General features: G+C 43.4%; 58 protein-coding genes (1 of these 58 only partly in view). 34 read left to right on the top strand and 24 right to left on the bottom strand.

Going from position 1 to position 57,671, the window contains the following annotated elements; translation table 11 throughout:
• The 6 genes from bshA to LKO28_RS11590 all read left to right on the top strand — a co-directional run.
• On the top strand, positions 1-290 hold the end of the coding sequence (bshA, locus tag LKO28_RS11615; protein ID WP_227695037.1) for an N-acetyl-alpha-D-glucosaminyl L-malate synthase BshA. It extends 847 nt beyond the left edge of the window; 290 of the gene's 1,137 nt are visible here — the last part of the coding sequence; its start codon lies beyond the left edge, outside the window; the stop codon is at positions 288-290.
• 65 nt (positions 291-355) lie between these two features.
• Positions 356-1,060, top strand: a complete 705-nt coding sequence (gene pyrH / locus LKO28_RS11610) for a UMP kinase (RefSeq protein ID WP_227695036.1) — start codon at positions 356-358, stop codon at positions 1,058-1,060.
• Positions 1,061-1,086: 26 nt separating this feature from the next.
• Positions 1,087-1,650, top strand: coding sequence for a ribosome recycling factor (frr, locus tag LKO28_RS11605; RefSeq protein WP_227695035.1), 564 nt, complete (start codon positions 1,087-1,089; stop codon positions 1,648-1,650).
• Positions 1,651-1,795: 145 nt separating this feature from the next.
• A complete protein-coding gene (locus LKO28_RS11600; protein ID WP_227695034.1) occupies positions 1,796-2,770 on the top strand; it encodes a sugar phosphate isomerase/epimerase family protein in 975 nt (324 codons plus the stop codon).
• 12 nt (positions 2,771-2,782) lie between these two features.
• Positions 2,783-3,286, top strand: coding sequence for a SixA phosphatase family protein (locus tag LKO28_RS11595; protein ID WP_227695033.1), 504 nt, complete (start codon positions 2,783-2,785; stop codon positions 3,284-3,286).
• 206 nt (positions 3,287-3,492) lie between these two features.
• Positions 3,493-3,996: a peptidylprolyl isomerase gene (locus LKO28_RS11590; protein WP_227695032.1), complete on the top strand. Its 504-nt coding sequence runs from the start codon at positions 3,493-3,495 to the stop codon at positions 3,994-3,996.
• A 109-nt stretch (positions 3,997-4,105) separates the two neighbouring features.
• Here LKO28_RS11590 and mnmD read toward each other — a convergent pair whose 3' ends face one another.
• Entirely contained in the window at positions 4,106-4,771 is a 666-nt protein-coding gene (mnmD, locus tag LKO28_RS11585) for a tRNA (5-methylaminomethyl-2-thiouridine)(34)-methyltransferase MnmD (protein WP_227695031.1), read from the bottom strand.
• 140 nt (positions 4,772-4,911) lie between these two features.
• Between mnmD and LKO28_RS11580 the strand changes: the two genes are divergently transcribed.
• The 4 genes from LKO28_RS11580 to LKO28_RS11565 all read left to right on the top strand — a co-directional run bounded on the left by LKO28_RS11580 (position 4,912) and on the right by LKO28_RS11565 (position 10,351).
• Positions 4,912-5,349, top strand: coding sequence for a cytochrome c maturation protein CcmE (locus tag LKO28_RS11580; RefSeq protein ID WP_227695030.1), 438 nt, complete (start codon positions 4,912-4,914; stop codon positions 5,347-5,349).
• A gap of 43 nt (positions 5,350-5,392) precedes the next feature.
• A complete protein-coding gene (ccsA, locus tag LKO28_RS11575) occupies positions 5,393-7,870 on the top strand; it encodes a cytochrome c biogenesis protein CcsA (RefSeq protein WP_227695029.1) in 2,478 nt (825 codons plus the stop codon).
• A complete protein-coding gene (locus tag LKO28_RS11570; RefSeq protein WP_227695028.1) occupies positions 7,870-8,634 on the top strand; it encodes a Rossmann-like and DUF2520 domain-containing protein in 765 nt (254 codons plus the stop codon). The genes ccsA and LKO28_RS11570 overlap by 1 nt, the downstream gene beginning before the upstream one ends.
• A 166-nt stretch (positions 8,635-8,800) precedes the next feature.
• The gene (locus LKO28_RS11565; protein WP_227695027.1) at positions 8,801-10,351 is read left to right on the top strand and encodes an FMN-binding glutamate synthase family protein; all 1,551 of its coding nucleotides are present in this window, start codon (positions 8,801-8,803) and stop codon (positions 10,349-10,351) included.
• Positions 10,352-10,354: 3 nt separating this feature from the next.
• Here LKO28_RS11565 and LKO28_RS11560 read toward each other — a convergent pair whose 3' ends face one another.
• Positions 10,355-10,795 carry a MarR family winged helix-turn-helix transcriptional regulator gene (locus LKO28_RS11560; RefSeq protein WP_227695026.1) on the bottom strand — a complete coding sequence of 147 codons (441 nt, stop codon included), beginning with the start codon at positions 10,793-10,795 and terminating at the stop codon, positions 10,355-10,357.
• 115 nt (positions 10,796-10,910) lie between these two features.
• Here LKO28_RS11560 and LKO28_RS11555 point away from each other — a divergent pair, with 115 nt between their 5' ends.
• Positions 10,911-11,309 carry a hypothetical protein gene (locus LKO28_RS11555; RefSeq protein ID WP_227695025.1) on the top strand — a complete coding sequence of 133 codons (399 nt, stop codon included), beginning with the start codon at positions 10,911-10,913 and terminating at the stop codon, positions 11,307-11,309.
• Between the two features lie 36 nt (positions 11,310-11,345).
• Here LKO28_RS11555 and LKO28_RS11550 read toward each other — a convergent pair whose 3' ends face one another.
• Together LKO28_RS11550 and LKO28_RS11545 are read right to left on the bottom strand one after the other, a co-directional pair.
• On the bottom strand, positions 11,346-12,119 hold the full coding sequence (locus LKO28_RS11550) for an amidohydrolase (protein ID WP_227695127.1): 774 nt from the start codon (positions 12,117-12,119) through the stop codon (positions 11,346-11,348).
• A gap of 93 nt (positions 12,120-12,212) precedes the next feature.
• Positions 12,213-13,280 carry a polyprenyl synthetase family protein gene (locus LKO28_RS11545; RefSeq protein ID WP_227695024.1) on the bottom strand — a complete coding sequence of 356 codons (1,068 nt, stop codon included), beginning with the start codon at positions 13,278-13,280 and terminating at the stop codon, positions 12,213-12,215.
• Here LKO28_RS11545 and LKO28_RS11540 point away from each other — a divergent pair.
• Entirely contained in the window at positions 13,260-14,408 is a 1,149-nt protein-coding gene (locus LKO28_RS11540; protein WP_227695023.1) for a glycosyltransferase family 4 protein, read from the top strand. The two genes, LKO28_RS11545 and LKO28_RS11540, sit on opposite strands and share 21 nt — an antisense overlap.
• Before the next feature lie 14 nt (positions 14,409-14,422).
• On the top strand, positions 14,423-14,737 hold the full coding sequence (locus LKO28_RS11535; RefSeq protein ID WP_411028044.1) for a metal-sulfur cluster assembly factor: 315 nt from the start codon (positions 14,423-14,425) through the stop codon (positions 14,735-14,737).
• On the opposite strand, the gene LKO28_RS11530 is transcribed toward LKO28_RS11535, so the two are convergent.
• Positions 14,730-15,998 carry a cation:proton antiporter gene (locus LKO28_RS11530; protein ID WP_227695021.1) on the bottom strand — a complete coding sequence of 423 codons (1,269 nt, stop codon included), beginning with the start codon at positions 15,996-15,998 and terminating at the stop codon, positions 14,730-14,732. The genes LKO28_RS11535 and LKO28_RS11530 overlap by 8 nt on opposite strands.
• Positions 15,999-16,009: 11 nt before the next feature.
• Entirely contained in the window at positions 16,010-16,492 is a 483-nt protein-coding gene (locus tag LKO28_RS11525; RefSeq protein ID WP_227695020.1) for a cation:proton antiporter regulatory subunit, read from the bottom strand.
• Between the two features lie 231 nt (positions 16,493-16,723).
• On the opposite strand from LKO28_RS11525, the gene recJ reads away from it, so the two are divergent.
• From recJ to LKO28_RS11505, 4 genes are read left to right on the top strand one after another with little or no spacing between them, the layout of a single operon-like run.
• A complete protein-coding gene (recJ, locus tag LKO28_RS11520) occupies positions 16,724-18,418 on the top strand; it encodes a single-stranded-DNA-specific exonuclease RecJ (RefSeq protein WP_227695019.1) in 1,695 nt (564 codons plus the stop codon).
• 17 nt (positions 18,419-18,435) lie between these two features.
• On the top strand, positions 18,436-19,170 hold the full coding sequence (gene lptB / locus LKO28_RS11515; protein ID WP_227695018.1) for an LPS export ABC transporter ATP-binding protein: 735 nt from the start codon (positions 18,436-18,438) through the stop codon (positions 19,168-19,170).
• A gap of 24 nt (positions 19,171-19,194) precedes the next feature.
• Complete coding sequence (locus LKO28_RS11510; RefSeq protein WP_227695017.1) at positions 19,195-20,709, top strand: GH3 auxin-responsive promoter family protein; 1,515 nt, start codon at positions 19,195-19,197, stop codon at positions 20,707-20,709.
• 50 nt (positions 20,710-20,759) lie between these two features.
• A complete protein-coding gene (locus LKO28_RS11505) occupies positions 20,760-21,827 on the top strand; it encodes a branched-chain amino acid aminotransferase (RefSeq protein WP_227695016.1) in 1,068 nt (355 codons plus the stop codon).
• 32 nt (positions 21,828-21,859) lie between these two features.
• Here LKO28_RS11505 and miaA read toward each other — a convergent pair whose 3' ends face one another.
• The 4 genes from miaA to pdxA form a co-directional block, all read right to left on the bottom strand.
• Positions 21,860-22,759: a tRNA (adenosine(37)-N6)-dimethylallyltransferase MiaA gene (miaA, locus tag LKO28_RS11500; protein ID WP_227695015.1), complete on the bottom strand. Its 900-nt coding sequence runs from the start codon at positions 22,757-22,759 to the stop codon at positions 21,860-21,862.
• Positions 22,759-23,346, bottom strand: a complete 588-nt coding sequence (locus tag LKO28_RS11495; RefSeq protein ID WP_227695014.1) for a plasmid pRiA4b ORF-3 family protein — start codon at positions 23,344-23,346, stop codon at positions 22,759-22,761. The genes miaA and LKO28_RS11495 overlap by 1 nt, the downstream gene beginning before the upstream one ends.
• A 64-nt stretch (positions 23,347-23,410) precedes the next feature.
• Positions 23,411-24,829 (bottom strand): CCA tRNA nucleotidyltransferase, encoded by a 1,419-nt coding sequence (locus LKO28_RS11490; protein WP_227695013.1) that lies wholly within the window; start codon positions 24,827-24,829, stop codon positions 23,411-23,413.
• Positions 24,830-25,065: 236 nt separating this feature from the next.
• Positions 25,066-26,121, bottom strand: coding sequence for a 4-hydroxythreonine-4-phosphate dehydrogenase PdxA (gene pdxA / locus LKO28_RS11485; protein WP_227695012.1), 1,056 nt, complete (start codon positions 26,119-26,121; stop codon positions 25,066-25,068).
• A 160-nt stretch (positions 26,122-26,281) separates the two neighbouring features.
• On the opposite strand from pdxA, the gene rsmA reads away from it, so the two are divergent.
• Genes rsmA through LKO28_RS11470 form a run of 3 tightly spaced genes read left to right on the top strand, consistent with a single transcriptional unit; the run spans position 26,282 to position 29,159 of the window.
• Complete coding sequence (gene rsmA / locus LKO28_RS11480) at positions 26,282-27,076, top strand: 16S rRNA (adenine(1518)-N(6)/adenine(1519)-N(6))-dimethyltransferase RsmA (RefSeq protein ID WP_227695011.1); 795 nt, start codon at positions 26,282-26,284, stop codon at positions 27,074-27,076.
• On the top strand, positions 27,039-28,223 hold the full coding sequence (locus LKO28_RS11475) for an FAD-dependent monooxygenase (protein ID WP_227695010.1): 1,185 nt from the start codon (positions 27,039-27,041) through the stop codon (positions 28,221-28,223). Before rsmA ends, LKO28_RS11475 begins: the two co-directional genes overlap by 38 nt.
• Before the next feature lie 6 nt (positions 28,224-28,229).
• Positions 28,230-29,159, top strand: coding sequence for an NAD(P)-dependent oxidoreductase (locus LKO28_RS11470; protein WP_227695009.1), 930 nt, complete (start codon positions 28,230-28,232; stop codon positions 29,157-29,159).
• Here LKO28_RS11470 and LKO28_RS11465 read toward each other — a convergent pair.
• Complete coding sequence (locus tag LKO28_RS11465) at positions 29,144-30,004, bottom strand: hypothetical protein (RefSeq protein ID WP_227695008.1); 861 nt, start codon at positions 30,002-30,004, stop codon at positions 29,144-29,146. The genes LKO28_RS11470 and LKO28_RS11465 overlap by 16 nt on opposite strands.
• A gap of 154 nt (positions 30,005-30,158) precedes the next feature.
• Here LKO28_RS11465 and acs point away from each other — a divergent pair, with 154 nt between their 5' ends.
• The 8 genes from acs (at position 30,159) to mnhG (ending at position 37,972) form a co-directional block, all read left to right on the top strand.
• A complete protein-coding gene (acs, locus tag LKO28_RS11460; RefSeq protein WP_227695007.1) occupies positions 30,159-32,078 on the top strand; it encodes an acetate--CoA ligase in 1,920 nt (639 codons plus the stop codon).
• Between the two features lie 135 nt (positions 32,079-32,213).
• Positions 32,214-34,523 (top strand): putative monovalent cation/H+ antiporter subunit A, encoded by a 2,310-nt coding sequence (locus LKO28_RS11455; protein WP_227695006.1) that lies wholly within the window; start codon positions 32,214-32,216, stop codon positions 34,521-34,523.
• Between the two features lie 16 nt (positions 34,524-34,539).
• Positions 34,540-34,950, top strand: a complete 411-nt coding sequence (locus tag LKO28_RS11450; RefSeq protein ID WP_227695005.1) for a Na+/H+ antiporter subunit B — start codon at positions 34,540-34,542, stop codon at positions 34,948-34,950.
• A gap of 1 nt (position 34,951) precedes the next feature.
• Positions 34,952-35,308, top strand: a complete 357-nt coding sequence (locus LKO28_RS11445; RefSeq protein ID WP_227695004.1) for a Na+/H+ antiporter subunit C — start codon at positions 34,952-34,954, stop codon at positions 35,306-35,308.
• The gene (locus LKO28_RS11440) at positions 35,305-36,816 is read left to right on the top strand and encodes a proton-conducting transporter membrane subunit (RefSeq protein WP_227695003.1); all 1,512 of its coding nucleotides are present in this window, start codon (positions 35,305-35,307) and stop codon (positions 36,814-36,816) included. The genes LKO28_RS11445 and LKO28_RS11440 overlap by 4 nt, the downstream gene beginning before the upstream one ends.
• A 1-nt stretch (position 36,817) precedes the next feature.
• The gene (locus tag LKO28_RS11435; RefSeq protein WP_227695002.1) at positions 36,818-37,294 is read left to right on the top strand and encodes a Na+/H+ antiporter subunit E; all 477 of its coding nucleotides are present in this window, start codon (positions 36,818-36,820) and stop codon (positions 37,292-37,294) included.
• The gene (locus LKO28_RS11430) at positions 37,291-37,566 is read left to right on the top strand and encodes a monovalent cation/H+ antiporter complex subunit F (protein ID WP_227695001.1); all 276 of its coding nucleotides are present in this window, start codon (positions 37,291-37,293) and stop codon (positions 37,564-37,566) included. Before LKO28_RS11435 ends, LKO28_RS11430 begins: the two co-directional genes overlap by 4 nt.
• Complete coding sequence (mnhG, locus tag LKO28_RS11425) at positions 37,559-37,972, top strand: monovalent cation/H(+) antiporter subunit G (protein WP_227695000.1); 414 nt, start codon at positions 37,559-37,561, stop codon at positions 37,970-37,972. Before LKO28_RS11430 ends, mnhG begins: the two co-directional genes overlap by 8 nt.
• A 24-nt stretch (positions 37,973-37,996) precedes the next feature.
• Here the strand turns inward: mnhG and LKO28_RS11420 are convergent, their stop codons facing one another.
• Positions 37,997-39,088, bottom strand: a complete 1,092-nt coding sequence (locus tag LKO28_RS11420; protein ID WP_227694999.1) for a lactonase family protein — start codon at positions 39,086-39,088, stop codon at positions 37,997-37,999.
• 219 nt (positions 39,089-39,307) lie between these two features.
• On the opposite strand from LKO28_RS11420, the gene LKO28_RS11415 reads away from it, so the two are divergent.
• Positions 39,308-40,681 (top strand): peptidylprolyl isomerase, encoded by a 1,374-nt coding sequence (locus tag LKO28_RS11415; RefSeq protein WP_317206628.1) that lies wholly within the window; start codon positions 39,308-39,310, stop codon positions 40,679-40,681.
• A 37-nt stretch (positions 40,682-40,718) separates the two neighbouring features.
• Here LKO28_RS11415 and LKO28_RS11410 read toward each other — a convergent pair whose 3' ends face one another.
• The 12 genes from LKO28_RS11410 to LKO28_RS11355 form a co-directional block, all read right to left on the bottom strand.
• The gene (locus LKO28_RS11410) at positions 40,719-41,588 is read right to left on the bottom strand and encodes a DUF4440 domain-containing protein (RefSeq protein ID WP_227694998.1); all 870 of its coding nucleotides are present in this window, start codon (positions 41,586-41,588) and stop codon (positions 40,719-40,721) included.
• Positions 41,589-41,616: 28 nt separating this feature from the next.
• Positions 41,617-43,092 (bottom strand): cysteine--tRNA ligase, encoded by a 1,476-nt coding sequence (gene cysS, locus LKO28_RS11405; protein ID WP_227694997.1) that lies wholly within the window; start codon positions 43,090-43,092, stop codon positions 41,617-41,619.
• A 17-nt stretch (positions 43,093-43,109) separates the two neighbouring features.
• Positions 43,110-44,414 (bottom strand): ribosome biogenesis GTPase Der, encoded by a 1,305-nt coding sequence (der, locus tag LKO28_RS11400; RefSeq protein ID WP_227694996.1) that lies wholly within the window; start codon positions 44,412-44,414, stop codon positions 43,110-43,112.
• A gap of 160 nt (positions 44,415-44,574) precedes the next feature.
• Entirely contained in the window at positions 44,575-45,459 is an 885-nt protein-coding gene (gene atpG, locus LKO28_RS11395) for an ATP synthase F1 subunit gamma (protein WP_227694995.1), read from the bottom strand.
• Between the two features lie 70 nt (positions 45,460-45,529).
• Positions 45,530-47,104, bottom strand: coding sequence for a F0F1 ATP synthase subunit alpha (gene atpA, locus LKO28_RS11390; RefSeq protein WP_227694994.1), 1,575 nt, complete (start codon positions 47,102-47,104; stop codon positions 45,530-45,532).
• A 51-nt stretch (positions 47,105-47,155) separates the two neighbouring features.
• Positions 47,156-47,701, bottom strand: coding sequence for a F0F1 ATP synthase subunit delta (locus tag LKO28_RS11385; protein ID WP_227694993.1), 546 nt, complete (start codon positions 47,699-47,701; stop codon positions 47,156-47,158).
• Positions 47,702-47,729: 28 nt separating this feature from the next.
• Positions 47,730-48,230, bottom strand: a complete 501-nt coding sequence (locus tag LKO28_RS11380) for a F0F1 ATP synthase subunit B (RefSeq protein ID WP_227694992.1) — start codon at positions 48,228-48,230, stop codon at positions 47,730-47,732.
• A gap of 101 nt (positions 48,231-48,331) precedes the next feature.
• The gene (gene atpE / locus LKO28_RS11375) at positions 48,332-48,520 is read right to left on the bottom strand and encodes an ATP synthase F0 subunit C (RefSeq protein ID WP_079645055.1); all 189 of its coding nucleotides are present in this window, start codon (positions 48,518-48,520) and stop codon (positions 48,332-48,334) included.
• A gap of 36 nt (positions 48,521-48,556) precedes the next feature.
• Positions 48,557-49,630, bottom strand: coding sequence for a F0F1 ATP synthase subunit A (gene atpB, locus LKO28_RS11370; protein WP_227694991.1), 1,074 nt, complete (start codon positions 49,628-49,630; stop codon positions 48,557-48,559).
• 78 nt (positions 49,631-49,708) lie between these two features.
• Entirely contained in the window at positions 49,709-50,110 is a 402-nt protein-coding gene (locus tag LKO28_RS11365; RefSeq protein WP_227694990.1) for a hypothetical protein, read from the bottom strand.
• Complete coding sequence (locus LKO28_RS11360; RefSeq protein WP_227694989.1) at positions 50,103-50,330, bottom strand: AtpZ/AtpI family protein; 228 nt, start codon at positions 50,328-50,330, stop codon at positions 50,103-50,105. The genes LKO28_RS11365 and LKO28_RS11360 overlap by 8 nt, the downstream gene beginning before the upstream one ends.
• A gap of 55 nt (positions 50,331-50,385) precedes the next feature.
• Positions 50,386-52,611, bottom strand: coding sequence for a helix-turn-helix domain-containing protein (locus LKO28_RS11355; protein WP_227694988.1), 2,226 nt, complete (start codon positions 52,609-52,611; stop codon positions 50,386-50,388).
• A 244-nt stretch (positions 52,612-52,855) separates the two neighbouring features.
• Between LKO28_RS11355 and LKO28_RS11350 the strand changes: the two genes are divergently transcribed.
• The 5 genes from LKO28_RS11350 (at position 52,856) to LKO28_RS11330 (ending at position 57,568) form a co-directional block, all read left to right on the top strand.
• Entirely contained in the window at positions 52,856-53,362 is a 507-nt protein-coding gene (locus LKO28_RS11350) for a phosphoheptose isomerase (protein ID WP_227694987.1), read from the top strand.
• Positions 53,363-53,440: 78 nt separating this feature from the next.
• On the top strand, positions 53,441-54,457 hold the full coding sequence (locus tag LKO28_RS11345; protein WP_227694986.1) for a helix-turn-helix domain-containing protein: 1,017 nt from the start codon (positions 53,441-53,443) through the stop codon (positions 54,455-54,457).
• Between the two features lie 623 nt (positions 54,458-55,080).
• The gene (locus tag LKO28_RS11340) at positions 55,081-55,695 is read left to right on the top strand and encodes a fibronectin type III domain-containing protein (protein ID WP_227694985.1); all 615 of its coding nucleotides are present in this window, start codon (positions 55,081-55,083) and stop codon (positions 55,693-55,695) included.
• A gap of 273 nt (positions 55,696-55,968) precedes the next feature.
• Entirely contained in the window at positions 55,969-56,676 is a 708-nt protein-coding gene (locus LKO28_RS11335) for a hypothetical protein (protein WP_227694984.1), read from the top strand.
• Between the two features lie 187 nt (positions 56,677-56,863).
• The gene (locus tag LKO28_RS11330) at positions 56,864-57,568 is read left to right on the top strand and encodes a response regulator transcription factor (RefSeq protein WP_227694983.1); all 705 of its coding nucleotides are present in this window, start codon (positions 56,864-56,866) and stop codon (positions 57,566-57,568) included.
• Positions 57,569-57,671 lie beyond the last annotated feature (103 nt).

Genomic DNA, 57,671 nt, shown 5'->3' with positions numbered 1-57,671 from the left:
GTTTTGGATTAGCTGCACTCGAAGCGATGGCTTGCCAAGTACCCGTGGTTTCCTCCAATGCCGACGGATTACCCGAACTGAACATACACGGTGTTAGCGGATTTCTCAGTAACGTAGGCGATGTGGATGACATGGCTAAACATGCCATCCATGTGTTAGAAGACTGTAACCGCCTGAAAGCTTTTAAAGACGCCGCCTTTGCCCGTGCAAAAGAGTTTGATATCACCCGGATACTGCCTTTATATGAGTCCTACTATGAGGAGGTCATCGAGAAGGTTAAAAAAGGATAACATAATCGTGGCAGGCTACGAAAAAAGTTTTATCTTTGGCTTTTGGAAATACTCCAAAAAAAGACATGAAATATAAACGTATCCTACTCAAACTCAGCGGAGAAGCCTTAATGGGCGAACAAAGTTATGGTATTGACATCAATCGCGTGATGCAATATGCAAACGATATCAAAGAAATTCACAGTCAAGGTTTAGAAATTGCAATAGTGATCGGTGGAGGAAATATCTACCGGGGTTTAAGTGCCGAAAAAGCTGGGATGGACCGCGTACAAGCGGACTATATGGGAATGTTAGCAACTGTAATTAACAGTATGGCCTTACAGGATGCGCTAGAAAAAGTAGGGTTAAAAACGCGTTTACTAACTGCTATTAAAATGGAGCAGATATGTGAACCCTTTATCCGTAGACGGGCTGTCCGGCATCTTGAAAAAGGAAGAATCGTAATTTTTGGCGCAGGAACAGGAAATCCGTATTTTACGACGGACACCGCTGCTTCCTTACGGGCGATAGAAATCAATGCCGACGCCGTGCTAAAAGGCACACGTGTAGATGGTATTTACACCGCGGATCCGGAAAAAGATCCTTCTGCTCAACGTTACGAGAAGATTTCTTTCCACGAAGTTTACGAAAAAGGTCTAAACGTGATGGACATGACCGCATTTACATTGTGTCAGGAAAACAATCTTCCTATCATTGTCTTTGACATGAACAAACCGGGCAATCTGAAGAAGCTGGCCGACGGAGACCATATCGGTACGGTTGTTAGTTAATATTACAAAATGAAATATATAAAGATATGAATGAACTGATATCCTTAGAATTAGACGATTGTAAAGAAAACATGGCTAAGGCCGTGACACATACCGAATCTGAGCTGACTAAAATCAGAGCAGGCAAAGCCTCTCCTGCTATGTTAGATGGAGTTTCTATAGATTATTATGGAAGCATGACCCCTCTTTCGCAGGTCAGTAATATCAATACGACGGATGCGCGGACGATTGTTATTCAACCTTGGGAGAAAAATTTAATCAGTACCATCGAGAAAGCTATCGTAGACTCCAACATCGGACTGAACCCACAGAATGACGGGGCTATTATTCGTTTAGCGGTTCCGCCTCTAACGGAAGAACGTCGTCGGGATTTAGTAAAGAAAGTGAAGGAAGAAACGGAGAAAGGCCGTGTAGCTATACGAAATATCCGTAAAGATGCTAATGAATCTATTAAGAAATTAAAAGGTGACGGGGTTTCAGAAGATGAAATTAAAGTGGGCGAAGGAGAAGTCCAAAAGCTTACCGATTCCTTTATTGCTAAAGTTGATCAGCTTGCTGAATTGAAAGAAAAAGATATCATGACGGTTTAATAATTCCAATTTCGGAAGGATAACTTCGAGAAGTTAAAATCATAAAAGATAAGAAAGGATTCTATAAAAAAATAGAATCCTTTTTTCGTCCGTATTTTTTGTCTAACTTCCGTCTTGGAATACCAATTTTAAAGAAATTAAAAGTATGCAACATACGAGAAGAAAATTCTTAAAGCAGGCGGGACTAAGTTTATCTGCCGCTTTTCTAAGCCCATACCTGTTCTCCTGCCAGAATGATCTATCGGGACGTGGCCCTTTGCACAATCTTGGACTTCAGCTATACTCTATTCGCGACTTAATCCATGAAGACCCCATCGCAACCATAAATACAGTCGCAAAAATCGGCTACAAGCATGTAGAGACATTTGGTCTTGATACGGCAGCAGGCACGTATTGGCAACTTCCTATTACCGAACTTAAACGCGTACTGGAGGATAATAACCTTAAAACGCACAGTGGTCATTATGATTTATCGAAATATCTTGATAGAAAGGCGACAGAACACGAGAACATCGAAAAATATATTGAAGTAGCGCACCAGCTTGGTCAATCCTATATCATAGCGCCTGTCACCCCAATGTATGACTTAAACAACTTGCAACCCGAGGATTACCAATATGCTGCAGAGCAGCTTAACAAGTTGGGTGAAATGACCAAAAAAGCCGGCATTAAAGTAGGCTATCATAACCATTTTTGGGAATTTCGACGCTTTGGGAACGGCACCCGGGGCTTGGATATCCTTATTGCTTTTACGGAGCCTGACCTAGTAGATTTTGAGCTCGATCTATTTTGGATCGAAAAGGCAGGCCTCCATGCGCAATCCTATTTTGATAAATATCCGGGCCGATTTCCGATGTGGCATATAAAGGATATGGACAGAGCATACAGCAATCCTGTTGTGGGCGAAGGCTTCGACGATGCAGATTTTGAAGAAATCATGAAAGAAATAAAGTATACGGAGGTTGGTACGGGCACGATCGACTTTAAAAGGATTGTTGACTATGCCGATAAATCCGGATTAAAATATGCATTCGTTGAACAGGACGATATTTACATGCCTAACAAATTTGAAAGCATACAAAAAAGTTACGATTATATAAAAAAACATTTAGCGAAATAAGAAAAAGCAAATATGGAACGGAAGTCGCTTTATATCATTAGACATGCAAAGGCAGAGATACCTACCTTCGACAAAAACGATTTTGACAGAGATTTACTTCCTAAAGGTATCAACCGCGCTACCCTTATTGCGCAAAAACTACGCGATCACCTGCCGACCAATCTGGAGAAAACACTCGTCATCTCTTCGACAGCCAATCGGGCTATGCAAACCACCAAAATTTTCTGCGAGATTCTCGGTTATCCTGTCAACAGTATCGTTTGGGAACCCAAAGTATACGAAGCGCATTATCTTTTCTTAATGAAACGCCTCAATGATATCAGAGACAAGTTTGATCACGTGCTGTTATTCGGTCATAATCCTGGCCTTTCCGAGCTGGTTGCCTATACTACCGATCAGTATATCGATCTTAAAACGGCTCACGCCGCCTGCTTAGAACTGGAGGAAACAATCGACTATTCGCTGCTATCTGCCAATACCGCGACGCTAAAACAGGTTATCACGGAATACGAGTAATGGGGGAAAATGATGCACATTACGTTCCAAACAAAATCACCTTAGGTGGAACAAAAGTGAACTCCCGTTGTTAAAAGATAAAGACGGAATGAAATCAAAATCCTACCTTTGCAAGAATCGTTCATGTAGTTTGTCTCAAAAATTTGTGGCAGGACTATTGAAATTAATACATAATAACAGGGATTCGTCCCAATAAATTAAACAAAATGGCAATAGAAAACAACAATGTCGTTGCATTGAATTACAAGCTTCACACCGTAGAAGCAAACGGAGAAAAAGCTTTTGTAGAAGAAACCAACACGGAAAATCCTTTAACCTTTCTATATGGCGTAGGCATGATGCTTCCCAAATTTGAAGAAAACATTGCAGGGTTAAATGAAGGCGACAAAACTTCGTTTACTTTAGAGCCAAACGATGCATATGGAGAAAAAGATGACCGTGCAGTAGCACAACTGCCTGCAGATATGTTTCAGGAAACTGGATTGCCACCGGTAGGTGAAGTGTTACCGCTACAAGACAACGAGGGCAACCAATTCCGTGCAGTGGTCGTTGAAGTAACACCAGAAGCGGTTGTAGCTGATTTAAACCATCCTATGGCTGGTAAAACATTGAATTTTGATGTCGAGATTTTAGCTGTTCGACCGGCTACGGAAGACGAGCTTGCCCACGGACATGCTCATGGCATTGACGGACAATCGGGACATGAATAAATAGGAATGCTGGATGTGTCGGCCCGTTTTGTGACGGCCGACATACTCCTATCCTATTCTCACCTATCCTATTTTTATTTTTTTCGCTCGACAATCAAATTTATTTTTCTTACAATTTAGTCGCTCGTAACATTTCGCGTTTACCGGGCGCTCCTGGTATTTTTTCGATAGTAAAACCTAAAGCCTTCATCGTGCGTTTCAAATTACCGGTTATAGCATAGGTAACAAATACACCACCTGGTTTCAAAAACGAACTTACATGTGCTAACGTTTCTTCTGTCCACATTTCGGGCTGGTGTATGGCGGCGAAAGCATCGAAATAAATTACATCAAACTGCTGTGCCGAGCTAAACTCCAGAACTTTTTGGACAGCTATCTCTAGCTGTACTGTGGCCGTAAAATCAGTCGGGGCGATTTGAGCTTTCCGGTAACACTGCTGAAAACTTTCCCATATATGCGGCTTTACAAAGTTATCGTAGCCTGTTTTGAAAATGATATCTTCTGACAAAGGGTAGGCTTCAACGCCTGTATATTCCAAGGTTATTCCATGGGTATCCGTATAATCAGCGGTCAATAGGAAATTCAATCCGGTACCGAATCCCACTTCTAGCACCGCTATGGTCTCCCCTTCACGATTTTGTAAGCTACATTCCAATCCTGAACGAAGAAAAACATGTTGGCTTTCTTGAAATGCCCCGTGTTTAGAATGATAATGTTCTCCTACTTGAGCGTGATATAGGGTAGACGACCCATCACCTGTTATGACAAATTGCATTTTGAAGTATGTTTCTGCAAATTTACAACTAAAAACCAAACAGCTATGTAGAACTATTCTAAATAGTTTACAAAGTTTTGCAAATTCCTATCTTGTGAAAGCATTTCGTAATTTTGTATTTCATTTAATGATAACGTAGTATGAAGAAAAGCTCAATTATCTTGATTGTCATCATCGCTATAGCGATTGCGATGATTGTTGTCATTTACACAGACTCGAGTACATATTCTACTTTTTCAGAAGCAAAAGAGAAAAACACCGAGTTATATGTGGTGGGTGTATTGAATAAAGAGAAAGATCTCCATTACGATCCCATTACGGATGCCAATCATTTTTCATTCTATATGTATGATAATGATAGCACCGAATGTGAGGTTGTTTTTCGAGGATCTAAACCACAAGACATCGAACGGTCGGAACAAATTGTATTGACAGGCAGGATGGAGGGCGAGGTATTTCATGCGAGTAAGATATTGATGAAATGTCCATCTAAATATAACGAAGACGAGGTTGAAGTCATCGAAACAAGCGTGGCGCCGACGACGGCATTTTTGGATGGAGAATTGTCGGTTCGTTAACCTCCGGATCGTCTTTATATAATTTTTACTTTTATTTTGAACAATGGACGTTAATTACGTTGGGGAACATCTTTTACCCGGAAAAATCGGTCAGTTTTTTGTGATCCTTTCTTTTGGGGCGGCCCTTTTTTCGCTTATCAGCTATTTCTTCGCCACACGTGAACCAGAGGTCAAATCTTGGAAAACACTCGGTCGGATTGGCTTTTGGACCAATCTCGTATCGGTTATAGCTATCGGAAGCATTCTGTTTTACTTGATCTATAACCATTATTTCGAATACCATTACGTCTGGGCGCACTCTTCAACGTCGCTCCCGACCCACTTTATCATTTCTTCGTTTTGGGAAGGACAAGAAGGAAGTTTTTGGCTGTGGATGTTCTGGCAAGTCGTATTGGGTGTTGTGTTAGTATGCAAAGCAAAGAGCTGGGAGGCACCGGTCATGACTTTCGTGATGCTCTGTCAAGTCTTCTTAGGATCGATGTTGATCGGTGTAGAAATATTTGGAACGCGCATCGGAAGCTCCCCTTTTATCTTGCTACGGGACGCCCTACAAGCCCCTATTTTTAGCCGTCCGGATTATTTAAGTATGATCGCTGACGGAAACGGGCTCAATCCTTTACTGCAGAATTATTGGATGGTGATTCACCCTCCTACCCTATTTCTCGGCTTTGCTTCCATGATTGTTCCGTTTGCCTATGCGGCATCTGGGCTTTGGCTTAAACGCTACAAAGACTGGATGAAACCCGGATTACCTTGGGCTCTTTTCGCGGTGATGATCTTAGGAGCAGGTATTATTATGGGGTCATTCTGGGCGTATGAAGCGCTGAATTTCGGCGGATTCTGGGCGTGGGATCCGGTGGAAAACGTGTCAATTATCCCTTGGTTAACCTTAATTGCTGCAGTTCATGTCATGCTCGCTTATCGTAACTCCGGACATGGTTTCTTTACGGCTACGTTGTTAACCATGATCAGCTTTGTACTGGTCATCTATGCTTCCTACCTGACAAGAAGTGGTATTTTGGGCGAAACATCCGTGCATTCCTTCACTAGCTTAGGTATGTCGGGACAGCTTATCATCTTTAATCTGGTTTACCTGATCTTGATGATCGTTTTGCTTGTATGGCGCACCAAAGAAATGCCTACTTCTAAACACGAAGAAGACATTTATTCGCGAGAATTCTGGTTGTTTATCGGCGGTCTTGTATTAGCGGTAGCTTGTATACAAATGATTGCAACGACCTCTATCCCGGTATTTAACGCCTTATTTGGAACAAAAGTCGCTCCTCCGGTAGATCCGATTCCACACTATAATAAATGGCAGGGTGCTTTTGCTGTAGTCATCATGCTCGTGACAGCATTCACACAATTTTTGAAATATAAAAGAACAGAACCTAAAAAATTCTGGGTATCTACGCTAGCTTCATTCTTATTTGCTATTCTCTTAAGTGCGCTGATTATCTATATCACTAAGACATACACGAACGTCATGTATATCTTATTGACGCTGACTTGTACGTTTTGTTTGCTGGCAAATATGCGGGTGTTGGGCGATGCGTTAAAAGGAAAATGGCGCTTAGCGGGTTCGGCTGTTGCACATATTGGTTTTGCATTGTTGCTCTTGGGGGCGCTTATTGCAGCGGCGACCAACGAAGTCATTTCCATCAACGAGAGTCGTTATATACAAGTACAGAACTTTGGCCAAGAAGGCGATAAATTTTCTGATCCGGGTGAAAACTTATTTTTGACAGAAGGAGAACCCAAACAGATGGGTGACTACCGGATCACATACGTAGGGGATAGCGTAGCGCCTCCAAATGTATATTATAAAATTTTATATGAGCGCATCGACGAGGAAACGGGCGCAGCAACTGAATCTTTTGTATTACGTCCATTTGCGCAACATAACCCGGAGATGGGAGGCCTTATTGGAACCCCAGACACCCGTCATTATCTTACGCATGATATCTATACCTTGATAACTGCTGCCGCAGCAGAATCACAGGCCCAAGCTGAAAACATCCCAAGTGAAGAGCAAACGGGGTATGAAGATTACGACGAACCGGCAACTTATCAAGTTAATATAGGTGATACGCTTCGCTATAGAAATGGGTTCTACATCATTGAAGATATTAATAAGGACGCTACGTTGAATAATATTCCGAAAGGCGAAGATGATATTATTATCGGGCTAAAAATCAAAGTCGTTTCAGCGGATCAAAAAGAATATAACGTGGAACCTATCTTCTTAATCAAGGACGGACACAGCTATGATTTCAATAAAGATGTAGCCGAACAAGGTCTTCGTTTTAGGTTTACGAACATTCTGCCCAAAGAGGATAAATTGGAAATCATGTTATACCAAAAACCGCTTCCAGAGAAAAAATGGATTGTTTTTAAAGCTATTAAGTTTCCTTACATTAATTTTTTCTGGGCCGGGACGATTATCATGACCATCGGTTTCATTATGGCGATTTATCGCCGTATAAAAGATGCTAAGATTACTAAACAAAATCGGGCATAATGACGATCACGATATTAGGGAGTGGAAATGTTGCTACACATTTAGGAGAGGCTTTTCACAAAGCGGGGCATCAGATTTTACAGGTTTACAGCAGAAATAAGGCCAACGCGAATGCGTTGGCCTCTGTTTTAAGTGCAGTAGCGATAGATTCCCTTGGGGAAGTAACCAACCAAGCAGATTTATATCTTATTGCAGTACCTGATCAAGCTATACAGGGGGTAGCTGAACGTCTTCCTTCAGCTATAAAAGGGGTGGTAGTGCATTGCTCTGGCGCGACTCATAGTGCTATTTTAGGGCATTTTCCACACTATGGCGTTCTTTATCCGGTACAAAGTCTTCGAAAAAACATCCCTACTTCACTGGATAAAGTTCCTTTTGGGATTGAAGGTAACGACCTTGTTTCTACCGATCTCCTTACCCAATTAATGCAGCCTCTCACTCTCCAATCTTTTTTATGTAGTAGCGAACAACGTTTAGCGTTACATATAGCTGCCGTATTTGCGAACAACTTCAGTAATGTACTTTTTCAGATTGCTTTCGACGTCCTACAAGAACAAAACTTGTCGTTCGATTTATTGAAACCTATCGTCTTAGAAACTGCACAAAATGTACAAAAAAAGTCACCCAAGGAAGTGCAAACAGGCCCAGCAATACGCGGCGATATAGAAACGATAAAAAAGCATTTACAGTTTCTTACAAAAAACCCAAACTGGCTCAAAATATATCAACAACTAACGCAAGAAATCACCAGAAATAAGTCCTAATTACCAAAATATTAACAAACCGGTAAATCTTCTGCGAAGCGGGTTATTTCTTCACTTTGAAGAAATAACTTCATAATTTTGTACAGCAACTGCCTGACGGGAGTATAATGGCGCGCAGTTTGCTGTTCATAAGGCGGTTACACACCGTAAATATACGATACAAATTATGGCAGTTAGAAAACTTATTCTGTTAACGATAGTTGTCATCAACCTCATCATCTTCTCATTCGGTGTTATCTTTACACCTCGTTGGTTTTGGTTACTTACTATCCCGTTTCCGTTGATGATACTTGCTTTTTACAACAGCTATCAAAGTCGGCATGCCATACTACGCAACTACCCTATTCTAGGTTATTTTCGATTTTTCTTTGAAAGCATTCGTCCGGAGATGCGTCAGTATTTTTGGGAATCCGATACGGATGGACGGCCTTTTAACCGCCGCCAACGCTCCATTGTATACCAACGTTCAAAAAATGAACGAGAAACGGTAGCATTCGGTATGCAGTCCGATCCGCAAGCAATCGGTAATGAGTGGGTTGCCCATTCTATTTTCCCCTGTCATATTGAAAATCACGATTTACGGACGACCGTTGGCAACGCTTTTTGTAAGCAGCCTTATAGTCTCAGTGTTTTCAATGTCTCGGCGATGAGTTATGGTGCACTCAGTAAAACGGCCATTACGGCACTGAATAAGGGAGCCGCTTTACAACATTTTACGCATAATACCGGAGAAGGGGGAATAAGTCCCTACCACATCAATGGCGGGGATTTAATTTGGCAAATTGGTACGGGATATTTCGGTTGCCGTGATGAAATGGGCATGTTTGATGCGGAATTATTTACGGAAAAGGCGACACGTCCTTATGTAAAAATGATTGAGCTAAAATTATCACAAGGAGCAAAACCGGGGCACGGCGGTATATTACCGGCTGCAAAAAACACACCCGAAGTAGCTGCAATTCGTCATGTTGTTCCGGGAACGGATGTAATGTCACCGCCCGCACATAGTGCTTTCAGCACGCCTGAGGGCATGATAAATTTCATCCAACAATTACGGGAACTATCCGGGTACAAACCGGTGGGCTTTAAATTGTGTATAGGCGATAAACAGGAGTTTATCGATATTTGTAATGCCATGCTTACCACCCAGATATTTCCAGACTTTATAGCCGTAGACGGCGCAGAAGGTGGAACCGGCGCAGCACCACTAGAGTTTACAGACCATCTTGGCATGCCTTTATATGAGGCACTATCCTTCGTAACAACAACACTCATCAAATTCGGACTAAAAAAACATATAAAGCTAATTGTTTCCGGGCGTATTGTAACGGGTTTTGACTTATTAAAAGTGATGGCTTTGGGTGCGGACGCCTGTTATAGCGCACGCGGAATGATGTTTGCCCTCGGCTGTATCCAGGCTTTAAAATGCAATGAGGATGTTTGTCCGGTTGGTGTAGCTACGCAACGGCCTCATCTATACAAAGCGCTTGATGTGGAAGATAAATACATACGTGTGGCACAGTTTCATCGTAATACACTGCGCGCTACTGTAGAAATAATGGAAGCGTGTGGTTTTAAAACAATGGCTGACGTGTCGGCAGACAAATTTTTCCGAAAAGTAGACAGCGTAACTACCCTAAGTTTTCAGGAAATTTACTTTAAGGACACCGGTAAGTTAGTCGATAGCCGGAGTGCATTTGAACCTCAAGAGATTTGACGCTCATGACAAATTACTGTACAAGACATCTAGCGTGTTGCGTGCCTTTATCATATCTTCGCGGGTTACACCGTCCAGGGCTTGATCAATGGTTTTCTTTGCTTGACGCAGACAGGCGTCTTTCATTTGCCGCCCTTGTTTGGTCAAAAAGATGAGGTTTGTACGCTTATCTTCCTTATCCGTGACGCGAATTACCAGTTTAAGCTTTTCCAAGTTATTAATTAGACGAGATACGCTCGGTTTATCGCGGAAGGTTAAACAGGCCAGTTCTTGTTGGGTCCGTCCCTCTTCCATCCACAAATAATATAAGAGTGACCATTGCTCCGAAGTGATGTTTACCCCTTCGTCTTTGAGGTTTCTTTGTAAGCGCCTGCCCAATGCAGCGTAGGCTTTTCCGGTTAAGAAAGAAAAAAATTCTTCGGTGTCGTCAATATTGTCATTCATGTCGGATAATATGGGTTAGAATAATTGTATATACAAACAAACCAAAAAACTCAGTAGAATGCAAATAAAATCGAATATTTCAGTTTCTTTTCTTAATTTTAATTAAATTAGTATTATGGATAACTTTTTACCTGCATTATTAATTATAGGAGGAGTGATTTATAAAATCTACTCGGAATTCCAGAAAGAGCAAGAGAAAGCCCGTCGGCGTATACCTCAAATGCAAGCCCCTCTCCCTCCTACAGCAAGAGAACAACCTCCCGTACACACAACCACTACGGAACCGGTAATAGCTACGCCCATTCCTAAGGTTACTTCACCAAGAGACACCACATCTTTCTTCGAACGAGTGGATAAACCCCAAAAAAAATCAGATAAAAAACGACCTGCAGTAAATCAAGAAAAATTAACGATTACTAAAACCAACGAAGAAGAAGAAGAAAAGAAAGAAGTGGTGTCTTTCGATCTACGCGAAGCTGTTATCCAATCAGCAATCTTAAATAGACCGTATTAAGACTACCTCGATTTTTCCTTTTTAAAATGTATACCGTTATATAGAAAAATTATCTGCATCCGCCAAAAACGGGAATCGTTCCCGGGATTTGATTAACTCTGCTGGATTCAAAGTAAACGTATACAAATCCTCGTCTTCCGGTTTATAATAGACCACGTCCCCATTGGGAGAAATACACATTGATCCACCAGAATAATAAATTTCATTCCCATCATAGCCTACGCGGTTCACGCCGATTACATAAGCCTGATTTTCAATAGCACGGGCCGGAACAAGTGCCCGCCAATGTGCGGAACGTTTATCAGGCCATGATGCCGTGTAAACGAGCAGGTCATAGGAGTTGCCTAAATTCCGGGACCACACCGGAAAACGCAAGTCGTAGCATACCATAGGACACACCCGCCATCCTTTGAGATTTAAAACAATACGCGAATTCCCGGGCGTAAAGACCTTATTTTCGCCTGCCATCCCAAATAAATGGCGTTTGTCGTAATGTACAAAGCTTCCATCAGGGGACATCCATACAAAACGGTTGTAATAATGGCCGTTTTCTACAATGATCAATGTGCCTGCCACTACACAATTATACGCTTTGGCATGTTCATACATCCAATGCATCGTGGGGCCATCCATCTTCTCGGCACATTTTTCAACGTTGACGGTGAAGCCGGTATTGAACATTTCGGGCAATAAAATTAAGTCTGTTTTTTCTTTCAGGCCGGATAAACGGAGAGATAAATTATTCAAATTCTTCTCTACATTTTCCCAAAATAAGTATGCTTGAAATATCGTTATTTTTACCGGTTCCATATCTGCCATGCGCCACTTAACTTTTTTTTATATGTTGATATCTCGACAAATTACTAAAAATTCTAAAGTTTTATCAATTTTAAAACGAAAACCCTATTGCACCCGATGCATTAAAGCGTCTGCTAACGAAAAAAGTGCGTTTTTCTCCGATTCTTTTACCGTGATATCCTTCAGCTTTTCGTAAGCAATAGTCGTAAATTTTTCTTTCTGATATATAGCTAACGCTTTTATATCGTATTTAGCATACAACGCCATCATTTTGTCTACCTTTTTTGGTTCCACATCCACCGTACATGCCATTAAATACGCTAACGTATCCTGATCTGATGGAGAAATAAGCTCCTGTAGCTTTACAAAGAGAATCGTTTTTTTATTGGATAGAATGTCCCCTCCAATCTGTTTACCAAAACTCTGAGGGTTTCCGTACACGTCCAATATGTCGTCTTGCAACTGGAAAGCGACTCCCAGATTCACCCCAAAATCATAAAGCAACATCTGCGATCGCTCATCTGCTCCGGCTATAATAGCACCCATTTGGAGCGCGCAGCCCAATAATACCGATGTTTTGAGTCTTATCATATCGATATACTCCGCCTCGGTTACCTTTATACGCTTTTCGAAATCCATATCATATTGCTGCCCTTCACAAACCGCCAAAGAAGTGGTATTAAATAATTGTAACAGATCAGGGATTGTATCCGTCGGACATTTCGCCAATTCTTGATAGGCCTTAATGAGCAAAGCATCGCCAGATAATATAGCGATGTTATTGTTCCATTTTTTGTGTACAGTAGGTTTTCCTCGGCGTAATGGTGCAACATCCATAATATCATCATGGATAAGTGAGAAATTATGGAAATACTCGATGGCGGCACTTGCAGGCAAGGCTGCTTCCACCACATTTTTATCGAAAAGCTCTGCACCCATTAATACCAGCAAGGGACGAATCCGCTTACCAGAAAGCGACAATATGTAACGAATTGGGTCATACAAATGTTCAGGATATGAGGGGAAATCAGCTTTTTCTACATAATTCTGAAAAGCTTTTGCGTGTAATAACTCTTGGAACATAGCTAAATAATGATAGGCGAAGATAAGGATAAATTGGGAAATACTATCTTTGCATAAACCCGATGCAACATGCGTATCCTTATTATTCACAATTTCTATCAACATGCTGGCGGCGAAGACATCGTGTTTCGACAGGAAGTGGAAGAATTAAAAAAAGACCATACTGTTAGCACCATAACCTTTCGTAATAGAAAAGGATGGCGGGGGGCTTTACAATTTTTAGCATACCCGTGGAACATCTATGCTATTTACAAAATAAAAAAACGTATCCAGGATTTTGTTCCAGATGTGGTTCATATCCATAATATGCATTATGCCTCCGGCCCTGCGGTAATTCGGACAATAAAAAAACAAGGCATTCCGGTCGTCATGACTTTACATAATTTTCGACTACTCTGTCCGTCTGCCACACTGTTTTTTCAGGGGAAACTCTACCTCGACAGCTTAACCAAAAACTTTCCTTGGAAAGGCATAAGACTGGGCATATTGGACCATTCCCGTATCAAAACCTTTGCGACGGCCTGTACGCACTTTTTACACTGGAAAATAGACACATGGCAATCCGTAAATCGTTTCATCGTACTGACAGATTTTTCTAAACAACTTTTCTTGTCATCCGGGAAGCAATTCACCCCCAAACAATTTACCGTAAAGCCCAACTTTGTTGACATCCGAACCGCAGATTCACCTCGGGACAATTATTATGTATTTGTTGGTAGACTATCTGCGGAAAAAGGTATTGTAGAGCTGGTTGCCGCGTTAAAAGGCAGTGACAAGCAATTAAAAGTTGTCGGAGAGGGTCCGCTTACGAAAACGGTTAGCGATATGATTAAGGGCTGTGATAACATCTCACTAGTAGGGCAAAAAAGCAAAAAGGAAACCATGCAAATAGTCGCAAGTAGCCAAGCATTGATCGTTCCCTCTGTCTGTTATGAAGGTGCAGTTCCCTTAACCATCCTGGAGGGCATGGCAACCCGGACTCCCATTATAGCCAGCCAATTGGGCGCGATCCCAGACATTATTATACCCAACGAAACCGGCTGGCTGTTTGACCCCTACCAACCGAGCAGTTTATTATCGGCTATAGAAAAATTTGAAAATTCGAATAAAAAAGACGACATTGTTGAGAACGCCTATTTGCGTTATAAAGATAAATTTACAAAAACTGCTGTCATGACGCAATTGACAGATCTTTACCATCAAATAATAAAAGAATGAGCAATATTATCGTTATAGACAAACTGAACTTAGCACCCGCCATTCGGGAGCAACTCGAAACGGTGTATGATCCCGAGCTTAAACCGGCAAACATTGTTGATTTAGGATTAGTATATGAGATTATCACCAAGGAAGAAGGTATTGCGAAGGTTGTTATGACCCTGACCGCTCCCGGATGTCCTGTTGCGGGCGAAATAATGGAAGAGGTGCAGCGCAAAGTTGCTGCCATACCCGGAGTCAAAGAAGCGCTTGTAGAACTTACTTTCGATCCACCGTGGAATCGGGATATGATGAGCGAAGAAGCAAAGTTGGAGTTAGGATTTATGTAAGATCCCTATCCTCTATTCCTCTATTTCCAACCGATTGTTCCAATTGCTCCAGCGTCTTTTTCTGTTTTAAAGACGCTTCGTCTTTCCCGAACAATGCCGCCCATAGCGTACGAGACTCTTTGGTCAATAAGGGCGATACGATAGACAAGATAAGCACATAGACAACCACGAACGATTGGAGAACAGGCAGCAGGCCGCCTGCTTTGCCTATATTAGCCATAATAATCGAAAACTCACCCCTTGCAGAAAGCGTGAAACCGATATCAAACGATGCTTTCGGCTTTCTGCCTGCAAACCGCGCGGCAAAATACCCCGAGGCTACGTTACCAATGATAGTAACCACCGCGGCCAGTGTAGCCCAGCCCACAGCACCTCCCAACGTATACATATCAATGGACAACCCAAAACTAAAAAAGAACATTGCGCCGAAAAAATCACGATATGGAGCAATAACACCTTCTATCTTCCTCAGGTAACGCGAATCTGCAAAAACCAGCCCCGCCATCAGCGCACCGATTGCCTCGGCAACATGTATTGTTTCGGAAAAACCAGCAATCAGAAACAACAGACTAAATATGATCAGAATAAATAATTCAGGAGACTTATCCTGTAAAAGCCGATCGATGGCCGGAACAAGCTTTCTACCTAATACCAAAAAGGCCAAAATAAACACTAGTGCGAGGAGGGATGTCCCGAGTACGGACCAAAAAGAGGTTCCCCCGGTTAGAATCAAACCAGAGAGAAATGAGATATGCATGGCGATAAAAAGATCATCAAACATGATCATTCCCATAATAATCTCGGTCTCGGGATTTGCCGTACGTTTCAAATCCGTAAGGACTTTGGCGACAATTGCTGTCGAAGAGCTAGTCATGACACCACAAAGCACCATCATTTCCTTAAAGGGCAAATCCATCAGCCAGCCGATTAGAACACCCGATATAAAATTGAGGAAAACATACACCAATCCACCCGTCACGATGGATTTCCCTGATCGCATTAATCGGCCGACCGAGAACTCCAACCCTAGGTAAAAGAGTAAAAAAAGCACCCCTAGACGCCCCATAAAGTCAATAAACGGCTTGCTTTCGGTAAATGTGAGATCAATGTACCCGATTTGTGGCGCATGTTGTCCAACTACCATACCGATGATGATAAAAAATGGTATCACTGAAAATCGCAACTTGTTGGCTAACAAACCGACTATAGCGACTAGTAATACAGCAATACCAACTTCTAATACTAGGGTATGGGATAACATAGGGAACTAAATTAGGATGTTAAGATTTCTTTCAACAGTTTAATATTTGCTTTCTTTCCGGCAACGACTAACGTTGCCTCTGGTGTAATCACATAATCTGGGCCGGGATTGATGACGGTGTCGTCTTCCTTAATCGCTGCAATAATGGATGCTCCGGTACGTTGGCGAACGCCCAACTCTCCAATGCTTTTATGCACACCATCCCGGGGAGCCCCCACTTTATACCACTCGATACGCAAATCATCCAACGCCAGCTCCATAGTATCCAAGGCCTTGGGTTTATAAGACAACCCTCCGATTATACCGGCTACTTGGCGGGATTCCTCATCAGAAAGTGTCATCACACAGTGCGTCTCTTGATCGGCTCCTTCTGAACGATAAAGTTCACGTTTGCCATCATCGTGGATCACAACAACCATGTGGTCACCAGCTTCCGTCTCGATTTGGTACTTCTTACCTATACCAATCAAGTCGCTTTCTCTAACTATTGACATAGCAAAAAAATTAAATAAAACGTTTATATCCTTCTTGGGATACTTGTCTCAAACAAAACTAACAAAAATATTTAGAGCCACCCGAAAAGCTTTTAACAAAAAACATGATGCGCCATTTTTTATTTTACGATAACCCCATATGTCACAACCCCTTCTATCTATCGTGGGCCAGCTCATTAGGTAAACCGGTTTACAAAATGTATATTTACACGTTAATACAACGGCAACGATATGCAAAAAAGATGGGTGATTAAGCCAAAAAACAATGTTAAAAAAACCAACAAACTATGTAGCGAGTTGGGTGTAAACGCTGTAATCGCCGAACTACTTCTTCATCGCGGTATCGAAACCTATCAACAAGCCAAACATTTTTTTCGTCCTAGTTTAGATCTATTACACGACCCATTTTTGATGAAAGATATGGATAAGGCCATATCCCGCATCGAAAAAGCAATAGGCAACAAGGAGAAGATATTAATATATGGAGATTACGATGTCGATGGCACCACAGCTGTTTCGGTTGTGTATAGCTTTTTCCGTGACTTCCACTCGGGTTTAGCCTTCTATATTCCCGATCGCTACCTCGAAGGGTACGGTATTTCGTTCCAGGGTATTGATTATGCTGCAGAAAATGGCTTTTCCTTAATTATTGCGCTTGACTGCGGCATTAAGGCTATTGAAAAAGTCAAGTATGCGAAAACGAAGGGCATTGATTTCATCATTGGAGATCACCACCTACCGGGCGAGACAATCCCAGATGCGGTAGCCGTGTTGGATCCCAAACGTAGCGATTGCCCCTACCCTTACAAAGAACTTTCAGGATGTGGCATAGGTTTTAAGTTAATCCAAGCGTTTGTTCAAAAGAACAGTATGGATATGCAACTGGCCTATCAATATCTTGACCTTGTCGCCGTAAGTATAGCCTCTGACATTGTACCCATCACTGGTGAAAATCGTATTCTCACCCATTTTGGACTCAAGAAATTAAACACAAACCCAAATTGCGGTCTTCAAGCGCTTATTAACCTATCTTCCAATAAAAGTGGACATTTCTCCGTCAGCGAGATCGTCTTTCAGATCGGCCCACGTATCAACGCCGCAGGGCGTATTGAACATGCCAAAGACGCGGTTAAACTATTAATTTCCAAATCGCTGGCAGAAGCCGAAGCTTATTCGACCACGGTTGATGACCAAAACACCTTACGTAAAGGTTTTGATTTGAAAATTACGGAAGAAGCTTTGGACATTCTCGATAACGACGAGGTACTGAAACAACGTAAATCTACCGTACTTTTTAAAGCCGACTGGCATAAAGGGGTTATTGGGATTGTAGCTTCCCGTTTAACGGAAAAATATTATCGTCCTACCGTTATCCTTACCCAAACCAATGGGCACATAGCCGGTTCTGCACGATCCGTTTTGGGATTTGACCTGTATGAAGCACTGAGTGAGTGTGCCGATTTGTTGGAACAATATGGCGGACATAAATATGCGGCGGGGCTCACCATGCGCCCGGAGAATGTACCTGCATTTCAGGAAAAATTCGAAACCGTAGTACAGAATAGTATCAAACCAGAAATGCTTCAGCAAGAGGTACTGATCGAAGCCGCGCTAAACCTGGCGGACATCGACAGCAAGTTTTGCCGCGTATTAAAGCAATTCGAACCGTCTGGACCACAGAATGAGGCACCCCTTCTGCTAACCCGAAATGTACAAGGGTCAGGCTATATTGTAGGGAATAACCATATCAAAATAACGATAAGACAAGATGGTTCCGCACCGTTTGAATGTATAGGCTTTGGATTAGCAGCATATATTGATACGATCAATGCTGGACATAAGTTTGACATCTGTTATACCATTGAAGAGAATAATTGGCGTGGGAAAAAGAATTTACAATTAAATATCAAAGCGATACGATATTAAAATATATTTGTAATGAAATGATTTTAAAGGCAGAACATCTGGTCAAAAAATATAAACAACGAACCGTTGTTAACGATGTATCTTTTCATGTTGAACAGGGAGAAATTGTGGGGTTATTAGGGCCCAATGGCGCCGGAAAAACGACCTCCTTTTACATGATTGTGGGATTGATTAAACCAAACGATGGACATGTTTTTCTGGACGATCAGGAAATTACCCAGGACGCAATGTTTCAGCGCGCCCAAAAAGGAATCGGTTACCTCGCACAAGAAGCCTCGGTATTTCGAAAGTTGTCGGTAGAAAACAATATCCTCGCTGTCTTAGAGATACATTATAAAAATAAAGAAGAGCGTCTAGAAAAATTAGAAGAATTATTAACGGAGTTCAGCTTACACCGTGTTCGAAAAAACCGAGGAGATCTTTTATCGGGAGGAGAAAGGCGCCGTACAGAGATTGCACGGGCATTGGCAGCAAATCCTAACTTTATTCTATTAGACGAACCATTTGCGGGCGTAGACCCTATCGCCGTGGAAGAAATACAGACGATCGTATCCAAGCTTAAACGAAAAAACATAGGCGTACTAATCACCGACCACAACGTACAGGAGACGTTGTCTATCACCGATCGTGCCTATTTACTGACAGAGGGTAAAATTATGCTGACCGGAACGCCGGAAGAAATTGCGGACAATGAATTAGCCCGCAAATTCTATCTAGGGCGCCATTTTGAGCTGAGAAGAAAAAAACTATAAAACCAACCAGCAGTACCTTTATACATGGCATTACTAAATTCTCTTTTCACATGGATAATGAAAAAGCGCATTCATCAGATTGAGCTTTTCATGAAATATCCCCATGATGTACAGGAAGAATGGTTTCAAAGCTTAATTTCTACTGCGGAAGCAACCGAATGGGGGAAAAAATACGGCTATAACAGTATCCTTACTCCAGAGGAATATAAAGAACGCGTCCCTATTCAGGATTACGACGACATAAAAGGATATGTCGACCGGATGATAAAAGGCGAACAAAACCTAATATGGCCTTCTGATATTAAATGGTTTGCTAAATCATCAGGTACCACATCCGATCGTTCTAAGTTTATCCCGGTCAGTATGGAAGCATTAGAGGATTGCCATTATCAAGGCGGAAAAGACATGCTTTCCATTTACTGCCACAATCGGCCGGAAAACAAAGTCTTCACAGGGAAGTCTGTTGTGATCGGGGGATCTTCTCAAATCAATAACTTTAGTCCCGACTCCTACTACGGAGACTTATCCTCTATTCTGATCCGCAACCTTCCTTTTTGGGCCGAATTTAAACGCACACCCAATTTAGAAGTGACGCTAAATCCGAATTTTGAAGAGAAAATCGAACAAATTGCCCAGATTACGATTAAAGAGAATGTAACCAGTTTAGCCGGTGTACCGACCTGGAATATTGTTATGGCAAAACGGGTTCTGGATATTACAGGAAAAAGTAACCTCCTCGAAGTATGGCCCAACTTATCTTTTTATGGACATGGTGGCGTAAGTTTTAAACCGTACCGAGACTTATTCAAACAATTAATTCCGTCGGAGGACATGTATTATCTTGAAAACTATAATGCTTCGGAAGGCTATTTTGGTTTACAGGATCAATCCAATTCGGAGGACCTCTTACTCATGTTGGATTACGGTATCTATTATGAGTTTCTTCCCATGGAGCATGCCTTGGAGGAGCATCCTAAAACCTTGCGTTTAGACGAAGTCGAGATTGGCAAAAACTATGCGCTGATCATATCGACAAATGCGGGCTTATGGCGGTATAAAATCGGAGATACCATCAAATTCACCTCTTTATCGCCCTACCGTTTTCAAATATCAGGCCGTACAAAACACTACATCAACACCTTTGGAGAAGAGTTGATTGTGGACAATGCCGAACACGCGCTGCAGATCGCTTGTCGCGCAACAGATGCTATTATCCGCGATTATACTGCTGGCCCCGTTTATTTTAAGGACGGTAAAGCCGGGGCGCACGAATGGATTGTTGAATTCGAAAAAGAACCTGGAGATTTTCAGGCGTTTTGCAACACCTTAGATAAAACGTTACGAGAAATAAATTCCGATTACGACGCCAAACGTTTCAGAGACTTGGCCTTAACCTTTCCGATTATCCACCAAGCAGAAAAGGACACCTTTTATAAATGGATGAAAAGCCGAGGAAAACTTGGCGGGCAGAATAAGGTTCCGCGCCTAGCAAATGAAAGGACCTATCTCGACGCGCTGTTGAAAATAATGAATACCTAATTATATTCGTACTTTTTTCCTAAATTGCACACATTAAAATTTTTAATGTGATGAGCGATACGAATACCTATTCCATTCGCGTAGAGCCAACGAAAGAATCAAGACTCTCGCAAGTAGATTTCAACAATTTAAAGTTTGGTGCTATCATGTCCGACCACATGTTAGTCGCCACATACGATGACGGCGCGTGGCAAGATGTGGCAGTCGTCCCTTATGGAAACTTTACCGTCAATCCATCGACATCTGCTTTGCATTATGGTCAAGCTATTTTTGAAGGGATTAAAGGCTATAAATTTGCAGACGATACAATCAGCATTTTCCGTCCTGAAAAAAACTGGGAACGTTTTAACACATCAGCAAAGCGTCTCCAAATGCCCGAAGTTCCCGAAGAAATCTTTTTGGACGGACTAAAAACCTTATTGGATGTAGACCGCAACTGGGTTCCCTCTCAGGAAGGTACGTCTTTGTATATCCGTCCATTTATGTTTGCCACTGAAGCCGCGTTAGGCGTTCATCCATCCAAATCCTACACCTTTGCAATCATTACCTGTCCGGTAGGTGCTTATTATAGCAAACCGATCAGTCTAAAAGTAGAGACACATTATACACGAGCAGCAGAGGGCGGAGTAGGGTTCTCCAAAAATGCTGGAAATTATGCTTTATCGCTATACCCTACGCAGCTTGCAAACGACGAAGGCTATGATCAAATTATGTGGACCGATGCTAAAGAGCATAAATATATCGAAGAAGCGGGTACCGCCAATTTGATTTTCCGCATCGGTGACTCCATCATAACGCCGCATGGCGATACCATTTTACACGGAGTTACCCGCCGTACCATCATGGAACTTGCCGAAAAATGGGGGTACAAAGCCGAACAGCGTAAAGTCTCCGTGGAAGAATTGATCGACGGAATTAAGCATGGCCGCGTATCAGAGGCTTTTGCTGCCGGTACTGCAGCGACCGTTACGCACATCTCGAGAATCGGCTACGACGGACAGGATTACGAGTTACCTCCGGTAGAAGGACGTGATTTTTCCAACAAAGTATTAGCTTATCTAAACCAGCTACGATACGGCAAAATAGCCGATCCGTTCGGGTGGAACTTTATTATATAGTGTTAAAGTTTTTTTAACGTAGGACGAAGGTCCTACGTTAAAAAATTTATTATTCGCTCGCGCTCTTCCGGTTCAAACCATACCGTATTTCCATATTTCTTAAACCAGGTAATTTGTCTCTTGGCATAGCGTCGGGAGTTCTGTTTGACACGAGAAATGGCTTCCTCCAGGGTCACTTTCCCATCAATAAAATCAAATATTTCAGCATAACCCACCGTTAGCAAGGCGGGTTTATTCCGGTAGGACAACAACGAACGTACTTCATCTACCAACCCCTCTTCAACCATCATGTCGACACGCAAGTTGATGCGCTCATACAGCTTTGATCGTTCAGTATGCAATCCGATCGTAACAATTTCAAAGGGCCGAGCAATAGTTTCCCGCACGCGGTAGGAAGAAAAAGGTTTACCAGTGGCTTCATACACTTCCAAAGCGCGTATGACCCGCTGCGGATTATGTATATCGGCATCGTTATAATAATGAGGATCGACTTCCTGAAGTTGTCGCTGCAGGGGAGCTAATCCCTCCCGCTCAAAGATACTATTTAGACGGTCGCGCACCGCAACGGGCGCCTTCGGGAGATTATCCAACCCTTCACAGACCGCCCGTACAAATAAACCCGAGCCGCCCACCATAATCACAACATCGTGCTTTTCAAATAGTGTCTGCAATAATAACAAAACATCTCTTTCGAAATCCCCGGCAGAATATTCTTCCTCAATGCTGTGTGTATCAATAAAATGATGCTTTACTTCCGCAAGTTCGTCGGCATTAGGTTTAGCGGTTCCGATAGACATTTCTCTATAAAACTGTCTAGAATCTGCCGAGATGATCTCCGTATTAAAATGTTTAGCTAAAGCGATACCCATAGCTGTCTTTCCCACGGCGGTAGGTCCGACCACCACGATTAACCGCTTTCTCTTAGTAGCCATTAATACTCGTCTTCCACCCCACTTGCTCCCTCGCTTTCTTCGCCGCCCTCTTCCTCGTCATCATCAAATAAATCAAAATCTTCATCTTCATCTACGCCATATTCTGTTTCGTCTGTAGGTAGATCATCTTCATCGTCATCTTCGTCATCTATTGTAGACAAAGGAAAATCTGCAGCAGCAACAAGCTTAGGCACTGTACCAATAGCTCTAAAGATCGAAGGATACGCTTTACCTTCCTCCTCTTTTAAAATTTTGATCAGCTCTACATGAAAATCATAAGGACGATCAAAATTATAGATATAATAAAATTTTTGATGGGGGTCATCAATAAATTTACTCAAACGAATGCCATCCACTTCCAATACTCCGTTGCTCTTCTTTCGTTCCGTAGGGAGATAAGCAATCTCTGTTCCCTTCTTCCATTGGTCATTACTTACATAAAAAGAAGATGACACATCCGCAACATATCCCGTGGCATGATGGATAGCCTGATGCAACTCTAAAAATGTCGCTTTTGAAGGCATATCTATTTCGCGATATATATCCTCATAGTCTTCAAAAGTCACTCGAAACCTGTAAATAGCCATGCTTAATCGTATCGTTTAATTTCTCGTTTATACAAAAGTTAAAATTACAATAATTTTTAAAAAATTAAAGTGCCACATCCGTTTTGGCCGACAGACCTAACGCTTTACCGTAATTCAAAATGAATGCCAACGCTTCCTTTCGTGAGTTAGGAATCTCTCCTTCCAAAATAGCCTCACGTACCGCGCTTTTGATAGAACCAACAACGCGGCCAGGCCCTATTTCGAAAAGTGCCATGATATCCTCCCCAGTTACCGGAGGCTGCCAATTACGGATTTTATCGCGCTCTTCTACGTCTTTTAGCTTTTGTTTGACGAGTTCAAAATTATTACGGTATTTCTTCTTCTTAAATTCGTTCTTCGTCGTCACATCCGCATGGCAAAGTAGCATGAGGGCATCGATATCATCACCCGCTTCATACAACAACCGACGCACAGCGGAGTCTGTAACGATGTCTTGCGCTAAAACAATAGGGCGAAGATGCAATTGCACCAATTTTTGGACGAACTTCATTTTGTCATGAAGAGGGAGCTTTAATTCCGCAAATAGCTTGGGCACCATGCGCGCACCTCGATCTTCATGCCCGTGAAAAGTCCAGCCCACCCGCTTATCAAAACGTTTCGTAGCTGGTTTTGCGATATCGTGCATGATCGCTGCCCATCGTAGCCATAAATCGTCTGACAAAGAGGCTACATTGTCGAGCACCTCCAGCGTATGGTAAAAATTGTCCTTATGCGCCCGCCCGTCGATTACATCAACCCCCTGTAGATTATACATAGCCGGAAAAATAATTTTCAGCAGCCCCGTATCGAATAGATAACGAAAACCCACAGACGGCTTGGTCGCCAAGATGATTTTATTGAGTTCATCTGTAATGCGCTCCCGGGAAATAATTTTTATGCGTTCCGCATTCTCTACAATTGCCTGAATTGCTTTTACGTCAATCTTAAAGTTTAGTTGGGTGGCAAAGCGAATGGCACGCATCATACGAAGCGGATCGTCCGAAAAAGTGATATTCGGATCCAAAGGGGTACGGATAACGCGGTTCTGCATATCTTCCAGCCCGCCGAAAGGGTCAACGAGTTCGCCGAAACGATCAGCATTTAAGCAATACGCCATGGCATTTACCGTAAAATCACGGCGGTTTTGATCATCTTCCAGCGTACCGTCTTCCACAATAGGCTTTCGGGAATCGGAACGATAAGACTCTTTTCGCGCTCCCACAAATTCAAGGTGGATACCATCGTGCACCAACATGGCTGTTCCAAAGCTCTTGTAAACCGTCACATTGGCGCCTATCGTATCGCCTAGCTTAGCCGCAAAATCAATCCCACTCCCAATAACCACCAAATCCACGTCATTATTAAAGGGTCGCTGCATGACACGATCACGAACGTATCCGCCCACGACGTAACATTCGACCTTTTCTTTATCCGCTAAATCTCCGATGATTTGAAAAATAGGATGTTGTAAGTTTTCTCGCATAGCTTCTTCTCTAGGCTCCAGGCCTACAGGCGGCAAAAATACAGATTATTTCGTAGAAAAACTGGTATTTCTACAGTTGCATGATCCCTTCCTTCGCCTTCAAGGTCGCCTCCTGATGTTTTACAACTGTACACATTCATTCCGCGTACTATCCCTCATGCAAAACATCCGAAGCGGCGCCTTTTTGCGCAACTTATTTCTAAAAAAGTTGCATACAGAAAAACTTTTTACAAAGGCTAATCCCTATCTTTTGAGAGCCTGCGGAACGGCAACGGATTAGCTACAAGCTCTCCCTGCTCCCGGCGACGTTTCACGATATGCACCGCAGAAAAAACAGCTTCTAGGAACGACTCGTGGGAAGCCAAGTTTTTCCCCGCAATGTCATAGCCTGTTCCATGATCCGGCGAAGTACGAACAATCGGTAGTCCTGCCGTATAATTTACGCCCTTACGTGATGCAATATGCTTGAACGGGATGAGGCCCTGATCGTGATACATGGCCAATACACCATCAAATTTGGTATAGGTATCGCTGGCAAAAAATCCATCAGCAGGATACGGTCCGAAACAGAAAATCCCTTCTTCTTTTGCTTTTTGAATAGCTGGAGCGATAATCTTTTCATCTTCGGTACCAATTAATCCATTATCGCCCGCATGGGGATTTAATCCGAGAACAGCAATCTTCGGCTTCTCTATCCAAAAATCTTTCTTCAGGCTTTCATTCATCATCCGTAATTTCTGCAAAATAGCCTCAGCGGTTATTGATCCGGCAATATCTTTTACAGGAATATGTCCCGTTACGACACCTATACGAAGTTCATCCGCGATCATAAACATCAAAACATCGGATGCTTCCATTTTAGACTGCAGGTATTCGGTATGCCCCGGAAAATGGAAACCATCTTGTTGTATATTGTGTTTATTAATAGGTGCTGTCACTAATGCGTCGAGTTTGCCATTACGGAGGTCTTCCGCCGCTCGCTCCAAGGATAGAAAGGCATATTTCCCCCCGATTTCGTTTTGTTCACCTAAGGTAATCTTCACGTCTTCCTGCCAACAATTAACCATATTGGCACGTTTAGGATTGGCCTGATCGGGATGCTGGATAACATTAAAACTGAAATCCTGTACCCCAATCGCTTTTCGGTGGAATGAAGCCACTTTGGTATTACCATACACAATGGGTGTAAAATACTCCAACACCCGATTATCCATCAACGATTTAATAATCACTTCTAATCCGATGCCATTTACATCCCCTACGGTAATACCTATCTTTAGTTTTTCACTCATTGTCCGAAAGCTTTGAATCAAAATTACGAATTTTAGGGTAAATAAAAAGCTTTCTTGTTGTTCGTCAAAAAAGATAGGCCTTTCCATTTACGGGGATTCCTAAATCACACCGAAAATTGTATAATAATGTTTAGTTTTGTGTTCCAACACCCAACAACGAATGAGTACCGTACGCGCAAAAAAACACTTAGGGCAACACTTTCTAAACGACAAGAACGCTGCACAGAAAATTGTAGACGCTCTGGATCCCAATTTGGGTTTTAAACAAGTATTAGAAGTCGGTCCTGGTATGGGGGTCTTATCCGATTTTTTGCTTCAAAAAGACGCATACGAAACTTGGCTAATTGACGTGGACGAGGAATCCATCGCCTTTTTGGCAGAGAAATATACGCAGCTCGATCACCGATTGATTCATGGCGATTTTCTTACCCTAGATTTCGGACAGTTTTTTGGAGATAGCATGGCCGTCATCGGCAATTTCCCGTATAATATATCGTCACAGATTCTTTTTAAAATATTAGCGGAAAGACAACGTGTTGTACAGATGGTCGGGATGTTCCAAAAAGAGGTAGCCGAGCGCTGTGTAGCTAAAAAAGGCAGTAAAGAGTATGGCATTCTCAGCGTATTCTTGCAAGCCTATTATGATGTACAGTATCTCTTTACGGTTAAAGCTGGTGCTTTTAACCCCCCTCCAAAAGTGCTATCGGGCGTCATCAAAATGACCAGAAACGACCGGGAAACACTCGATTGTGACGAAAAACTATTTTGGCGTGTGGTAAAGGCGGCTTTTAACCAACGTCGCAAAACATTACGAAATGCCCTGTCTTCCGTCGTCCCCAAAGATAGAATGAGCGACAATCCCTTGTATGAGCTCCGGGCTGAACGGCTCGCTGTAGAAGATTTTGTTGCCTTAACCAATGAAATTTCCCATGCCCTACGCCCAAACGATAGATAGCGAATTTGCCATAGTGGGTGGTGGTGTAGCCGGGCTTGCCATGGCCATCGCCTTTCAGCAACCTAACCGCGATTTTATACTTTTTGAGCAAGCGACCGAACTAAAGGGAATAGGAGCAGGATTTGGTCTGGCCGCGAATGCTATGCGTGCTTTAGACCTATTAGGACTCAGAAGCGAGGTAGAGCAGATTGGCTACTACCTAAACAGCTACCATATTTTAGATGCTCATGGACAGCTCTTAGTAGCACCAGACACGCAGGCTATCAGTGAAAAGTATCAACAACAAAACTTTGCCATTCACCGGGCAGACTTACATCTTTTTCTGCTGTCAAAAATCGAAAATCAAAAACTACAATTAGGCAAGAAAGCTATTCGATTAGTGCAGCATACAGATGCCGTCACCTTATTTTTCGAAGACGGCACGCAGCACACCTCCCGATTTTTAATCATCGCGGATGGGGTAAAATCACCCCTTCGCCAACAGCTTATCCCCGCCTCGGCGCCACGCTATTCAGGATATACCTGTTGGCGAGCCACGATTGACAATGCCCAGATTTCCCTGGATAAAGGAACGGAAACCTGGGGGAAATTAGGGAGGTTTGGAATGACGCCCTTAATCCATAACCGCATTTATTGGTATGCATGCGTAAACAGCACCCCTAATAATCTCCTATATAGAGATTATACCATCAACGATCTTTGGAGACATTTCGGTTCGTACCATGCCCCTATCCCTGCCATCCTCAGGCAGACTAAAGATAATGACTTGATCTGGAATGACATTATTGACATCCAACCCCTCAAGCATTTGGCTTATGACAATATCCTCTTGATTGGCGATGCGGGACACGCCACCACGCCAAATATGGGACAAGGAGCTTGCCAAGCTCTGGAGGACGTCGCTGTGCTACGAGATGCGTTAACATTGGAAAAGAATGTGCGGAGAGCATTCCTTTCCTTTGAAAAAAGAAGATTGTCCCGAACAAAATATATTACCGATACCTCTAAGCGCATTGGAGAAATTGCGCAGTGGGACAAATCCTTTCCTATAGCGTTCCGTAATCGGCTGATGAGGCTGATGCCGGCCCGTTTAGCCCAAAAGAACCTCAACAAACTACTATCGGTAGACTTTATGAAAACAACTTAACGAAAAATGAATATTCTCATTGTAGACGACATACACCACCTATTATTAGAGCGGCTAGATCAAGCCGGAATAACATACAATTATCAGCCTAATTTCAGCAGAACAGATTCGGAAGACGTTATCGGGCAGTACAGCGGATTGATCATACGTTCTAAATTTCAGGTAGACCAGGCCTTTCTAAATAAGGCAACTAACCTCCAGTTTATAGCCCGTCCGGGAGCCGGAATGGACAATATCGATGAAGCATATGCCGCTAAAAAGGGAATTCGTCTCTTTTCTGCGAATGACGGCAATAAAGACGCTGTTGGGGAGCATATGATCGGAATGTTGCTCACCTTAATGAACAACCTGAATCGGGCTCACCGCGAAGTGTGTAACGGGCAATGGCGCAGGGAAGAAAACCGCGGGTATGAATTAAAAGGGCGTACAGTCGCCCTCATTGGGTATGGTCACAACGGGCAAGCGATGGCAAAAAAGCTAGCGGGTTTCGAAGTTAACGTAATTGCCTATGACAAATACAAAACGGGGTTTTCTGACGCGTACGCCAAAGAAGTTTCTATGGAGGAAGTGGTTCGTCAGGCCGATATCTTGAGCTTTCATATCCCCTTGACACGTGAAACCAAAGGCATGGTGGACGACGAATACCTTTTCCATTTTCGCAAACCGATCTTTTTCTTAATGGGAGCTCGGGGCGCTATCACAAACGTCCCTTCAGTTTTGAAAGCGATAGATCAAGGTAAAATATTGGGTGCCGCATTTGATGTGTTGCCCATCGAAAAATTTCCCGCGCTCAGCCAAGCCGATTGGTACACCGACCTCATCTCAAGAGACAATGTGCTTTTGAGCCCACATGTCGCCGGATGGACATTTGATAGTTATCAAAAATTATCGGATATAATCGCAGAGAAGGTTGTTGAATTTTACGAAAAGAGATAAACAATAAAAAATTGTGCAATCAAGGCAAAATCCAGTAAGAAAGCATAATGATACCGGCTCGCATTTCGGAAAACGACACGCCGAAGCACGACTGCTATCAACAAGTTTGTTGCCAGTATACCCAGCTGTACCTCCATTCGGATACTGGCGAAGAGAACGACGACACTATGGACACCAATAAGCATATAACATAGTCCAATCGCTCGCTTTGCCCCAATGATGTTTGGTATCGTTTTTAAATGATAATAGGAATCTTGCTCGATATCCCGAATATCAAACGGCAAGGTGCATATAAGTAGAAAAATAAATTTCAAGACAAAAAGTGTCTGGAATAGGTGTAAATCAACCGCAAATCCATCCAAATACATTTCGAGAACCGGCAAACAGACAGAACTTAACGTCCAGACTAAGGCGATATGAAAAATCTTCACGCCTGGTAACTGACGCAATCCGACCCATTTTTCTTTTAGTGGTATGATAGGAATCGAATACGCGAGACTCAAGGCACCAATCCCGATCAAAAAAAACAAGGTATAAAGATGAATATGAAAAACTGAATAGACCAAAAACACCATCCCCAACCCGCTTTTTAACCATAACAACCATTCCCGCTTAAATATCCAGCGCGTGCGCCGATATGCTGATTTTCCCGGATGCTTCGGCTTTGAAAGCAACATACTAAAGTTATACAGAATCAATGTTGCGGCTCCCTCTATGAGTATAATCGGGTAATCAAAGGGCGCACGAAAGAAGAGATATGTAAGCGCAGCCTGTGCCATAGCGGCGCCCGCTATAAGCAGGTTGGTATAAATTAAGAAATAGTATACTTGCTTTAACAGCTTCATCCATGATAAAAATAAGAATTCGTAAAGTTAAAAATTGCCATTAATGGCAAAAAAAAACTAAATTAGTGCTTGCAGATCCTAATACGGACAACTTTCAATAAAAAAATGTCTGGATTGGATAAAAGTTAATCATTTAAACTTTGTATTTAAAAGAATGAACCTACAAATTAAAAATTTTGAGGAGTATCAAGAGGCCTATAAAAACAGCGTGGAAAACCCGGAAGCATTTTGGGGAGAAATTGCCGAAAACTTCTTTTGGAAACGGAAATGGACCAACGTTCTGAATTGGAACTTCGCTGAGCCTAATATCAAGTGGTTCGAAGGAGGTAAACTTAATATTACAGAGAACTGTTTAGATCGCCATATTTATCAGCTTGGAGATAAGCCTGCTATTATTTGGGAGCCAAATGATCCCAACGAAGCACACCGCATCCTTACGTACAAGCAATTGTTAGAGAAAGTCGAGATATTTGCGAATGTATTAAAAAACAACAATGTGGTCAAAGGGGACCGCGTATGTATATACCTACCGATGGTACCCGAACTCGTTATTGCCGTGTTAGCATGTGCACGTATCGGGGCTATACACTCCGTTGTTTTCGGTGGTTTCTCAGCGCGTTCTATTGCCGACCGCATCAACGATGCCGGATGTAAACTCGTCGTGACGGCAGATGGCGGATTCCGCGCTGGAAAAGTTCTAGAGCTGAAATCGATTGTAGACGATGCCCTATTGCAATGCGAATCTGTAGACCGCGTGATCGTGTTAACCCGTACCCGCACGCCGATATCGATGATCAAAGGTCGTGATGTGTGGTGGGAAGACGAGATTAGGAAAGTGGAGACCCAGGGTAACCCGCCATGCCCTGCCGAAGAAATGGATGCCGAAGATCCTTTATTCGTACTCTATACCTCCGGCTCTACGGGCAAACCGAAAGGCGTCGTGCATACAACCGGCGGTTACATGGTTTACACAGGGTATACGTTTTCCAATGTATTCCAATACCAGCCCGACGAAGTCTATTTCTGTACAGCCGATATAGGCTGGATCACTGGGCACAGTTACATCGTATATGGGCCGTTGTCACAAGGCGCAACCTCCCTCATGTTTGAAGGAACGCCTACTTACCCCGATGCGGGCCGCCTTTGGGATATTGTCGATAAATATAAAGTGAATATCCTCTACACCGCCCCTACGGCACTTCGATCCTTGATGGCTTTTGGAGACAGCTATTTAGAAGGAAAAGATCTCAGCAGCATCCGCAAACTAGGATCTGTAGGTGAACCCATCAATGAGGAAGCTTGGCATTGGTTCCACGAAAAAATAGGAAAAGGCAAGGCTCCCATCGTCGATACCTGGTGGCAAACCGAAAATGGCGGTATCTTAATTGCCCCCATGGCGGGCATCTCCCCCACCATCCCCGGATATGCGATGCTGCCCCTGCCGGGTGTACAACCGTGCTTGATGGATGAAGACGGGAAAGAACTCGAAGGTAATGATGTGACCGGTAACCTCTGCATTAAATTCCCATGGCCCGGCATGTTGCGCACCACGTGGGGAGATCATGAGCGTTGTCGCCAAACCTATTTCTCCACCTATCCCGATAAATATTTCACAGGCGATGGCTGTTACCGCAGTCCGGAAGGTTATTATAAAATTACCGGACGGGTTGACGACGTGCTCAACGTCTCTGGCCACCGCATTGGCACGGCAGAGGTCGAAAATGCGATCAATATGCATTCCGATGTCGTAGAGTCTGCGATTGTCGGTTACCCACATCCCGTCAAAGGACAAGGCATTTACGCCTATGTCATTGTGGCCAATCACCATATAGACGCAGAAAGTACGCGCAAAGACATCTTACAAACAATCACTCGTCTGATCGGGGCAATCGCCAAACCAGATATTATTCAGTTTGTTTCCGACCTACCTAAAACACGTTCGGGGAAAATCATGCGCCGTATTTTACGGAAGATTGCAGAAGGGGAAATCGATAATTTAGGAGATACCTCAACGCTACAAGATCCAACCGTGGTGGAATCCATCATTCAGGGTGCAGCAGCCATGAAAGAATAACGGCGTTCAAATAATAAAGTAAAGCCCCTCGCAAAATACGAGGGGCTTTACTTTAATTTCACAAAACCGCCTGAAAAATTGCAGAAATTTTGTAATTTTATAACGTTTCCAACATTATTTAAACATTAAGACTGCATGCTATTTACTGTTTTAACAGGTTTAATAACATCAAGCCTTCTCGTTCCTTTCGGCAAGATTATTAAAACGAAATGGAGTATTTTACTCCCGTTTATACCTGTAATCCTCTTTTTATTCTATTTATGGCATGTGCCCGTCGTAGCAAACGGAACCACTATTACCCAGCACCTGTCTTGGGTTCCCAGCTTGGGCGTAAATTTTGACTTTCGGCTAGACGGTCTATCCCTACTCTTCGCCCTGTTAATCACCGGCATCGGGACCGCCATTTTCTTCTACGGTCGTAGCTATTTAAAAGGACATATTTATTTTGACCGCTTTTTCGGTTATCTGCTCCTTTTTATGAGCGCGATGTTAGGCGTTGTCTTAGCCAACAACATTTTGACGCTCTTTGTTTTTTGGGAATTAACCAGCATCAGTTCCTTTTTTCTGATCGGATTCAATAACGACAGTAAAGCATCGCGCAATAGTGCATTAACGGCACTTAGCATTACTGGGATCGGAGGCTTTTTCCTCTTAGCAGGATTGGTATTAGCCGGAAATATCGCAGATACGTTTATCATCAGCGAAATGTTTGCCCAACATGACAAAATCACCAACCATTCGCTGTATCCACTCGTCATCGGACTTATTTTCATTGGCGCATTTACGAAGTCCGCCCAGTTTCCATTTCATTTCTGGCTTCCAGGCGCGATGAAAGCCCCTACGCCTGTATCCGCATACCTGCATTCGGCCACGATGGTCAAAGCGGGCATCTACCTTTTGGCTCGTCTAACACCCGCGTTAGGCAATACGGAACTATGGAACACGACCTTGATGGTCGTCGGTGGATTCACGATGATTTTTGCCGCCATTCACTCCCTTTTCCGCACGGACTTAAAAGGCATTTTGGCCTACTCTACGGTGTCTGCACTCGGTATCTTGACCTTTCTACTCGGCTTAGGCACGACCGATGCCCTAATTGCGATGAGTGTTTTTATATTGGTACACGCCTTATACAAAGCGACTCTATTCATGGTGACGGGGATCATCGATCACCAGACACATACGCGCGATGTAACCAAATTACAGGGGCTACGCAAGGTCATGATGCCGGTTTTCATAGCCGCCCTATTGGCAGCCCTATCTAGTGCCGGTCTACCTTTAACCTACGGCTTCATCGGGAAGGATCTCATCTATGAAGCAACACTGAACTTAAAAGAAAATTGGGCGATATGGCTAACGGCCCTCGCGGTTCTCACCAACATCGGATTAGTGACAGCAGGTTTTAGAGCAGGGATCACACCTTTTACCGGGAAACTCCCCGAAGGCTATCAAGATGTGAAGATGCCTTACCGAGCGATGTGGGTCCCCCCTATGATCTTGGCTGTACTCGGAATAGTATTCGGCTTATTTCCCGGTGTGGTGGGCGATTATTTCAATTATCAGACCGCAAATGCAATTGCCGGAACAGACACGGATATGCATCTCAAGCTATGGCATGGCTTCAACACCGTCCTGACGCTAAGCGTCGCCACCTTAGCCGCCGGAGCAGCATTATATTTCGCTCATAACCCTACCGAAGAGAAACTATTATCACTCGCACGCTTCGATGTGGTATCTTCTCAGCATATCTTTCGTCAAATAGGTAGAAGCATAGAAAAAGGAGCCGGTTGGTATACCAACACCATCCACAATGGATATTTACGCTCTTACCATCTCAAAATCATTCTCTTTGCCGAGCTGCTTTTGGGATATAAGCTTTGGTTAAGCGGCCCTATCCAGATCGATTATGCGAACCTTACCCCGCTATCCTGGTATGAAGTCGGCATCGTCGCCATTTTAATAGGCGCATTATATATCATCGTAACCACAAAGTCTCGACTAACTTCAGTCGTTTCAACGAGCGTTATCGGGTATTGTATCTGTTTGCTTTTCGTTTTCTACAGCGCCCCCGATCTCGCCATGACCCAGTTCACCATCGACACCCTAACCACGGTCTTATTTGTATTGGTTTTATATAAACTTCCACCGTTCATAAATTTTGTACGGCAGGGCATATTAATCCGGGATGCGATCGTAGCCTTGGGATTCGGGATCATCATCTCCCTTATCGCATTACGGGTGCTTTATGAACCCAATACCACCGCCATCAGCGATTTTTACGGCGAAAACGCCTATTTATTAGCGAAGGGCAAAAACGTGGTAAACGTGATCTTAGTAGATTTTCGTGGGATGGATACCATGTTTGAAACCGTCGTGCTCTCGATTGCAGCATTAGGCGTATATAGTTTGATTAAATTACGATTAAAATCATCCGAGAAGGAATGATTAAAAGAAGAAAAATATGAAGAGTGCTATTTTACAGACAGCCACGCGGTATTTACTACCGATTTTACTGCTGTTTTCCGTTTTCTTGCTCTTACGAGGTCATTATCACCCGGGCGGCGGCTTTGTCGGCGGATTGGTTGCGTCGATTGCATTTGTGCTCCATAGTTTTGCGAACGGCACAGAAAACACGATGAAAATCCTGCGCTATAAGCCCTTATCATTGCTCCCGATCGGACTGGCGATATCCACAGCGGCCGTTACCTTGCCATTGCTGTTGGACCTTCCTCCCATGACCGGCTTATGGTTGGAAGAGCCTATTCCGGTGATCGGTATGATCGGTTCCTCCCTATTTTTTGACCTAGGCGTGTATCTCGTAGTAATTGGCGTCGTCTTAACCATCTTGTTTACCATAGCCCTGAACGATTAATATGGAATTACTATTAGTTTTGATATTAGGTCTATTATACGCAGCTGGCGTCTATCTCATTCTGCGACGCAGCATGGTCAAGCTGCTTCTAGGTATCATTCTATGGGGTAACGGTGCCAATATTTTAATTTTCGTTTTAGGGAAGATTACGAAAGGTAGCCCACCCGTTATTGATGACGCTTACCGGGTTTTCCAGGACGTATATGCCGACCCTATACCGCAAGCATTAATTTTAACGGCCATCGTTATCAGCTTTGGCTTAACATCCTTTGCGATTGTATTGCTAAAACGTGTGTATGCATTGGTGGATTCAGATGATTTGGACGATTTAAACACACCTGAAGAAGAAGATATATGATAGACAACCATATTTTAGCACCGATCTTTGTGCAACTATTTACGGCAATCCTCCAACTCATGTTTTGGAGAAAGACGCTTACCCAGCGCTATTTAAGTGTGGGAGGTAGTTTGATCGGCCTAATGGTCGCTTTTCGACTGTTCGGGCGTGTGCAGGAAAGCGGTATTCTGACGTTAAACTCAGCAAACTGGGACGCTCCCTTTGGAATCGTGTTTGTCGCCGATACCCTCAGTGTGACGTTAGTATTGCTGACCTCCATTGCCTGTTTTGCCGTATCTATTTTTTCTTCCGTCGGCCTCAGCAGACAACGGATGCTCTACGGCTATTTCCCTATTTTTCACTTCCTCATCATGGGCTTACATGGCGCATTCCTGACGGGTGATATTTTCAACCTGTACGTCTACTTTGAGGTAATTATCATTTCCTCTTTTGTACTGATGACCCTCGGAGGGAGAAAAGCACAGCTCGAAGGCGCCGTCAAATATATGGCGATGAATATTCTGGCCTCGATGTTCTTTTTGACCGGGATCGGCATTTTGTATGGCATCACCGGCTCACTGAATATGGCCGACCTAGCGCTTAAAATCCAAGAAGTGCAAAATAAAACCCTCGTCGGTATTACGTCTTGCTTTTTCATTATTGGATTTGGCATTAAATCAGCCGTATTCCCCTTGTATTACTGGCTTCCTTCTTCCTATCATACCCCACCTTCGGCGGTTGCCGCAACCTTCGGTGGTCTATTGACGAAAGTCGGGATCTATGCCATGCTCCGTGTTTTTAGTTTGATCTTTATTCCAGACGATTTTATCCGTACGCTTTTGATGGTCATTGCCGTCCTGACGATCGTAACCGGTGCCTTGGGTGCGCTTATCAAAACCAATATACGACGTCTTTTCTCTTACCTCATTGTTTGTCATATCGGTTTTATGGTCGGCGGTATCGCGATGTTCAGTAAAGTCGCACTCATGGGAGCGGTCTTTTACCTCATCCATGATATTATGGTAAAAACAAACATGTTCCTGATCGCTGGGCTCATCCGCCAATTGGGCGGAACAATGGATATGAATAAACTGGGTGGTTTGTATCGAGATTATCCGAAAATATCGCTGCTTATCGCACTGGTCTTATTTTCGTTAGTCGGCATCCCACCACTTTCCGGATTTTGGCCGAAAATTTTCCTTTTCCAAGAAGCATTTACGCAGGAGCAATATTTCTACGCTGCCGCACTAATTCTGGGCAGCTTTGTTACCTTATATGTTATTGCGAACATGTGGGCACAGGTATTTTGGAAAAACCCACCCGAGGGGACCACAACAGAAAACCTCTTCGCTCCCATGCCACCCTACCGAAAGATACTAATGGTACTCCCGATAGGACTTATGGCGGTTGCTACACTCTATATCGGATTGAATGCCGAAGCTATTGTTAAAATAGCCGATGTTATATCGACACAGTTAATAGATCCTACGGCCTACATTGAGGCTGTTTTAGGAAATAAAACGGATTAAAATGATAAAGAATTTTTTAATGAACCTGCTACTCTCCGCAATATGGGTAGCGCTTACCGGCTCACTTTATTACACGAACTTTCTATTTGGGTTCCTGCTTGGTTTTTTTATCCTCTGGATCATGAACCGCACCGAAGCAGATCAACGCTATTTTTACCGTGTTCCCAAAATTATAGGCTTTGCATTTTATTTTCTCTATGAAATTGTAAAAGCGAACATACAGGTAGCCTTTGATGTAATTACTCCAAAATATTTTTTCAAACCCGGGATTGTGAAATACCCGATGCGTGCGCGGACAGACTTCGAGATAAATCTGCTATCCACTATGATCTCGCTGACACCCGGCACGCTCATCGTCGACATTAGTGACGACAAAAAAACCATATATATTCACGTGATGTACTTAACCGATCCGGAAACATTTGTCAGACAAACACAAACTGGTCTGGAAAGAAGACTATTAGCGATTTTACGATGATTACACTAGAAGCCTATTTCGACTACGTTATCCTTCCGATACTATCCATCTCGGTGATGTTGATATTCATCCGGTTATTAAAAGGGCCGGCCGTAGTAGACCGGGTCGTAGCACTGGATTTGATCATCACCACGGGAATCGGTATTATAACGGTATACGCCATTCGGTCCAACCAAGCCGTATTTTTGGACGTGGCCATTATTTTGGCCTTGATTGCCTTTTTAGGCACAGTGGCTTTTGCTTACTATATAGAAAAACAAAAAGATGATTGATATTGTACTCGCTCTCTTGAGCACCGTAGGCGCACTTTCTATTCTATTTGCATCGATCGGCATCCTGCGCATGCCCGATTTTTATTTACGCTTATCCGTAACCGTGAAAGCCTCGACCTTAGGCGTAGGCTTACTGCTCATTTGTGCCGCCATTATGTTCCCTGACGTCTCGGTAACCACCAAAGCGATTGCTATTATTTTCTTTTTGATTATTACGGCCCCCATCGGGGCGCACATGATCGGTAGAGCGGCTTATTTTACGGGCACTCCCCTTTGGAAAGGGACCATCGCCGATCAGCTAGCCGGCATGTACGATGAAGAAACACACAAATTAGAAAGTGAAGAAAACGAAGGAGACGATAAAGAAAACCCGAATATTGCAAAAACAGATGAAGAAACCGAATAACCGCAGGTCTGCCTATCGCTCAGCCTAAAAAACGATACACACCGGTGTAGAGACCTCAATTTGTTTCCCCGTATCTCGCAGTTCTCCGGTTTCCGCATTACGTTCAAAAACCGTAATATTATTCGTGTACTGGTGGGCTACAAGCAGAAAGTTCCCATTCGGCGATAGATTAAAATTCCGTGGCCCCTCCCCTCCCGTAGCATACACCTTTTTCCGTTCCAGCTTACCCGATTCCTCCACAGCAAATAACGTAATGGTCTGCGCATCGCCTCGGTTAGTTGCATAGATAAACTTACCGTCTGCCGAACGTTTTATTTCTGCCGCACCGTTGGCCCCCTCAAAACCATCTTCATTGACTGAAATCGTGTCCGCTAATATCCAGTTATCCCCCTCCCGTTGGTAATGGGCAATCACCGCTGTCATCTCGAGCAGCACATACATATTGTCGCCCTGCTCATCAAACACCAAGTGTCGCGGGCCACCGCCCGGTGGTGTAGCTATACGATCTTCCTCTACCAAATGGTAATTATCGAGCTCTTTTTCTATCCGATAAATGGTCACCTGGTCCGTGCCGAGATTTTGCACATACACGTGTCTTTCGTCCGGACTAAAAAAAGCCGAATGCACATGGGAGGCTTCTTGCCTATCCTTATCGGGTCCGCTCCCTTCCTGTTGAATAAGCTGTATCCGCTCCGCTAAGCCGCCGCTTTCCGCTAACCGATACACCGACAAAGAACCGCCTCCGTAGTTGGAAACCACCGCAAGCGGATAACGTTTACTGACGGCAACATGGCAAGGCGAACTTCCAGCCGTTGGAATGGCGTCCACGAACGACAAGACATCGCCGTCAAACGTAAAAGCGGATAAGCTGGCCGTACTGTCCCCCGTTTGATTGACGGCATACAGCATATCCCCATTTTCAGAGCGTGCCAAAAAAGACGGGTGTTCGCTAACGGTGGAAGAGTACATCGTCGCCGCTCCGCTTTGCTGATCAAACTGATATACATAAATCCCCTGACTTCCCGCGTGGGTATAGGTTCCGACAAACATCGGGATCTCCTGTCCGACCGTGTATTGGACAAAAAAACATAATACAAATAACATGCGTATTTTCATAGGGCGCTGTATTTACGGATAACCGACACTAAATTACATATTTTTCCAGTACCATAAAATATCCCCGACCCAACAAGATCAGATAAACTTTTATCCATCTGGCATTTGCTAAACAGAAATTTCGAACCACTTTTTAACATTTTTAACAATTTTGACAGCAAACTACAAGTGGAAATCCCGTTAATTATGGTAATTTTGTGGGGTATAGAGGCAAGATTTATGATGAAAAAATATATAGGTTTATTGGGGGTGGCGCTGATGTCCATCATTTGTTTGCAGTCCGTGTACAGTCAGTCGCGGCTGGTGGACCGTATCGTGGCTACCGTGGGCTCCAGCATTATCTTGCAATCCGATGTCGAAATGCAATATGCGCAGTACTTGGCGCAAGGTGAAAAACCCAATGAGGAAATGAAATGTTTCGTCTTGCAGCAGCTGCTTACACAGAAATTACTCTCCCAACAGGCGGCGATCGACTCTATAGAGGTATCCGAAGCCGAGGTGGACGACAACCTGAACAGACGTATGCAAATGATGGTCAGACAGGCTGGAGGTAAAGAGCGCTTAGAAGAATTTTTAAACCGCTCCCTTTTACAATACAAAGAAGAGATGCGTTCCAACGTCGCTGAACAACTAAAAGCGGAAAGAATGCGGCACACGATCGTATCCACGATAAACGTAACTCCGGCCGAAGTAAAACATTATTTTCAAAGCCTGAATCAGGATAGTTTGCCTTATTTTGATACCGAAGTAGAAATTGGGGAAGTCATGATCAAACCCGAACTGACCAAAGAGGAAAAAGAACAATTTAAAAATAAAGCAGAGGGCTACCGACAACAAGTATTGAACGGATCTGATTTTGGTACTGTGGCACGCCTTTATTCCGAAGACGGTTCCGCGCCTTACGGCGGAGAACTTGGTTTTGCCACCCGGGATCATTACGTAAAAGAGTTTTCGGCCATGGCCTTTAAACTCAAAGAAGGCGAAATTTCTCCGGTATTTGAAACCCAGTTTGGCTTCCATTTCCTACAAGTTTTACAACGTCGGGGGGAAGAGGTCAACGTACGGCACATCTTGATAAAAAAGAAAGCCACGTCCGCCAGTTTGCAGCGCGCGAAAGCCAAGATTGATAGTATCTACGACAAAGTATCCGCTGGTAAACTGGCTTTCCATACAGCAGCCTCCCTATACTCGGATGCCAATGAAACAAAATATGCCGGCGGAATGATAACCAACCCGGAAGATAACTCGCCGTTAATCCCTATCAATAGACTGGATAAAGAAACCTTTACCGCGATTGACCCCCTAGAAGTAGGTCAATATTCGAAGTCGTTCATTTCTGCAGATCAAACGGGCGAACAGGTCTATAAATTCATCTACCTAAAATCTCGCATTGCACCGCACAAAGCCAATCTAGAACAAGATTTTGCGAAGATACAGGAGGCTGCCAGCCAGGACAAGGTGAACCGGGAACTAAGCGAATGGTTCGAACAGCGTAAGAAGAACACCTTTATTGATATTAACGAAGACTTCCTGAGGTGTGACGTCCTCAAACCTTGGATGGATGAAAACCAAGAGGTTTTAGCAAACAATTAAAAAAAGAGAGGCACATTTTGTAATGTGCCTCTCTTTTTTATCTTTCAAACATCATCTCGATAATAACGCGCCACTGGTAATCATCTTTCAGTTGCCAAATGCGGATATAATTAAACTTAACCACTTTCTCCTTTGATCGAACCGTTGCCGTGCCCGACGTATAGGCGTACTCTCCACTATATGCTCGACCAACATCAGCAGGATCCGTAATTATCTCAATGCGCTTCTTCTTCAAGAAATCAAGCACATTTTGCTTCCCTTCTATTTCTGCCTCCCAAGGATAATAATACCGGACATCCTCCGCTAAAAATTCCTGGAACGCAGCCACATTATCAGCTTTCAATACCGTAGAAAACAGCTCATCACTCTGCGTGACGACCTCTTCCCGCTGTTGGAGGCGCACATGCGACCGATGTTTCAAGTACCAAGAATCGTCCGGCTCATAAAATACCAAATCCGACTTTGGACCCTTACCAAAATTTTCTACCTCTGCGCGAACATGTACTTTCCAGTTTCCTTTTCTATCCCGACGCCAGACCGTCAGGTATTGTCCGAACCGCTTTATTGCCCCTACCTTCTGAAATTCCATTGGTCCAGACGTTACGCCCCAGTCCAAGCTTTTCGAGACCAACGCAAAATTGGGAGTCCAGGACATCACATCCGGTATATTCGGGCGGTTGTTTAGATAATTCAAAGCATCCACCGCGGAGGGAACATACAGCGTTGACTCTTTATCCACGATAGACAGGAAGGCCTTATGCGGACCCTCTCGTTTTGCCAAGCCGGCCGCCGTGCGGTCCGCGCTGATTAAACTCCCTACTTTTTCCGGCAACTGCGCCTGTACACCCGAAAAGGTCATACTGCAAACAAAGACGGTAATTAGGGAATACTTGCTTATGCGTTTCATTACGTTTTTCGACATTTGTCCTTTACAATCAAATCTTATTCCAAAGCGTGCCTTCTTTGCTATCTTTTAATTGGACACCTATAGTTTGTAGATCTTCCCGTATACGATCCGAGGTCGTAAAATCCTTATTTTTCTTGGCTTCATTACGCAACGTGATAATAATTTGCATCAAGGCGTCCGTATCATCTGTATCACCCACCAGCGCATCGTTCCGTAAACCCAATATTTCCACCACAAACGACTGCATAAACTGCTTTAAGGCATCTAGCATCGTTTGGTCCATCGTCATCTTTCCGTCGTATGTGGCGTTGATAAAGCGAACCGCCTCAAACAATTCCGCAATAAGCACCGGCGTATTGAAATCATCATCCATCGCGTTATAGCAACGCTTCTTCAAATCCGCTAAATCGAAATCAGCACTACTTTTCTTTGTGGAAGGCTTAATTTTATCTAAGAGTGTTATCGCATTCATCAAGCGTTTATACCCCTTATCTGCAGCCTCTAAAGCATCGTTCGAGAAGTCCAACGTACTGCGGTAATGCGCCTGCATCATGAAAAACCGAACAGACATCGGCGAATAACCTTTGGCCAGTAAAGGATGATTTCCCGTAAACAACTCATGGGGCAAAAAGCCGTTTCCTGCCGATTTAGACATCCGCGCGCCGTTCACCGTCAGCATGTTCGTATGCATCCAATACTTAGCCGGCTGCACGTGATGGCAAGCTTCTGATTGCGCGATTTCGTTAGTATGGTGCGTGGCTGCAAGGTCCATTCCGCCACCGTGAATATCAAATTGCGCACCGAGATATTTACTGCTCATGGCCGAACATTCGATATGCCAGCCCGGAAAACCTACGCTCCAGGGAGCTGGCCAACGCATAATATGCTCCGGCTTTGCTTTGATCCACAAAGCGAAATCCAAACGGCCTCGTTTTTCATCCTGTCCGCCTAACTCACGCGTATTGTTCAACAAATCTTCCAATTTACGGTTGGTCAAAATGGTATAATCATGCGCTTTGACATATTTATCTACATCAAAATATACCGTACCATTTACCTCATACGCATAACCATTGTCGATAATCCGCTGTACCATCTCGATCTGCTCAAGGATATGCCCCGTTGCGGTAGGCTCTATACTCGGCGGCAAGGTGTTAAACAACCGTAACACCTCATGGAAACCCAGTGTATATTTCTGCACGATCTCCATCGGTTCCAATTGTTCCAATTTTGCCTTCTTGGAAAATTTGTCATCACCTTCATCCCTATCCCCTTCCAAATGCCCCGCATCTGTAATATTCCGCACATATCTAACCTTATAGCCCAAATGCAGCAAATACCGGAAAATCATATCAAAAGATACGAACGTACGGCAATTTCCTAAATGCACATCACTATATACCGTCGGGCCACACACATACATGCCGACAAACGGTGGATTTAAAGGGGTAAACTTTTCTTTTTTTCGAGTAAGGGTATTGTAAAGAACAAGATTAGGTTCCATAAAAATCTACGATCAGCTTATTTTTGTCTAAAAAATATTTGAATAGGTACTCCGTTAAAATCAAAATGCTCGCGCAATTTATTCTCAATGAAACGTTTGTACGGATCCTTGATATACTGCGGAAGGTTACAGAAAAACGCAAACATCGGAGACCGTCCGGCTAGTTGCGTTACGTATTTAACTTTAATATACTTTCCTTTAGTCGCCGGCGGCGGATAATTCTGAATAATCTCCAACATCACGTCATTCAGCTTGGAGGTCGGTATCTTCTTCGTTTTGTTGGTATACACCTCCATGGCTTTTTCCACCACCCTGAAGATACGTTGCTTTTCCGTAACCGACGTAAAGATAATCGGCACATCCACAAACGGTGCGATCTTCTCCCGGATACGAGTTTCAAACTCCTTGGTCGTTTTATGATCCTTTTCGATGGTATCCCATTTATTCACGACGATAACGACTCCTTTTTTATTCTTCTCGGCCAAGTGAAAAATATTGATATCCTGCGACTCGATACCATCGTTCGCATCCAGCATCAAAATAACCACATCCGAATCCTCGAGCGCTTTGATCGTCCGCATCACCGAATAAAACTCGATATCCTCATTCACTTTTGTCTTACGTCGAAGCCCGGCCGTATCAATCAACAAGAATTCATTACCAAATTGATTATAGTGAATACGGATGGAGTCACGCGTTGTACCGGCGATGTCCGTCACAATATTTCTATCCTTTCCCAATAAGGCATTGGTCAGTGATGATTTCCCTACGTTCGGCCTGCCAACTATCGCTAGCTTCGGTAAGGTGCTCTCCTCTTCCTCTTTCTCCTCCGGAAAATGGGACACCACTTCATCCAGCAATTCGCCCGTACCGGATCCTGTGATGGACGACACATTGTACACTTCGCCCAAACCAAAGGCATAGAACTCCGCGGAGTCATGCGTCCGCATGGCATTATCGACTTTATTTGCGACAACATATACGGGCTTTGCCGTCCGACGAAGCAAATCCGCTATTTCATCGTCCAGATCGGTAATACCGGTCGTTACATCTACCATAAAAAGAATAACAGACGCCTCATCGATGGCAATATGAACCTGATCCCGAATAGCTTCTTCAAAAATATCGTCCGATCCGTGCACGAATCCCCCGGTATCAATAACCGTAAATTTCTTGCCGATCCATTCCGCCATCTCGTAATGACGATCACGGGTAACCCCGCTAAAATCGTCTACGATAGCCTTTCTACTTTCTGTTAAACGGTTAAATAACGTCGACTTCCCTACGTTCGGGCGACCAACAATTGCCACTATATTTGCCATATTATATTTTATACATCAACGGGCGTGTAATAACACCCTCCTGCTGATCCTGTCCATTTATGAGGTCACAAAGTTACGTAAAATAGATGGTATATAAGCTAATACTAAAAAAGGGAATCTTTGCAGATCCCCTTTTTAAATGATAATAACAATTATGGTCTTAACCGTTGGATAAGGCTGCCGCACCAGAAACGATTTCCGTTAATTCTGTTGTAATAGCTGCCTGTCTTGCCTGGTTATAAGATAATTTCAACTGTTTCAATAGCTCACCAGCGTTTTCAGTCGCTTTATCCATTGCGGTCATACGCGCCCCATGCTCCGAAGCATTAGAATCTAAAACTGCCTTATACAATTGTGTTTTGATCGCTTTAGGGATAAGCTCTTCAATAATTTTCTCTTTGGATGGCTCAATGATATACTCCGTTTCGCTGTTTGCTCCTGCTTCAGGCTTTTCCTGCGGTACTAAGGGCAATAACTGCTCTGTAGTCAAAAGCTGCACCGCCGCATTACGGAACTCATTATACACAATTTCCACGCGATCAACTTCTCCAGCTTTAAACGCATTCATCGCGTATTCCGCTACCTGAGATACATTCAAGAAATTAAGATCACTATACAGCTCATTATAGTTACCTATAACATTAAAACCGCGCTTTTGAAAGAAATCATGACCACGTTTCCCAATAGCGATAATGCTCAGGTTTCCGCGCGCATGCTGCTCCGGGTATTTCCCAAAAATAAGGTGATTAGCCGCTTTAATAGCATTGGCATTAAAAGCACCGGCAAGCCCCCTATTGGAAGTCAACACGATGACAAGCACCTTCGTCGGGACGCGATCTTGTGTATAGGGCGAATCATTCCCCTCGACAGAAGCAGAAACTTGTGCCAGAATATCCCGTAGCTTGTTGGCATAAGGGCGTAACTGAACGATAGCGTTTGTGGCACGCTTCAATTTTGCCGCAGCCACCATTTTCATAGCCTTGGTAATCTGTTGCGTCGATGATACCGAACTAATCCGGCTTCTTACTTCTTTTAAATTTGCCATTTTTATTTAGTAGTGCATATGGTGTACCTGTACGCTACATGGGCACGATACACCATACACATATCTCACACTAATATTTTGCTGCTAATTCGCGAGCAACTTTTTCCAACACATCTGTTAACTCGTCCGTAAATTTACCAGCTTTAAACGCTGTTAAAACCTCTGGATGACGTTGCTCCAATTGTGTCAAATATTCTTCTTCAAACTGACGTACTTTATCTACTGGAACCGAGCGAAGCAATCCTTTTGTACCTGCATAGATAATCGCTACCTGTTTTTCAACAGAAACCGGCGAGTACTGCCCTTGTTTCAAGATTTCCACGTTACGGATACCTTTATCTAACACCGCTTTCGTAGCCGCATCTAGATCCGAACCGAATTTAGCAAAGGCTTCCAATTCACGGAATTGTGCTTGATCCAGTTTCAACGTACCCGATACTTTCTTCATCGGTTTGATCTGCGCATTACCCCCTACACGAGATACAGAAATACCTACGTTAATAGCCGGACGGATACCCGCGTTGAACAAGTTAGATTCCAAGAAAATCTGTCCGTCTGTAATGGAAATTACGTTTGTAGGAATATACGCTGATACGTCACCCGCTTGCGTTTCAATAATCGGAAGTGCCGTCAATGACCCACCACCTTTTACCAAATGCTTGATAGACTCCGGTAAATCGTTCATGTTGCGTGCGATCTCATCGGAAGAGTTGATTTTCGCAGCACGCTCCAATAGACGAGAGTGTAGGTAGAATACGTCACCCGGATAAGCCTCACGCCCCGGTGGACGACGTAATAACAAAGATACCTCACGATAAGCTACCGCTTGTTTCGACAAGTCATCATATACAATTAATGCCGGACGGCCCGTGTCACGGAAAAACTCTCCGATCGCCGCACCTGCCATCGGCGCGTAGAACTGCATTGGAGCCGGATCTGCAGCCGATGCCGCCACAACGACCGTATAAGCCATTGCACCGTTTTCCTCCAGTACACGTACGATGTTTGCTACCGTTGAGTTTTTCTGTCCAACCGCAACATATATACAAAATACAGGCTCACCTGCATCGTAAAATGATTTTTGATTCAAAATGGTATCGATACATACCGCAGTTTTACCTGTCTGGCGGTCACCGATAACCAATTCCCGCTGACCACGGCCAACTGGAATCATCGCGTCAATCGCCTTGATACCGGTTTGCAAAGGTTCCGTAACGGGCTGACGGTAGATAACCCCGGGCGCTTTACGCTCGATAGGCATCTCGTATGTCTCACCTGCAATAGGACCTTTACCATCGATAGGCTGACCCAATGTATTGACCACACGACCCAACATACCCTCGCCTACCTTAATAGATGCAATACGGTTGGTACGTTTAGCGGTATCACCTTCTTTAATTTCATCGGAAGCACCCAAAAGAACGACACCCACGTTGTCTTCTTCCAAGTTTAATACAATACCTTCTAATCCATTATCAAATTCAACCAACTCACCGGACTGAACTTTAGTTAAGCCGTATATACGAGCAATACCGTCACCAATGGTAAGTACGGTACCCACTTCCTCTAGTTCGGCTTCTGATTTAAAGCCCGACAATTGCTCTCTAAGGATTGCCGAAACTTCATCTGGTCTTACCTCTATCATTGTTATTATTATAAGGGGTTTTTGATTCTATTTTCAATTCAATACCAAGGACTATACGCCTTGTACCGCAAAATGCTTTTCTAATTTATTCAATCTGCCAGCAATACTTGCATCTATCTGTCGGTCGCCTACGCGTACAACGAAACCGCCGATCAAGGACGGATCCACGATATTTTTCAGCACAACAGTTGCTTTGATTTCTTCTGCAATAATCTGCTTAAGCTCCGCAAGATTGCTCTCCGAAAGCGCCGTAGCAGACGTTACCGATGCCTTGACGATACCTTTCGCTTCGTTATAAGTGCGGATAAACTCTTGTGCTATGTCTAATAAGATCGCCGCACGGCCTTTGTTCACCAACAAATAAAAGAAAGAAAGGATAATCGGATTAACTTTCCCGTCGAAAAGCGCCGCTAAGATATTACGTTTCTTATCGCCGCTAATAATAGGGTTTTTAAGAACCGCCAAAAGCTCCGCATTAGATTTTAACACCGAAATTACCGATTCGATATCCGCTTTCACGGCATCTAATTGTCCTTGTTCCTGTGCTAGATCCAATAAAGATTTAGCGTATCTCGATGCAACTGTAAAAATTGACATATTTTTAATTTAAAATCTGAACAAGCCGTTAGTTTAACTTCACATCTTTCAACAAGTCACCAACGAAAGCGTCTTGTTTTGCTTGATCTTCAAATTCTTTTGTTAAAACTTTACGGGCAATATCCAAAGATAAAGAAGAAACTTGGTTTTTAACTTCCGCTAATGCTTTGTTTTTCTGCTCTTCGATTTCTCTTTTCGCCTGATCCAAAATCTTTTTACCAGCCTCCTGTGCTTCTGTTCTCGCATCCGCAACAATCTTATCTTTCAGCTCTTTTGCTTCTTTTAAGATATTATCGCGCTCTACACGAGCTTCTTTCAATAGCTGCTCATTCTCATTCGTCAAACGAGCCATCTCTAATTTGGCTTTCTCTGCGGAGGCCAACGCTTCAGAAATACCTCTTTCACGTTCTTCTAGGGCATCGATAATTGGTCTCCACGCGTATTTTCCGAGTATAATCACCACGATCGCTAATACGATCAGCAACCAAAAGAATAAACCGAAAGAAAAATCATGAATTAATGCATCCATTTGTAAAATGTATAAATATTAAAATTTAGTTTTTTTGTTAATAACATCGTCTGTAGCCAACCGCTACAAACGATGTTAAGTACTTCTGGATCTCGATCGGCTTATTTACCTAAGATTAGGGCAGCAAGTGCCAAACCTTCTACCAATGCACCGATGATGATCATAGCAGTTTGAATTTTAGAAGCAGCTTCTGGCTGACGTGCGATAGCTTCCATTGCAGAACCACCGATTTTACCTAGGCCTAAACCACCACCGATTACAATTAAACCAGCTCCAATTAAGTTGTACATAGTAATTAATTTATAAAATTTAACAAAAATTCAAGATTAATGATCCGCGTGTTCTTCGATGGCCATGCCGATAAATAGCGAAGACAACATCGTAAAAATAAACGCCTGCAAGAAAGCAACCAACAGCTTCAATGCAAAAATAATCAAAGTCAACAACATCGAGACGCCTATACTTCCGCCTAATGTCAGTTGATTTTGAAACAAATAAATAACGGCAATAAAGCCCATCAATACAAAGTGTCCCGCCGTCATGTTCGCGAACAAACGCAACATCAAGGAGAAAGGCTTCGTAAACATACCGATCACTTCGATCGGCGCTAAGATGATCTTAAAAGGAACCGGCACACCTGGCATCCAGAATATATGCTTCCAATAAGCTTTATTCGCTTTCAAATTCGTAATCAAAAAAGTAATAATGGCCAAACCGAAGGTAATGGTAATATTACCCGTCACGTTAAAACCTATTGGTGTAAGCCCCATTAAGTTCAAGAGAAAAATAAGGAAAAACACGGCCAATAGATAAGGCGTAAATTCTTTATAACGATGACCGATGTTAGGCTGCGCCATTTCATCCCGTACGAAAAGCACAAGCGGCTCCAAAAACCTACCCAATCCCACCGGGAGATTATTCGGGCTCTTTTTATACGTTTTTGCCAAGCTCAAAAACGCCCACACCAAGATAATAGTCGCTATAAATAAGCCAGTAACATTTTTCGTAATGGAAAAATCCCATGGCTTCTCATTGGTTGGGTAATGCTTTTCATTATACGTAATCGTACCAGCAGCATCTGTTTTATAGATCTTACCATGGTACAAACGATAATGCTGCCCGTCCTTTTCCACAACCGTTTCACCATGATGGAACTCCGCTGAAGAAAAGATTTTCAAACCATTATCAATTAAAATAACCGGAAGTGGAAAACCATAATGTTTCCCAGTTTGTTTATTACTAAACAAAGAAAAATAATAATCATCCTTAACATGATGCGCTGAGTACTCCTGGATCTCTTCCGGAGTGGACAATTCAGCCTGCTGACCCTGAACAGCAAACAAATTCGTTGTAAAGAAGACTACTGTAAAAAGTAAAAGCGCTCTCTTAAGATTCACCATGTTAGAAAAAAAATTTTTTGCAAAAATACAACTTTATTCATCATATACCCCCTTTTATACAAACTTTTATACAAAAAATCATGAGTCGATGTTTTCTACCTGATTTAGAGAACGATACGCCATGTACACATCAAAAAACAGAAAAGCAAAAAAGGCGGCCAGAAAATTCAACTCGATAAATTTATCCTCGCTGATCCCCAGACCATCTTGGATATAAATATAACTGGCAATTCCCTTGATCAACGTCAAGCCTAGAAATATGAAACCCATATTTTTAGGCATAGACCAATTCGCCAGCAAAATCACCACAACAATAACCAATGTACCTATGGCCATGAATGTATAAAGCCCTTCCAAGGTATACTCCGTAGCTGCCCACGAAGCATAAACACCCAGCCCTTTTGATAGCAAGTAATGCGCGCCAAATGCCGTTCCGGAAAACAATAAAGTTAAAATGATTGATTTGATATAATTATTCACTTCGATTAATATAGTTAACCTGTTTAATAAAATGATAAAGTGATACCAGCACCCCTGTTATCGTCATCCCTTTGCTCCACCAGCCCTCGGCTACCATGTATTTTGTATCGAGCAGTTGGCCTACCCAATAAAATATATAAATAATGATCGCCATCTGGAACGGCATCGTAGCAAATACAAGCCATTTGTTCGGATTTTTACGGGGCGACTCCTTTTTCATATGCGGGTACTAAAAGAATACGCAAAGATAGGCAATCTACTCCTATAAATTGCACTTACTTTTCAAGCGCTACTTCCAGCACTTTTTGCCCCAATTTGATATCCGGATACGAATAATCGTCGCCCAAGATCATCTTAATTTCCGAGGCCGACTTACCTTCGTTCTTACGCAGCACGTCGAGCAACACTTCCAGCTTTGTCCGTTCGATGAGATCTTCGGCCTCTACCTCATTGCCGACAAAATGGATGAGATGCCCGTATATGGTACCCACCACCATACCGCGCTTCTGCGCAATATCTTCAACGCCCAACCCGTCCAAGAACAAATCTAAAGAAATCGCTTTGGTATCCTTTTCCACGCCCTCATCCTCTATTTCTTTCACCGCACTATCCTTCGTCTTTTCCTGCTGGCTGATGGCCTGTACCTGCGTAGACAGGTCACCCTCCTGCATCAAGACATCCGCAATCGTGAGGCAATGGGATAGTTGTTCCTTCTTACGCCGGAAGTCCAACAGAATCGTGCGCAGCTCCTGCACATATTTCTTCGTGCGCTTTTTGATGGCCCAGGCCTCAATATGCTCCTGCATCGTCAGCAGGACCTCTTCTTCGAGCCGAGGCAAAAACCAAGCTACCGCCGCTTTCGTGCGCTCGCACACTTTACCATAGTCCAGCGCTTCCTTATCGCGCAACATCGTATATAATAAGGTGATGAACTTATTCGCCACCTTCTCCTGCTCCTTTAGTAAGCTAGAAAGCGTACCCAAATAGGTCAAAGCCGCCTCTTTGCTGTCAATATTACGACTACCAAGCGATGCAACAAGTTCATCCACACTTTCCGTCAGCGTGCTCCAGCGAAAACTCTGTAATACGATCTGCCCCAAGTAATTCCGCTGGCAGGTCTCTAATATTTTTACGACCTCCGTGTTGGGCACCATCCGCCGCATAAAATCGACCACCTGCCCATCCGTGCGAATCGAATGCATTGGAATTTTAGATTTCAGCACCAGCCCTTCCAATCCCGTCAGCCTACTTAAGGCTACATATACCTGGCCGGCTGCGAAAGACGTCCCGGCATCGATCACGGCCTTATCGAAGGTCAAGCCCTGGCTTTTATGGATCGTGATCGCCCAGGCCAGCCGGAGGGGAAACTGCGAGAACGTCCCCATCACCTCCTCTTCGATCTTATCCTCGCCTTTATTATATTTATACCGAATATTCTCCCAAGTCTCCCGCCGCACCACCACATCGTCCGAACCATCGTTAAAGCCCACCACGACCTGATGGCGCTCCAAGTTCAGCTCCTTGACGGTTCCGATCTTTCCATTATAGAACTTTCGATCCTCCCCCGTATCATTTTTGATAAACATAACTTGCGCACCTATCTTTAAAGGCAGCATTTCGTCGGCCGGAAAGGATCCTTGCTGAAATTCGTCCTTCACGACCGCCCGCACATTATGCATCGTCCCTTTGAGCTGCGCCAACTGCTCCTGATTGATCGCATCGGCCAGTTTATTGTGCGAGGTCAAGGTGATATATTGCTCCTCCTCCCCCGGCGAAAATGCGGGGTCATAATGGGCGTTCAGCTGTGCTAGATCATCCGCCGAACAGGTATTGTTTCGAATATTGTTTAACAGGCTGATAAAGTCGTTGTCGTTCTGCCGATAAATCTTGCTCAGTTCCAGAATAACCGGGGGATGCTCGCGCAACACTTTGGCATCAAAAAAGAACGGACTGCTATAATGATCGCGCAACACCTGCCATTCGTGGTCGCGCACAACGGGCGGCAATTGGTAAAGATCCCCGATAAAAAGCATCTGCACACCACCAAAAGGGCGCATGTCTCGACGTACCGATTTCAAGATTACATCAATCGCATCCAACGTATCGGCCCGCACCATGGACACCTCATCTATTACCAGAAGTTCCAGTTCCTGCAAAATCGCGCGCCGCTGGCGGGTAAGTTTGATGGTCGAAAACAACCGGCTTTTATTATAGATATGGCTATCCTGTTCGTTCCATTGCAGGGGATAATCTTCTATAAATGTACCGAACGGCAACCAGAAGAGCGCATGCAGCGTCGTTCCGCCCGCATTCATCGCCGCTACACCGGTGGGTGCCGTAACCGCCATTTTTTTATGCGAGTTTTCGCGGATATATTTTAAAAAAGTGGTTTTCCCGGTACCTGCTTTACCCGTTAGGAACAAATGTTGATTGGTTTGATTGACAAAAGAAACTGCCTGCAAAAACGCCTCGTTTTGTTTATCAACTATTAACGTTGTCATCGATTTTCTATTTTTGGATTATTAAGCATGTTACAGAGATTCAAACCTAAATAAAATGCTTCGCATTCACGAACCAAATATTAAATGCGTTCATGCATGTGCACGACGCAGTTGCGTTCACGCTCCGTTACCATGGATCATATACGATAGCGGAAATGTAAGAAAAGTTAAGGAGCTTATAAAGTTGTATTGTTTAATTTCCCGAAAACTCCTAACTTCACCAAAACTAACAAACAATACAGATATGTCAGACGAGTACGTTAATAAAGGTGAGCTATTTAGCCAGATTGAGGCACAATTAAAAACACAGGGGTTTATCATCGACCATATCGATCAGACCCGGCCTTGGGGTGGTTTTTTTGTGATTGCAGAAGAACAGGCACAGCAATTTGCCGACACTTATTTTGATGGTTTGGACGTACAAAATCTTAAAATTTCCGGCAAATTGAGCCCGAAGGTCTTGGTTGTCGCACCCGAGAAACGTTTATCTTGGCAATATCACCACCGCCGGGCGGAGATCTGGCGGGTTACCCAAGGCGAAGTGGGGGTTATTACCAGCAGTACGGATGAACAAAACGAACTAAAAAAATTAACCGAAGGCGAGCTTATTCGCCTGCCTCAGGGAGAACGCCATCGCTTAATCGGTTTAAAAAGCTACGGCGTGGTGGCCGAAATATGGCAGCATACCGACGTAGACAATCCTTCTGACGAGAGCGACATCGTTCGGGTGGAAGATGATTTTGGGAGATAAAGACACCACGCACCTACCGGCCAGCAAATGCTGGCCGGTAGGTGCGTGGTGTCTTTCAGAGAAACATGATGACAAATTATGAAAAGCCCAATTCTATTAACCGCAGAAATAGGCAAAAATAAGCATACAACCTACACAGCCAACGATATTATCCGCCTATCTCCTTTCCAAACGGAGGAGGCAAATGACAAGGTACCGCCTATGCGTTACCTTAATTTCCTTCAGCAAGAAGACCGGCCTTTTTTGGACGGAAAACGCTATATCGCCGCTCGGCAACTGGCCGATGTGCAGGTGATCGAAATTAAAGGCACATTCGAGGCCGACTGGAGTTTTGAGACGTTAAGACCGGGCTGTTTCTGGCTACACTTTCAATTCACCGGCCATTCAGAACGGGATGCACTGCCGCATACAGCCCTGTCTGCCAGCCAGTATAACGGATTTTACAGCATACGCGATACCCACAACATACAGGTAAAGGCCGGAAGAACCTGGATCGTGCTGCTGGGCATAAAAATAGACGACACCGCAACCTTTGTATCGGAATGGCCACAGCTCGTAAAACCTACAACCATCGATCAACCTTATTTTTACAGTATAAACATCGGTTACCGTATCCGGCAGATCTTCGAAAAAATCCAACAATGCACGGATGCGCCCTATTCCCTAAGCAGCCATATCCGCTACCACCTTTGCCAGCTCTTGGATGTCTACCACCAAGATCTGAAAGACAAAGCCCGGTCGGCGCATAAAGAAGATATTGTGATCTATCACGAGGCTATTGACTACATCAGTAAACATTTTATGGATCAGCATATCAATATCGACACCATTGCCAACCACCTACATGTTAGTACGCGTAAGTTATACCGTTTGTTTAAGGATAAGCATCTCACCGTCCACAGTGCGATACAAACCATTCGACTATATAAAGCCCGGGAATTACTTCGTAAAACAGACGAAGCTACGGATAGTATAGGCTATCGGGTGGGCTTTTCTTATGCAAAGTATTTTTACAAGCAATATACGCAACGGTTTGGATATTCTCCCGCTAAAGAGAGGGAACTGTACCAGAAGCCGAAGAAGAAAAAACATTGAAACGTCTTTTTTCGTCACCTCACGGATCAAAAAAAATCAACGAGAAATTTATTTTACCGACAAGCTAGCCCAAAATAACAACTTGCAATTCCGTAGTGTCCTTTTATCCTCCAATTTCGTTATCAAACGAAAAGGAAAAATCGACTAACAGGAAGGAATTGTTCGTTGGACAAAAAGAATGCTCGTCAAATGATGAAAAAAAATACGAGCGTAAAATATAAATAACAGTTGGTACTCCTAAAATCGCAATAGCTTGTTTTATTCTGTCGGTGGTCTTTTCATTTTGGTTCACCGTCTTTTTGTTTTCGACGCCTGTTTTTTCATTTCTATTCGACACTTTTTTGTTTTTGTTAGATGACTTTTTGTTTTCGTTAGATGGTTATCTATTTTGGATGCTTTTGTCTAAAAAACAGAAAAATATTGCTTTAAACGATTTAAACGCGGTTTTATCACTTAAAAAAGGGACGAAAAATGTTTTTCAGGGAGTAAAATCCTGCCAAAAGATTTTTGGGGTACCCCTATTTTTGGCAGGATTTTACCCCCATTCCCTCAAATCAATGTCCTATGTTTGTACCGTTGCAACAAGATAATTAAATAAATGTTTAACAAAAAAATGTAAAGCTATGACACAGGTCGTATTAAAAACACAAAAATTGAAAGATGATAATTTGATGCAGTATGCAACACATATTATCACCGAAATGAGGAAAGCAGTTGAGATATTTCCGGAACCCACACCAGGATTGAACGGAATTGAGACTGCACTGGCAGCGTTTCGCCTATCGGCTACCGAAGCAGCTTACCGGGACACCCGAGCGATTAGGATCCGAGACGAAAAGCGAAAAGAACTGGAATATCTGCTCCGCGAGCTATCGAAGTATGTGGACACCGTGGCCAACCAAAACGAAACCATCATTCTGGCATCTGGTTTCAACCTTAAAAGCAACGCCACATCTTACGCTGGAGCCGTACCGAAAGCGACTAGATTACAGCTCGAACCTCAGGAGGTAGGGTCGCGCCAGATCAAAGTAAAGGTGAACCGCTGGAAAGGTGCCCGCATGTACCGGTTTGAGTGGCGTAAAAAGGGTGAAATCGATTGGGCGGTACAATTCAGCACAAGATCTACCTGCATACTCGAAGGCTTGGAAATGTTTCAGGAGTATGAGTTCCGCGCCAGCTATCTGGGTATTAACCCTGAACCAAACTATAGCGACATTGTAGCGAGCTACGTAGTTTAAGACGTTCTTCGGAACACTATTTCTGAGATTAATAAACGAACTTCTAAGCGATAGAAGTAACTAAAAAAACATGCAGAAGCATCAAAAAAGAGAAAGAGGCAACGTTATTTCCATATTCCTTAACGGGATTGAAATAACGGATGCCTTTTTCTATAAAATAGCGTATACTTGTATTGCTCTTGTGTTAATTTTCACACCATATGAAACAGATAGTATGCTTCGCTTCTATGCTATGTTATCTATTGGGGTAAAAAATATTTGAAGCCAAACATCATGAAAGAGATTGTAAAAGAACACCCTTTACGCCCTATTATACTCCAATTTGACCTAAAAAAGAAAGCACCGGATTTTGAAACAAAGGCGCTGGATGCGTATTACCGCATGCACGACAAGTCGTGGGAAACCAAACAGAACCTCTTACAGCATAAAAATACGCTGATGGAGATCGATGCGGACACGACGGAACTCGAAGACCGCTTGTCGGTGATCAAACAGCAACTGGTTTTTCTGGAAGCGGCCTTTAAGCTGGTCGAAAACGTGGAACTCCCCGATATGGGAGAACGATTTTCGATCGATATAGTCGATTTCTACACCGCGGTAGACAGCCATAACGAAGATCTGCGCGCGTTACACCGATTGGTGGTGGAGGAAATGCAGTGGTTCGAAAACTGGGCAGACTATATTTATGAAAACGAGTCATGGTTTGATAAGCAGGACGAAAAGGCTGATGAATTGCTCTACCAGATTTTCCGCCAGTACGATGATGTTTCCGTTGATATCATCTCCTTAGACCGTGACCAGCAGGAGTTTTTCGGTGTCCTTGATCATATACGTAAACTTCAACAAGAATATTTTGATTATGGTGAAGAGGTCTCTGAACAATACAACCGGGTGCATCACGCATCTGAAGAAGTGTATCAACGAGCGCTACGCGTAAAGGCATACGTCGATAAGCATTTTCCGCTGGATAAGGAGTCGTGATAACAACGGGCGTCCATTCGCCAAGCAGCTTTTCGGTTTTGTTCCATTAGGGCCAGCATCATGATACCGGTAATTGTCCATTTTTCAAATACCCACTCCTAGGTATTTTTAGCCGCGCAAATTTGGAAAGGCCGTAAATACTATTTAATTTCACCTAACTAACGCACCATCATGACAATTACCGATTATGGAAACACTCGAGACACAGCTATACGGTATAGCCAAGGGTATTAAACAAGGAAGCTTTGAAGTGCCTGACGTAGGTGATATTGTCCCGGCCTCTTTAATGCTCCAAGAGCTGGACGGACTCCTACCTATTGGCTGTAGCTACATGAACAAGTGGGGTTGCGAACATCTGGGCACCTGTGTGGAAGAGATCAACGAACTGGGTAGCCTTTACTATGACCGGTATTTCGTAGAAGAGGAGATGCACCTTGCCTTCGAGGGAATAGGCAACTATCTCGCCGAGGGTGACTTTAATAAACAATATAATTTTTTTCAACGTGTCAAACTATACGGGGCCAAGGACTATACGTGGTTCTACACCGTATGTAAGCTGCTAAGCGGTAAGACCGACACGACATCTACGAACAAGCTGGTAGTACTTTCTTCCCCCGTGATGGGTATGGACAAGCTCATTACCCGGGTAAACAAAACCTTGCAGCAAGACACCTATATCCGTTCGCATTACCGAAAGTTCGCCCTGCTGACCAACCGCGAAAAAGAAATCATTTCCCTGCTGGCCAACGGACGATCCACCAAAGAAATCGCTGAGCAGCTCTTTCTATCGCCTCACACCGTTTCTACGCATCGAAAAAACCTCATCGGCAAGATCGAATGTCATTCTTTTGCCGAATTATTACGATTCGCGATGGCTTTTGATCTGGTTTAGCGGCTCATCAAAAAAGATAGACTCATTCTAAATACCAAATGTAATTTCCGCAATAAAAACACATTAAATTGAAAATACCACAACATTAAATCATTTTTATTAA

This window comes from Sphingobacterium sp. FBM7-1, assembly GCF_020687765.1.
Classification (GTDB): Bacteria; Bacteroidota; Bacteroidia; order Sphingobacteriales; family Sphingobacteriaceae; genus Sphingobacterium.
The sequence above is the reverse complement of the archived record's forward strand: the minus strand, read 5'-3'. Positions and strand labels throughout refer to the sequence as shown.

Bases quoted from the DNA above. Each gene is read 5' to 3' on its own strand.
- pyrH (WP_227695036.1), top strand. From the start codon at position 356: ATGAAATATAAACGTATCCTACTCAAACTCAGCGGAGAAGCCTTAATG.
- frr (WP_227695035.1), top strand. From the start codon at position 1,087: ATGAATGAACTGATATCCTTAGAATTAGACGATTGTAAAGAAAACATG.
- LKO28_RS11600 (WP_227695034.1), top strand. From the start codon at position 1,796: ATGCAACATACGAGAAGAAAATTCTTAAAGCAGGCGGGACTAAGTTTA.
- LKO28_RS11595 (WP_227695033.1), top strand. From the start codon at position 2,783: ATGGAACGGAAGTCGCTTTATATCATTAGACATGCAAAGGCAGAGATA.
- LKO28_RS11590 (WP_227695032.1), top strand. From the start codon at position 3,493: ATGGCAATAGAAAACAACAATGTCGTTGCATTGAATTACAAGCTTCAC.
- mnmD (WP_227695031.1), bottom strand. From the start codon at position 4,771: ATGCAATTTGTCATAACAGGTGATGGGTCGTCTACCCTATATCACGCT.
- LKO28_RS11580 (WP_227695030.1), top strand. From the start codon at position 4,912: ATGAAGAAAAGCTCAATTATCTTGATTGTCATCATCGCTATAGCGATT.
- ccsA (WP_227695029.1), top strand. From the start codon at position 5,393: ATGGACGTTAATTACGTTGGGGAACATCTTTTACCCGGAAAAATCGGT.
- LKO28_RS11570 (WP_227695028.1), top strand. From the start codon at position 7,870: ATGACGATCACGATATTAGGGAGTGGAAATGTTGCTACACATTTAGGA.
- LKO28_RS11565 (WP_227695027.1), top strand. From the start codon at position 8,801: ATGGCAGTTAGAAAACTTATTCTGTTAACGATAGTTGTCATCAACCTC.
- LKO28_RS11560 (WP_227695026.1), bottom strand. From the start codon at position 10,795: ATGAATGACAATATTGACGACACCGAAGAATTTTTTTCTTTCTTAACC.
- LKO28_RS11555 (WP_227695025.1), top strand. From the start codon at position 10,911: ATGGATAACTTTTTACCTGCATTATTAATTATAGGAGGAGTGATTTAT.
- LKO28_RS11550 (WP_227695127.1), bottom strand. From the start codon at position 12,119: ATGGAACCGGTAAAAATAACGATATTTCAAGCATACTTATTTTGGGAA.
- LKO28_RS11540 (WP_227695023.1), top strand. From the start codon at position 13,260: ATGCGTATCCTTATTATTCACAATTTCTATCAACATGCTGGCGGCGAA.
- LKO28_RS11530 (WP_227695021.1), bottom strand. From the start codon at position 15,998: ATGTTATCCCATACCCTAGTATTAGAAGTTGGTATTGCTGTATTACTA.
- LKO28_RS11525 (WP_227695020.1), bottom strand. From the start codon at position 16,492: ATGTCAATAGTTAGAGAAAGCGACTTGATTGGTATAGGTAAGAAGTAC.
- recJ (WP_227695019.1), top strand. From the start codon at position 16,724: ATGCAAAAAAGATGGGTGATTAAGCCAAAAAACAATGTTAAAAAAACC.
- lptB (WP_227695018.1), top strand. From the start codon at position 18,436: ATGATTTTAAAGGCAGAACATCTGGTCAAAAAATATAAACAACGAACC.
- LKO28_RS11510 (WP_227695017.1), top strand. From the start codon at position 19,195: ATGGCATTACTAAATTCTCTTTTCACATGGATAATGAAAAAGCGCATT.
- LKO28_RS11505 (WP_227695016.1), top strand. From the start codon at position 20,760: ATGAGCGATACGAATACCTATTCCATTCGCGTAGAGCCAACGAAAGAA.
- miaA (WP_227695015.1), bottom strand. From the start codon at position 22,759: ATGGCTACTAAGAGAAAGCGGTTAATCGTGGTGGTCGGACCTACCGCC.
- LKO28_RS11495 (WP_227695014.1), bottom strand. From the start codon at position 23,346: ATGGCTATTTACAGGTTTCGAGTGACTTTTGAAGACTATGAGGATATA.
- LKO28_RS11490 (WP_227695013.1), bottom strand. From the start codon at position 24,829: ATGCGAGAAAACTTACAACATCCTATTTTTCAAATCATCGGAGATTTA.
- pdxA (WP_227695012.1), bottom strand. From the start codon at position 26,121: ATGAGTGAAAAACTAAAGATAGGTATTACCGTAGGGGATGTAAATGGC.
- rsmA (WP_227695011.1), top strand. From the start codon at position 26,282: ATGAGTACCGTACGCGCAAAAAAACACTTAGGGCAACACTTTCTAAAC.
- LKO28_RS11475 (WP_227695010.1), top strand. From the start codon at position 27,039: ATGAAATTTCCCATGCCCTACGCCCAAACGATAGATAGCGAATTTGCC.
- LKO28_RS11470 (WP_227695009.1), top strand. From the start codon at position 28,230: ATGAATATTCTCATTGTAGACGACATACACCACCTATTATTAGAGCGG.
- LKO28_RS11465 (WP_227695008.1), bottom strand. From the start codon at position 30,004: ATGAAGCTGTTAAAGCAAGTATACTATTTCTTAATTTATACCAACCTG.
- acs (WP_227695007.1), top strand. From the start codon at position 30,159: ATGAACCTACAAATTAAAAATTTTGAGGAGTATCAAGAGGCCTATAAA.
- LKO28_RS11455 (WP_227695006.1), top strand. From the start codon at position 32,214: ATGCTATTTACTGTTTTAACAGGTTTAATAACATCAAGCCTTCTCGTT.
- LKO28_RS11450 (WP_227695005.1), top strand. From the start codon at position 34,540: ATGAAGAGTGCTATTTTACAGACAGCCACGCGGTATTTACTACCGATT.
- LKO28_RS11445 (WP_227695004.1), top strand. From the start codon at position 34,952: ATGGAATTACTATTAGTTTTGATATTAGGTCTATTATACGCAGCTGGC.
- LKO28_RS11440 (WP_227695003.1), top strand. From the start codon at position 35,305: ATGATAGACAACCATATTTTAGCACCGATCTTTGTGCAACTATTTACG.
- LKO28_RS11435 (WP_227695002.1), top strand. From the start codon at position 36,818: ATGATAAAGAATTTTTTAATGAACCTGCTACTCTCCGCAATATGGGTA.
- LKO28_RS11430 (WP_227695001.1), top strand. From the start codon at position 37,291: ATGATTACACTAGAAGCCTATTTCGACTACGTTATCCTTCCGATACTA.
- mnhG (WP_227695000.1), top strand. From the start codon at position 37,559: ATGATTGATATTGTACTCGCTCTCTTGAGCACCGTAGGCGCACTTTCT.
- LKO28_RS11420 (WP_227694999.1), bottom strand. From the start codon at position 39,088: ATGAAAATACGCATGTTATTTGTATTATGTTTTTTTGTCCAATACACG.
- LKO28_RS11415 (WP_317206628.1), top strand. From the start codon at position 39,308: ATGATGAAAAAATATATAGGTTTATTGGGGGTGGCGCTGATGTCCATC.
- LKO28_RS11410 (WP_227694998.1), bottom strand. From the start codon at position 41,588: ATGAAACGCATAAGCAAGTATTCCCTAATTACCGTCTTTGTTTGCAGT.
- cysS (WP_227694997.1), bottom strand. From the start codon at position 43,092: ATGGAACCTAATCTTGTTCTTTACAATACCCTTACTCGAAAAAAAGAA.
- der (WP_227694996.1), bottom strand. From the start codon at position 44,414: ATGGCAAATATAGTGGCAATTGTTGGTCGCCCGAACGTAGGGAAGTCG.
- atpG (WP_227694995.1), bottom strand. From the start codon at position 45,459: ATGGCAAATTTAAAAGAAGTAAGAAGCCGGATTAGTTCGGTATCATCG.
- atpA (WP_227694994.1), bottom strand. From the start codon at position 47,104: ATGATAGAGGTAAGACCAGATGAAGTTTCGGCAATCCTTAGAGAGCAA.
- LKO28_RS11385 (WP_227694993.1), bottom strand. From the start codon at position 47,701: ATGTCAATTTTTACAGTTGCATCGAGATACGCTAAATCTTTATTGGAT.
- LKO28_RS11380 (WP_227694992.1), bottom strand. From the start codon at position 48,230: ATGGATGCATTAATTCATGATTTTTCTTTCGGTTTATTCTTTTGGTTG.
- atpE (WP_079645055.1), bottom strand. From the start codon at position 48,520: ATGTACAACTTAATTGGAGCTGGTTTAATTGTAATCGGTGGTGGTTTA.
- atpB (WP_227694991.1), bottom strand. From the start codon at position 49,630: ATGGTGAATCTTAAGAGAGCGCTTTTACTTTTTACAGTAGTCTTCTTT.
- LKO28_RS11360 (WP_227694989.1), bottom strand. From the start codon at position 50,330: ATGAAAAAGGAGTCGCCCCGTAAAAATCCGAACAAATGGCTTGTATTT.
- LKO28_RS11355 (WP_227694988.1), bottom strand. From the start codon at position 52,611: ATGACAACGTTAATAGTTGATAAACAAAACGAGGCGTTTTTGCAGGCA.
- LKO28_RS11350 (WP_227694987.1), top strand. From the start codon at position 52,856: ATGTCAGACGAGTACGTTAATAAAGGTGAGCTATTTAGCCAGATTGAG.
- LKO28_RS11345 (WP_227694986.1), top strand. From the start codon at position 53,441: ATGAAAAGCCCAATTCTATTAACCGCAGAAATAGGCAAAAATAAGCAT.
- LKO28_RS11340 (WP_227694985.1), top strand. From the start codon at position 55,081: ATGACACAGGTCGTATTAAAAACACAAAAATTGAAAGATGATAATTTG.
- LKO28_RS11335 (WP_227694984.1), top strand. From the start codon at position 55,969: ATGAAAGAGATTGTAAAAGAACACCCTTTACGCCCTATTATACTCCAA.
- LKO28_RS11330 (WP_227694983.1), top strand. From the start codon at position 56,864: ATGGAAACACTCGAGACACAGCTATACGGTATAGCCAAGGGTATTAAA.